Below are 55939 nucleotides of genomic sequence, written 5' to 3'. Positions count from 1 at the left end.
GTACCCGCCACCTGAATGCGGATCGTGCCGTCGGGCGCGGTCCCGCCGGTGGGGCGGATCTCGCCGCCGGCAAAGCGTGCACGCAGGTTGTCGAAGCCGATGCCCTTATGGGTGAAGGTCAGCGCGCCGGTCACATCGGTCAGTGGCGGGGCCTGCGGAATCAGCGTGACATCGTTGCGCAGGAACGAGACGCTGCCTTGGGCGCGCGTCGAATGCATCTCGTGCAGCGGCAGCTCGAGCTTGAGCGCCAGCGTGGCGTTGCCCTGCGCGCGCGCCTCCTTGGTGAAGTGGCCGATCCACTGGCTGACCGGGCTGGCCTCGACGTACTGCAGGAAGTTCTGTGTCGCCCCGTCGCCCTTGCCTTCGATGGTGAGGACCGGGTTGTGGTCTTCCATGTCGGGCAGGTTGCCGCCTACGTCCTGCAGGTTCACGCCCATCACCTTGGCGCGCGCCACCTTGAAGGCAAGCGACGACCGATCGAAGATCACCGTGCCGTCGATGTTGGTGAATGCGGGCCATTCGCCGGGGTGCGTCGGCGTGCGCCCCGGCGGGCTGTGGGCCGCCTGCGCCGGGGCCGGCTGATACGTCACGTTCTGCACCGGGACCTCCACCCGGAACGCGCCCTGGTGCGGCGGCCGGAACGGAAAGTCGTGCAGGTCACCCGCCAGCGCGAAGCTGACGTTGCTCGCGCTGCCGGCCAGCAGTGCGCCGCCCAGGTAATCGCGCAGATGCTGGCTGATGGACAGCGGCAGGTAGCGCGGCACGCGCGCCACTTCGGCGCGCTCGAGCGTGCCCTTGAGGTCGAGGCTGCCGAGGCGGCTGGTGTCCGGCGCATGGCGGTAGGTGCCTCCGACGCGCGCCGCGAGGTCGCCATTGGAGAAGGTCACGTTGTCGCTGGCGACGACGAGTTCCTGCTTGCGGTACGTCCAGTTGAAGGTGCCTTGCAGGCGATCGAGCGGCACGCGCGGCTCGGCGAAGGTGCCGGGCAGCAGCAGGGCGGCGTCGGCGGAATCGATGCGCAGCGTGCCCTTGTCATCCGAAAACGTTGCGTTGCCGGAGAGGTTCTCGACGCCCGGCACGGCCGGCTCCGGGTGGTGCCCTGGCGGCACGGCGGGCAGCTCGCCCGGGCCGAACGAGACCTGGCGCATGGTGGCGCGGCCGGTAAAGTGCACCGGCGCCGATGCCGAGGCCTGCGGGCGCCAGCGCGACACATCGCGCTGCCAGTGGATGTCGAGATCGTCGACGCGGCCGGTGGGCTGCCTGGTGCGCAGCGGTTGCAGCACGCTCGCCGGCAGCGGCAGCGCGGTGGCGATGCTGCGCAGGTCGGCCAGGTCCAGCGTGGCGGCCTTGATCTTCAGTACGCGCAGCGCATCGCGCTTGTCGAGTGCCCAGCCGACGGTGACATTGCGCAGGCCGCGCGGCGTGCCGGCGGGGTTGGCCGGCGCCTCGATGCCGGGGCCGGCCAGTTCGGGCATCGACGGCGGTTGCGCCGGCGGATTCAGTGGCTGCCAGAGCAGCGTATCGAAGCGCACGGTGTGCTCGCCGCGCGTATCCCGCTGGTGCGTCGCCAGCGCCTGAAGGCTGCGCAGCTGGAGCGGGTCGAGATCCTTGCGCACTTGCAGATCGAGCTGCTGTCCGGTCAGCCGCGCCTGGCTGCGCGTGAAGGCGCCATCGGCGAACTCCACCGAGCCGTCGGACGACACGGTGCCGCTGTTGGCGGCGGCCAGAACCGGTACGTAGCGTTGCACGGCCGCCAGCTGCAGCGTGTCGACCTGCCATGAGGCCTGGCCGTGCCAATGGCGCCAGTCGCCGGGCCGGGCCAGCAGGTCGTGGCGGAAGTCGGCGTGGAACTTGATGGGACCGTTGAACAGTGTGGGCGATGTGCCGCTGGCGTCGACCCGGTGCCGCGTGGGGCCGCTGCGCAGCCGGATGCGCACGTTGCCCAGCGCGACCTCGGGCAGGTTCCGCCGCTCGTCGAGCCAGCGCACGGCGCCTTCGCGGAAGTCGATGTCGCCCTGGGAGAGCAGCTGGTCGAAGAAGTCGCTGTCGCCGCCGGTGTCGGGCGAGAGCGGCATGCCGGCGACGATGAGCCTGCCCTTGGCGTCTCGGCGGACCAGCACGTCGGCGCGATCGGCATGCAGCACGGCAAACGTGATCTGCATCCGCAGCAGCGAGCGCCAGGACAACCGCGCCTGTACATCCTGCACGGCAAACGTGCGGCGCCCGGCGGGGTCGCGCGCCTCGATGCGCTGGGCCCGGAAGGCGGGATGCCAGCCCTCCCAGAAGGTCTCGAGCGAGCCGATGCCCACCGTGGCGTGCAGTGCGCTCGACGCCTCGCGCTCCATCCATTCGCGCGCGACACTTGCGCGCGGCCACAGGACAAAGCGCACCACGAGCATGCCGATGACGGCCAGGACCACCAGCGCCACCGCCGTTTTCCACACGAGGCGCCACAGTGTGCGCCAGACGCGCGCGCCGGCCACGGAGCGCATGCCGGCGCCCGCCTTGCCTGCCAGCCCCATCAGACGCGCCCAGGCCGTAGGCCGTCCTGCCCCGCCCGGGGAGAGGGTGCTGGTGTGTCCACCATCGGACTTCGGCGATTCAGGGAACTGGGGCGGGCGGGGCATGATGCGGATTATCCGATATTCGGCAGGCGGCGCCACATTTGCTGCCCTGCCGACCGGCAAGCACGCCGGATGCCCGCGAAAGTCAGTGGTCACCGACCGGCCCCGCGCGCATTTCAGCGAGAATGGACGTTTCCGCCAACGCTTGATTGGGTTCGCATGACTGATTCCGCCTTGTCCACGCAGCCGTTCCTGCAGGCGCCGGCCCGCGCGCCAGAGGCCCCTTTCGCCGCGCTGCCGTTCGCGCTGGCTTATTCGCGCTACATCCAGCGCCTGGCGCAGGCGCGTGAGGGCTGGGCCGACCGCGTGCACGCCGCCGCTGGCCGCCCGATCGACGTGGCGTGGCTGTCGGCACGCTTTGCTGAACTGTTCGATACGACGGCCACCGAGCCGGAGACCGCGCTCAAGCGCGCACTGCGCCTGCTGCGCAACGAAGTGTTCGGCGCGCTGGTCGAGCGCGACCTGTCCGGCGCCGCCACGCTCGACGAAGTGACCGGCACGATGACCGACCTGGCCGAGTTCGCCGTGCGCGCTGCCATCTCCGTGATCGGGCGGGAGCTCGAGGCTCTGCATGGGCAGCCGATGGGGCAATCCTCCGGCGAGGTGCAGGAGCTGGTGGTGGTCGGCATGGGAAAGCTCGGCGGGCGCGAGCTCAACGTGTCCTCCGACATCGACCTGATCTTCCTTTACGACGAAGACGGCGACACGCACGGCGGCCCGCGGCCGTTGTCGAACCACGAATACTTCACCAAGCTCGGCCGGCGCCTCATCAACGCGCTGGCCGACGTGACCGAGGACGGCTACGTCTTTCGCGTCGACATGCGCCTGCGCCCGAACGGCGATGCCGGGCCGCTCGCGTGCAGCCTCGGCATGCTGGAGGAGTACTTCGTCGTGCAGGGCCGCGAATGGGAGCGCTACGCGTGGATCAAGGGCCGCGTCATCACCGACCCGACGAGCCCGCATGCGGCCCGCGTGATCCAGCAGCTCGACCGCGTGACCGGGCCGTTCGTGTTCCGGCGCTATCTGGACTACGGCGTGATCGCGGCCATCCGGTCGCTGCATGCGCAGATCCGCAACGAGGCGGCCAAGCGCAGCAATGGCGCCAATCAACAGCGCGATGGCCAGGGCCACGTGCAGGCCCGCTCGCCCAATATCAAGCTCGGGCGCGGCGGCATCCGCGAGATCGAATTCGTTGCGCAGGTGTTCCAGCTCATCCGCGGCGGGCAGGACTTTGCACTGCGCGTGCGGCCGACGCTGCAGGTGCTGCGTGCGGCGTCCGAGCGCGGCCTGATCGACGCCGAGGCCGTGGCGCGCCTGACCGAGGCATACCGCTTCCTGCGCCAGCTCGAACACCGCCTGCAGTACATCGAAGACGCGCAGACGCACAACCTGCCAGGCTCGCCCGAAGACCAGCTGCGTGTGGCGCGCATGATGGGCTTTGACGACTACGCCGCGCTGGTGGCCAGGCTGGAGGCTTACCAGGACGAAGTCGCGCAGCAGTTCGAGCAGACCTTCTCCGACAAGCAGGACAGCCAGCCGCCATGCGCCGCCGTGTGGCATGCCGATCTTCTCGACGACGAGCACACCGAAACGGCGCGCACGCAGCTCGCGGAGCTCGGCTATGCGGACCCGGACAGCGTGCTCGAGCGCCTGCGCGCGACGCGCAATTCGCCGCGCTACCGGGCGCTGTCCGAAGTAAGCCGGCAGCGCTTCGACCTGCTCATCAACCGGGCGATCGACCAGGCGTCGCGGCAGACCGATGCCGATGTCACCATCGCGCGCTTTCTCGATTTCTTCGATGCGATCAGCCGGCGCGCGTCGTACCTGTCGCTGCTGAGCGAATACCCGCAGGCGATGGAGCGCGTGGCCCACACGCTGCACGCGTCGCGCTGGGCAGCGGACTACCTCACGCGCCATCCGCAATTGCTCGACGAACTGCTCGACGTGGAGGCGCTGTCGGCCGAGCCCGACTGGCCGGCCTTCAAGGAGCGTGTGCGCGACCGCCTGCGCGCCGCCGCCGACCACGTCGAGATGCAGATGGACATCCTGCGCCAGGAGCACCATGCCGAAACGTTCCGCGTGCTGCTGCAGGACCTGCAGGGCATGCTCAGCGTCGAACACATCAGCGACCGGCTTTCCGACCTGGCCGATGCGATGCTGGACCTGACGCTGGAGACGGTCTGGCAGCAGGTCGGCACACGTCACCGCGAGGTGCCGCGCTTCGCCGTGGTGGCCTACGGGCGGCTGGGCGGAAAGGAACTCGGCTATGCGTCGGACCTCGACATCATCTTCCTCTACGACGATGACGACGAACGCGCGCCCGATGTATACGCGTCGTTTGCGCGCAAGCTCATCACCTGGCTGACCAGCCACACCGCCGCAGGCATGCTGTTCGACGTGGACACGCGCCTGCGCCCGAACGGCGCGGCCGGCCTGATGGTCACGCACTTCGAAGCGTTCCGCCGCTACCAGATGCGCGAGGGCGACAACGCCGCGTGGGTGTGGGAGCACCAGGCCCTCACGCGCGCGCGCTTCTGCGCGGGCGACGCCGAGATCGGCCAACGCTTTGAGGCGCTGCGCACCGAGGTACTGCGCCAGCCACGCGAGCCGGCCCCGCTGCGCGACGAGATCGTGGCGATGCGCGAGCGCGTCGCGGAAGGGCATGCGAACCCGACCGACCTGTTCGACCTGAAGCACGATCGCGGCGGCATGGTCGATATCGAATTTACCGTGCAGTTCCTGGTGTTGCTGCACAGCGCGGTGCATCCCGAACTCACGCGCAACAAGGGCAACATTGCGCTCCTGCACATGGCGGGCGAGCTCGGCCTGATCGATGCCGCGCGGGCCGCACAGGTGGCCGATGCCTACCGCGACTTCCGTGCGCGCCAGCACAAGCTGCGGCTGGACGGGCAATCCGCCGCCCGCGTGCCGGCCGGTACGTGCGCGCACGAGGCCGCGCAGGTGCGGGCGTTGTGGCAGCAGGTGTTCGGGCCGGCGCAATGAGGGGGCATCGGTACGCAGTCTCCGTCGGGGGCGCCTGTGTGGGTGTGGCCGTGTTGTCGGCGGCGTTTTCGTTTGTGCCGTGGCTGCATGCCGCGGGGCTGTATCAGCGTGACGCCGTGCGGGCGGGGCAGTGGTGGCGCATCGTCACCGCCATGTGGGCCCATCTGGACGTGTGGCACTGGCTGGCCGATGCGATGGCGGGCGCAGGGCTCATCCTGTTGCTGGCCCGTGTGCTGCAGCCCCAGCGCATCGTCGGGGCGCTGCTAACGTGCGGCGTGCTGGTGCAGCTTGCGCTGCTCACGCAGCCGGCGGTGCAGTGGTATGGCGGGCTTTCCGGCGCGCTGCACGGCTTGGCCGCATGGGGCGGGCTGCGGCTGCTGAAACCCGCCGCCGAGGCGGAGGACGACCGCATCTCGCGCTGGCTCGGCGTGGCGCTTTGTGTGGGTGTGCTGGTGAAGGTGTGGCTCGAGCAATCGTGGCTGTCGCCCATCGCCTTTGACCCGCATTGGGGGTTTGGCGTGGTGCGCATCGCGCATGCGTTCGGGGCGGGGAGTGGTTTGTTGATTTGGGTGTTGGGGGAGTGGCGGGTGAAAGGGCGATCGACGTGAGGCCGAGCGGGTCCGATGGCCCGTAAAAACAGACACGCCGGCATGAAAGCCGGCGCGTCTGTTCAGCGGTGTTGCCGAGGTGTCGGTGGTCCGTTATCGGCTCCGACGACGGCCGCCTGCAAGCGCGCCGGCTGCAAGCATCAGGCCTGCGAGCCACAGGGGGAGGGCACCGCCGCCGCCGCTGCTGCTGCCATTGCTGCTGGTCGTGTCTGCGGTACCGGTTGCAGCCGGGGTGACTGTCACAGTGGCCGCATCGGTGGCCGTCGCGCCGGTGTTGCTCGTCAGCGTGACCGTAAAGGCATACGTGCCCGCAGCCGACGGCGTGAACGTAGCAGTGTAATTGCCGTTGCTATCGGGACCGGAGGTCGTGAGGCTGACGGACGGTCCGGAAGTCTGCGCCCATTGCACGCTACTGATGGTGTTGAAGACGCCCGCATTGCCGCTCGCCGTCAGGGTGACGGCGTTGTTGGCGACAACCGTGCTTGCCGGAGCCGAGGCATGCACGCTCGGATTGCCTTTCGCCACTGCAACGGCGGCGCCCGCATCGAGCATGCCGGCGCCACAGAGGCCGGACTGGGATGCGCAGTACGTTCCTGCCGGGAAGGGGCGTGCCGTCTGCTGGAGAATCGTGCTGATCTGATCCGGCGTCAGGCGATTGTTGACGGACAGCATCAGCGCGGCGACGCCTGCCACGTGCGGCGTGGCCATCGATGTGCCAGCCTCGCCGGCATAGCTGTCGGCGTCCGGTGCGGTGGTACCGCTGTTCGAAAGCGACAGAACCAGCGCCCCCTGCCCGCTCACGGTCGACCCATTGCCGCCGCCGGGCGCGCTGATTGTGGTGCCGGCGCCCACATTGGCATAGTTCGCCTTGTCGCCATCGAGCGTGTGCGCGGTGACGGCGATCGTGCCCGTGCAGTTTGCGGGGGCGTCAATGTTCGTGCGCCCTTCGTTGCCGGTAGCCACAACGACCACCGCGCCGCGGTTACGCGCGTTGGTGATGGCGGTCTGTATGGCCGAATCGCAGGGCCCGGAGCCGCCCAGGCTCAAGTTGACGACCTTGGCCGGCGTCGGATTGCTGCTGGGTGTCACGCGGGCCACGGTGCCGCCAGTGGCCCATGTGAGCGCATCGATCACGTCCGACTCCGTGCCTCCACAGCGCCCGAGGGCGCGCGCCATCTGCACGCCGACACGCGGTGCAATGCCTGCCACACCCGTCCCACTGTGTTGCGCGGCGATGAGACCCGTGACGAAGGTGCCATGCCAGGAGGACGTATCGGAAGCCGTTGCCCCGCCGCACACCGCTGGATTCGCGGTGATGTCGGCTTGCGTGGTCGCGTCGCCCGGATCCGTTCCGACGCTGTCGCCGCCGTTGTTTCGGAAGGCGTTGGTGATGAAGTTGGCGCCAGTGTGGATTGTGGCGCCCGCAAGGTCGGCGTGGCTAAGAATGCCCGTGTCCACCACGGCAACGTTGATCGCGCTGGAACCCGTGGTCGTGTTCCACGCAGTCGTCAGGTTGGCACCGCCCACGGCGGTTGGGTTGCTCGACTGCGTTACCCCGCCGGAGGTAATGATGTTCGTGATGGCGGCATCCTTGGCCATCAGGTTCCATTGAAAGCCAAAGCCCGTGGCGGACGGCGTGAACGCGGGGCGCAGGATGCGATCCGGCGCGACGTATTCGAATTGACCGGTCGCGGCCATGCGCTGCGCCACTGTCTGGGCGTCTTGCAGCGTCATGGTGGTGGGCAGCGCGACCACATGGGCATCGCCCGACATGGCGCGCTTGTACGTCACGGGCAACTGAGCAGCGGCAGACCAGCGTTGTACGGTCGCAACGTCGACGCGCATCGTGCGCCCGTCTGTGTCTGCGGACTGCAATTGGAGCGGGCCATTCGTGCCGCTTTTTTCCTTGACGATCAACTGCGACACCCATTGCGTCTGAGTGCTTGAGTTGGCTGTGCGGTCACCGGCCAGCGCTGGCGCAGCTTGATACGATACCCCCCTGGGCGATCGACTTCATTGAATGAACCCTGTTGTTGTAGAAAAATGAGCCGGAATTATCCCAAGATTCCCGCGTTTTTCTGCTTAAACAGGCTAAGTGCGCTGTTTAGTAATTTTTATATCTCTATTCACCCCCAACTTTCGGGGGGCGTCAACGGTGAGCGCCTCGCCGGGTGCAGCGGTGTGCGCCTAAGTGGCCGTCCGGCGACGCCTGCCGCAGGCCATGCCACCCGCCAGCAGCAATGCCGCACCGACTAGCGGGACGGTGCCCCCACCTCCGCCCGACCCACCAGAACCGCTCACCACCGCACCACTGCCGATCCCTGCCCCCGCCGTGCGCTGGGCATAGGCCACCGCACCGGCCGCATCGAGCAGCCCCGCCCCGCAGACGCCGGGGTTGTTGGCGCAGAACGTGCCGCTCGGATGCGGCCGCGCTGTCTGCTGCAGCCCGGCCAGCACCTGCGCATTCGACAACTGCGGCTGCACGCTCAGCATGAGTGCGATGGTCCCGGCAACTTCCGGCGTCGAGAAGCTGGTGCCGGCGACCTGTTTGACCACGTAGTTGCCAAGGCTCTGCGTGCCGTCATTGGAATCGGCCTGAATGACCGATTGCGCCTCGGCGCAGGTTGGAGGATCGGTGGCGGTGATGACCTTGGAGTTGCCGCAGCCCCCACCCGGGGCGGACAGTGCAACCTGCGATCCGACATTCGCGTAGCTGGCGTTTTCACCGCTGTCGACGTGCGCGGTCACGGCGATGACGCCCGTGCAGTTGGCTGGCGCGTCCACGCTTTGGGCCGCCTCATTGCCTGCGGCTGCCACAACGATCGTGCCGCGCGCGGCGAGCTGGTTCACCGCATCCTGCTCCGCCGCCGAACATTGGCCCGTGCTCCCAAGGCTGACGTTGACGATACGCGCCGGGTGGTTGTTCGTAGGAGCGCCGGCAACGGCAAGGCCGCCGGCCCACAGCATGCCGTCCACGGTGTCGGAGAGCAGCGCGCCGCATTTGCCCGACACGCGTACCGGTACGAACTGCGTGTTCCAGCCCACGCCGGCGATGTCGCGTCCATTGTTGGTCGCGGCGGCAAGCACACTGGCGACCTCGGTGCCGTGCCAACTGTTGGGCTGCGGATACGTGTCCGACGTCGAGCAGCCAAGGCTCGGATACTGCGTTGCGCTGGTCACCCCGTCGCCAAGGTCATGCGCATCCGACCCGCGCCCGGACGAGTTGCCCGCGCGCACGGGGTCGGAGATGAAGTTGTAGCCGGGCAGGATTTTTCCCGTCAGATCGGGGTGGTCGGTGTAGCCGGTGTCCACCACCGCGACCACGATGCTGGACGAACCCTGCGTGATGTCCCAGGCCGAGGCCACGTTGATGCCGCCCGGCACGACGGTGGGCGACGCGAGGTTGTTCTGCACGGCGAACCGCGTGTCGTTCGGGATGACATTGGGCCGAAGGATCCGATCCGGCACGGCGTACGCCACGCGCGCGTCCTGGGCGAGCTTTGCCGCCGTGGCTTCGATGCTGGCCGCATCGGTGAGGCCGGTGCGCAGCAGTTGCGCGTTGGTGCCAAGCGTGCGCTTGACCTGCAGCGTGCTGCCCGCCGCTTGTGCGACCGACAGCAGCCGGTTGCCGGCCTCGCTGGCGGACAGCGTCTTGCGCGTGCCACCGGTGTCGTCGCGCCATTTGATGATCACGTCGCCGGTGTACGCCGGCTGCGGCGTGGCCGCCGTGGCCGGCTGGGCCCCCAGCACCGCGGCGATGCACATGGCGCTGGCGCCTGCACGGAGCCAGGACTTCAGCCGGAAGAGGGAAGGGGTCATCGGTGCGCGCTCCGTGGCATCTGGGTCTGTTGTGAAACGCTGGCTCGATGCAATCGTTGACAGAACGTTACACAAAACCAAAGGTAGCACGCAGCCTGTCCTGATGCCGTCACGTCGTCGTATGCAGTGCATGGCGGGGATGGCCAGCGCGCCGCCGTGGAATCAGCAGAAAACGGACCCGCCTGCAGGCCGTGGGCACAAAAAAGGGCGCCCCGAGCGCCCTTGTTGATTCACAGTGGGAACGCACCTATTGGCGCTGGAGCTTCATGACGCGATCCGCATCGGCCGAGGCAATGCCTGGTGCTGAACGCAGCGCTGCGACGGCGCCGTCCAGGGTGGCCGAGGCATCGCCTGAGCTGGCCCGCACGACCCAGAAGCCGCCCGACATCGGCCGCACGACGGCAAACGCCAGGCGCGGCGTGGCGCGCGCGCCGGCTGCGTCCACCAAGCTCTGCACGGTGGTGGAGGCCGTCGTCGGCGTGCTCAGGCCGACGATGATGTCGCCAAGGGGATGCGCGGCCGAGACCGAAGCGGGCGGCTGGGTGTTGGCCGAGGTGGGGTCCATGGCGGGCGGTTTGCCCGGATCAATGGCCGGCACCGACTTGCACGCGGCCAGCAGGCAAAGGCCGACGGCCACCGCCAGCGCGGGCTTGGCACGTGACAGCAGGGATCGGGGTCGAGCAGCCGGTTGGGCCATGCGGTTCTCCTAGGAAGTGTTGGATCGAATTGGCACGCGGCAGCGCACGCGCGTGGGCGCCCATGTCGACGCCCTTGTCTCCGGTATAGGCGATCACTGTGCCACGCGGCGGGGTTTGCGCGCCGCAGCGGCCGGCGCCGGTTGTGCGCGGCCCGCGGCGAGCATCTCGTCGGCGTGGCGGCGCGTGGTGTCGGTGAGTGACGCCCCGCCCAGCATGCGCGCGATCTCGTCGACACGGCTGCTGGCGTCCAGGACGACGAGGTCCGAACGCGTGCTGCCGGCCACGGTGCGCTTGGCCACCTGGATGTGGTGGTTGGCCAGCGCAGCCACTTGCGGCAGGTGCGTCACGCACAGCACCTGGCGGCGCGTACCAAGCTCGCGCAGACGCCGGCCCACGACTTCGGCAACCGCCCCACCGATGCCGGAGTCGACCTCATCGAAGATGAGCGTCGGCGTCGGGCTGGCCTCGCTGGCAATCACCGAGATGGCCAGGCTGATACGCGCCAGTTCGCCCCCCGACGCGACCTTCGCCAGCGGCCGCGGCGACACGCCTGCATGCCCGGCGACGAGGAATTCCACCTGCTCCAGCCCTGCCGCACCGCCATGTTCGAGGGCATGCAGCGCGATGTCGAAACGCCCGCCGGCCATCGACAGGCCCTGCATGGCGCCGGTCACCGCCTCGGCCAGTTCACGCGCGGCCTTGGTGCGGGCGCGTGACAGCGCCTGTGCGACTTCCATGTAGGCGGCGCGGGCCTGGGCTTCCTGCGCCTGCAGCGCGTCGAGGTCTGCGGCGGCCTGCAGCGCAGCGAGCTGTGCCTCGCGGTCTGCGAGCTCCGCAGGCAGGGTCTCGGGCGCCACGCGGTACTTGCGCGCCATGGTGTGCAGCGCCTGCATGCGCGCATCGACTTCCGCGAGCCGCTCCGGGTCGAGTTCGGCGCGATCGGCGTAGCGGGCAAGCGTATGCACGGCTTCCTGGATCTGCACCTCGGCCGGCTCCAGCGCCGCCAGCACGTCGGCGAGGGACGGGTCGATCTCGGCGAGCTCGCGCAGCGTATGCAGCGTCGCGCCGAGCTGCGTGAGCACCGCGTCTTCCGATTCCGACAGGCCATCGAGCGCCGCCCGCGTGCCCTCGATCAGGCTTGCCGCGTGCGACAGGCGATGGTGCTCGGCCTGCACGTCTTCCCACTCGCCGGGTTGCGGGGCGAGCTTCTGCAGCTCATTGACCTGCCATTCGATGCGCTCGCGTTCGAGTTGCGCTTCGCGCGATTGCTGCTCGGCCGCTTCGCGCTGGCGCACCACGGTCTGCCAGGCGCGATAGCGTTCGCTCACCGCGCGCACGTCGTCTTCGAGGCCGGCGTGGGCGTCAAGCAGGCTGCGCTGCGCGTCGGTCTTGAGCAGCAGCTGATGCGCGTGCTGACCATGGATATCGACGAGCTGCTCCCCCACCTCGCGCAACTGCGCTAGCGTGACGGCCGCGCCGTTGATGAACGCCTTGCTGCGGCCGGCGGCATCGACGGTGCGGCGCAGCAGGATCATGCCGTCGTCATCATGAAGCTCGTGCGCCTCGAGCCACGCGGCCACGTGGGGCTGCACGTCAAACGCGGCGGTGATGTCGGCGCGTGGCGCGCCCTCGCGCACCACGGCGGCATCGGCGCGCTCACCCAGGGTCAGGGCCAGGGCGTCGATCAGGATGGACTTGCCCGCGCCCGTCTCGCCGGTAAAGACGGTAAAGCCGTCGGCCAGGTCGAGATCCAGCGCATGGACGATGACGAAATCGCGGATGGTGAGACTGCGCAGCATGGCGGGAAGGGTTGTGGCTGGAACCGGCTCAGGACCCGTAGCGAGCGGCCGACGGTGAAGTGAACGACGCTGCCGTACAAGGGTACGGCGAGCATGGCATGTTCAGGATCGGTCCGCGCAGCAGGATCATGGGCAGGTCTTAAAGACGGTTGTCTTCGGTCGGATACTCGTGCCAGTGCAGCTTCTTGCGCAGCGTGGCGTAGTAGTTGTAGCCGACCGGGTGCAGCAATTGCACGGTGCGCTCGGAGCGGCGCACCACGATGCGGTCGCCGGGCAGCAGCGACGTCAGCGACTGCATGTCGAAGTTGACGCTGGCGTCGCGCCCGCTCGTCACCTGGATGACGACCTCGGCATCGTGCGGAATGACGATCGGCCGGTTCGACAGCGAGTGCGGCGCGATCGGCACCAGCACCAGCCCCGAGAGTGCCGGATGCAGGATCGGCCCGCCGGCGGACAGCGCATAGGCGGTCGAGCCGGTGGGCGTGGAGACGATCAGGCCGTCCGAACGCTGGTTGTACATGAAGAAGCCATCGACCGACACGGCGAGCTCCACCATGCCGGAGAAGCCCGAACGGTTGACCACCACGTCATTGAACGCCAGCGCCGAGAAGATGATGTCGTCGTCGCGCACGACCTGGGCCTGCAGCAGCGTGCGGATTTCCGCCTCGTAGCGACCGGACAGCATGTCGGGCAGCACGGTGTGGACGTCTTCGAACGGGATGTCGGTCATAAAGCCGAGCCGCCCGTGGTTGACGCCGATCACGGGCACGTTCGCCCCGGCCAGGTGGCGGCCGATGCCCAGCAGCGTGCCGTCGCCGCCCAGTACCACCGCCACGTCGGCCTGGCGCGCCATCTGTTCGGGCGGCAGGGCAGGGTAGTCCTGGACGCCGATGTTGAGTGCCGTATCGCGCTCGAACACGATGTCATGCCCGCGCGCCGCAATGCATGACGCCAGCTCCATGAGCGGCCCGGCGATGTTGGCGGCCGAATACCGGCCGACCAGCGCGACGGTCTTGAACGGGGAGGCGGGCGAGGCGGCGGGAGCTTGCGGGGCCACGGCGGACGGGGGAATCGACATGCGCGCATTACACCATATCGATATGACCCCCGCCACGTCTGAGGAAGTTTGGCGGGAAACGCCAACGTCACCGGTTGTCTGGGGGCGATTTTGCGTAAAATTGGAGAATCATGGACAAGCGCGCCACCATCCTTCTCAAGACCCTGATCGAACGGTATATCGCCGAGGGCCAGCCTGTCGGCTCGCGCACCTTGTCGAAGTATTCGGGGCTTGATCTGTCGCCGGCCACCATCCGCAATGTGATGGCCGACCTGGAGGAAATGGGCTTCATCGCCAGCCCGCACACCTCGGCCGGGCGGGTGCCCACGCCGCGGGGCTACCGGCTCTTCGTCGACACCATGCTGACGGCCAGTCCGCTGGATGTGCTCAGCTCGCAAGACCGCATGGCACAGCAGATGGCGGGCGCGATTGCCGAGCAGGTGCGTGCGCAGCTCGCCTCGCATGGCTCCGAATCGTCACAGCGGGTGATTGCGGCGGCCGCGCAGACGCTCTCCAACCTCTCGCAGTTTGCCGGCATCGTGATGACGCCGCGCCGCACGCATGCGTTCCGGCAGATCGAATTCCTGCGCCTGTCGGAGACGCGCATCCTCCTGATCGTCGTCACGCCCGAGGGCGACGTGCAGAACCGCATCATCCATACCGAGACGCCGTACACGCCGTCGCAGCTCGTGGAGGCGGCCAACTACATCAATGCGCATTACGGCGGCATGACCTTCGATGCCGTGCGCGAACGCCTGCGCGGCGAGCTGTCCGCGCTGCAGGCCGACATGACCACGCTGATGCAGGCGGCGGTGGAAGCCGGCAGCAGCGCCGTGTCGGAAGAGGACCCGGTGGTCATCTCGGGCGAGCGCAAGCTGCTCGATGTGGAAGACCTGTCGTCTTCGATGGACAAGCTGCGCCGCCTGTTCGCCGTGTTCGAGCAGAAGACCGGCCTGCTGCAGCTGCTGGATGTGTCCAGCCGCGCGGAAGGCGTGCAGATCTTCATCGGCGGCGAGAGCAGCCTCGTGCCGCACGAAGACATGGCCGTCATCACCGCGCCGTACGAGGTGGACGGCAAGATCGTCGGCACGCTGGGCGTGATCGGGCCGATGCGCATGGCGTACGAGCGCGTGATCCCGATCGTGGACATCACGGCCAAGCTGCTGTCCAGCACGCTCAGCCAGTATTGATTCGGAGGTGCTGCAGGGCTGGACCGTCCGCGGCTGCACGCCTGCCAAGAACGGCCCTGAAGCGGCTTCTTAGCCAGAGGCATAAGCTCAGCCGATTTTCTTCGACGACAGCGCGGTCTGCCGTCTCACACAATCGACTCCGGCGCATGTGCGCGGTTCTCTTCTGCCGGAGTCTTTCATGGCTGGTTCTTCCCGTTTCCGTTGGCTTGCCGCGGCGCTGTCCGCGGCCGTTTCGTTGACCTTGCTCGGCGCCGCCCCGGCGCGTGCGGCCGAGCGCGAGGTCGTCATCGCGTATCAGGACATGGTGCTGCCGTGGCGCTACGCCCAGGCCACCGGCGAAGTGGAGCGCGCCACCGGCTACAAGGTGACCTACCGCCAGCTCGCCAGCGGCGCGGATGTCGTGCGCGCCATTGCGGCGGGCTCGGTGCAGATTGGCGAGGCGGGATCGAGCCCGATTGCAGCCGGCGTGTCGCAGGGCGTTGGCCTGTCGCTGTTCTGGATTCTCGACAACATCAACGACGCCGAGGCGCTGGTCGCGCGCAACGGCAGCGGCGTCTCGCGCGTGGCCGACCTGAAGGGCAAGACGCTGGGCGTGCCGTATGTGTCGACGTCGCATTTCCACGCCCTGGTGGCGCTGCAGCAGGCCGGCCTGGACCCGCGCGATGTGAAGGTCGTCAACCTGCGGCCGCAGGAGTTGTCGGCCGCGTGGGATCGGGGCGACGTCGATGCCGCGTTCATCTGGGATCCGGTGCTCGCCAAGGTAAAGAAGACCGGCACGGTGCTGACCACCTCCGGCAGGATCGCCGCCGCCACCGGCAAGTCCACCTTCGACGGCTTCGTGGCCGACCGCAAGTTCGCGCGCGACCATGCCGACTTCCTCGCCAAGTTCGTCGAGGTGCTGGCCAAGGCCGATGCGGCCTATCGTGACAACAAGGCAGCGTGGACGGCCACTTCGCCACAAGTGGCGGCAGTGGCCAAGACTTCTGGCGCGACGGCCGCTGACGTGCCGGCAAGCCTGGCGCTGTATGCGTTCCCGGATGCGGCGGAACAGGCGTCTAACCGGTGGCTGGGCGGCGGCGCGCAATCGGGCGCGGCGCAATCGCTGTTGGCCACCGCGCAGTTCCTGAAGACGCAGGGCACGATCCAGGCCGTGCTGCCGGATTACGGCCCGGTTGTCGATGCGCGTTTCGTGCAGCGCGTCGCCGGTGGGGCGAAGGCCGTGGCGACGGCAGCGCGATGAGCCGCATTGAAGTACGCGGCCTGCGTGTCGACTACTCCGATGCGCAAGGCCGCACGACGCAGGCGCTCGGCGGCGTGGACCTGTCGATCCAGGCTGGCGAATTCGTCGTCGCGCTCGGCGCGTCGGGATGCGGGAAGACGACGCTGCTGAACTGCCTGGCCGGCTTCGTTGCGCCCACGGCCGGGCAGATTCTGCTCGACGGGCGCGAGGTCGATGGACCGGGGGCCGAGCGCGGCGTGGTCTTCCAACGCTACGGCCTGATGCCGTGGCTGAACGTGCGCGACAACGTGGCCCTCGGCCTGAAGCTGCGCGGTGTCGATCGCAGGACGCGGCATGCGCGGGCGCTGAAGCTGCTGCGGCTGGTCGGGTTGGAAGCGCATGCCGCGTCGCCGGTGTATGCCTTGTCCGGCGGCATGCAGCAGCGTGTCGGCATCGCCCGCGCGCTGGCGACGGAGCCCCGCGTTCTGCTGATGGACGAACCGATGGGCGCGCTCGACGCGTTGACGCGCGAGACCATGCAGACGCTGGTGCTCGATGTCTGGCAGCGCACCGGCACGACCGTTTTCTTCATCACGCACGACGTGGAGGAGGCGCTGTTCCTGGCGACGCGCCTGATCGTGATGTCGCCATCGCCGGGCCGCATCGTGCAGACATTCGATCTGCCGTTCTCTCGACAGGCGCTGGGAGGCGGCGACGCCCGCGCGGTGAAATCGTCGCCGGAATTCATTGCCTGGCGCGAGCGTGTATTGGCGCTGATCCACCATGCCCCCGAGGAGCTGCTCGCATGAGCGCGCTCGAAACTCCCGTGCTGGAGCGTGCCTCCGTCGTTGCAGCGCCGCCTTCGAGCAGGCCGGCGCACAGGCTGCGCGGCTATCGTCTGCCGGGCGAGGGCAGCGCATTGCGGCTCAGTGTGTTGTCGGTGACGGCGTTGGTCGTGCTCTGGTGGGCGGCAACCACCTTCCATTGGGTGCCGCCGTTGTTCCTGCCTTCACCGCAGGCCGTCGGGCGCGCGTTCATCGATGCCTGGCATGGCGATATTCAAGGCGGCCAGCCGCTGGCGTCGCATCTGGGCTGGAGCGCGCTGCGCGTCTTCGGCGCGTTTGCGCTGGCTGCCGTGACGGCCATACCGATCGGCCTCGCGATGGGCGTTTCCCGCACCGCGCGCGGCTTACTGGATCCGCCCATCGAGTTTTATCGCCCGCTGCCGCCGCTGGCATACCTGCCGCTCGTGGTCATCTGGCTGGGCATTGATGAGCGGGCGAAGATTGTCGTCATCTATCTTGCCTGCTTCGCACCGATTGCCATGGCCGCGCGTGCCGGCGTACGCAGCGCCACGCTTGAGCAGATCAACGCCGCATATGCGCTCGGCGCAAGCTTCACGCAAGTGGTGCGCCACGTGATCCTGCCGGCGGCGCTGCCCGAGATCCTGACCGGCTTGCGCATCGCCATCGGGTTCGGCTGGACCACGCTGGTGGCCGCCGAGATGGTAGCCGCCACGGTGGGCCTCGGGCAGATGGTGCTCAACGCGTCGAGCTTTCTGCGCACCGACCTCGTGGTGATGGGCATCGTCCTCATCGGTGCGATTGCGTGGGCGTTCGACCTTGCCATGCGCGCCATCGAAGCACGCGTGGTGCCCTGGAAGGGCCGCACCTAGGCCGCCCAGGCCTCAGAAACTCCCCGTGAACTGATACCGCCCGCCCGGGTGCCACATGGTCGCCACCGAGGCGACCTGGCCCTGGGAAAGCGTCTTGCGCCGCAGCATCAGGCACGGCTCGCGCGCGTCCATGTGGAGCATCTCGGCGATCTCGCGCGGGGGCAGGCGCGCCTCGATGCCGTATTCCACGCCCTGCAGCGGTGCGGCCCGCATCAGGTAGGCGTTGGGCGTGGTCTGCGTGAAATCCTGCTCCATGTACTCGGGCGCCAGCGCGGCATTCACCCAGCGGTCTTCCGCCTGGATCGGCACGTCGTTTTCAAAGTGCACGATCAGGGAATGGAACAGCAGCGTCCCGGTGGACACGCCGAACGCCGCGGCCATCGCTTCATTGGCGCGCGCACGTTCGAGCTGATGCAGCTCGGCGCGGTGCCGGTGGCCGCGCGCGGCAATTTCCTCGGCGATGTTGCGGATCGCCACCAGCGTCGCCTGGTACTTCTGCTGCGCGACGAACGTCCCGAGCCCCTGCACGCGCGTGAGGATCTGCTCGGCGGTCAGCTCGCGCAGCGCGCGGTTGACCGTCATGCGCGAGACGCCAAACGTCTGCGCGAGCGCGACTTCAGCGGGAATCATCTCGCCCTCTTTCCATTCCCCGCTGCGAATGCGGAACAGGATGTCTTCCTTGATGCGCTGGAAGGCAGGGGTGCTGGCGGGTGCGTCTTGTGACATGGGGGCGACCTTGGGGCGCGGCATGGCGGACCGATGTGATGGAGGCATGGCAGCCATGATCGGGGTTTGCCACCAGGTTGTAAAGTTCTCTTGCTTTATTTGTATATACAACATAGGATGTGCGGCATGCCTTTGGAGTTTGCAGGAGACCTCACATGAACGCCCCCATCGACGCTGTCCACCTGACCAACGACCCGCGCTACGACGCTTCGCGGGAGATCCGCGCCCCGCGCGGCACCGAGCTGCACTGCAAGAGCTGGCTGACCGAAGCGGCTTACCGGATGCTGCAGAACAACCTCGACCCGGATGTGGCCGAGAACCCCAAGCACCTCGTCGTGTATGGCGGCATCGGCCGCGCCGCGCGCGACTGGGCCTGCTTCGACAAGATCCTGGAAACGCTGCGCGAGCTGAACGACGACGAATCGCTGCTCGTGCAATCGGGCAAGCCGGTGGGCGTGTTCAAGACCCACCCCGATGCGCCGCGTGTCTTGATCGCCAACTCCAACCTCGTGCCCAAGTGGGCGAACTGGGCACACTTCAACGAGCTGGATCGCAAGGGCCTGTTCATGTACGGCCAGATGACTGCCGGCAGCTGGATCTACATCGGCAGCCAGGGCATCGTGCAAGGCACGTACGAGACGTTTGCCGAAGCCGGCCGCCAACATTACGACGGCAAGCTGGCCGGCAAGTGGATCCTGACCGCCGGCCTGGGCGGCATGGGCGGCGCCCAGCCCCTGGCCGCCACGCTGGCCGGCGCCGTGTCGCTGAACATCGAGTGCCAGCAATCGAGCATCGATTTCCGCCTGCGTACGCGCTACCTCGACAAGCAGGCCAAGGACATCGACGACGCATTCAACCTGATTCGCCACCATTGCGAGCGCGGCGAGGCCGTGTCCATCGGCCTGCTCGGCAATGCGGCAGAAATCCTGCCGGAGCTGGTCAAGCGTGCCCGCGCCGGTGGCCTGAAGCCGGATCTGGTGACCGACCAGACCTCGGCGCATGATCTGGTCAACGGCTATCTGCCGATTGGCTGGACGGTCGAGCAATGGCGTGCTGCGCAACGTGACCCGTCGCAGCACGCCCGCCTGACCGACGAGGCCGCCAAGTCCTGCGCCGTGCACGTGCAGGCCATGCTGGATTTCCAGGCCATGGGCATCCCGACGGTCGACTACGGCAACAACATCCGCCAGGTCGCGTTCGACCAGGGCGTGAAGAACGCCTTCGACTTCCCGGGTTTCGTGCCGGCCTACATCCGTCCGCTGTTCTGCGAGGGCAAGGGCCCGTTCCGCTGGGTGGCGCTGTCGGGCGATCCGGAAGACATCTACAAGACCGACGCCAAGATCAAGGAACTCTTCCCACACAACACGCACGTGCATCGCTGGCTCGACATGGCGCGTGATCGCATCGCCTTCCAGGGCCTGCCCGCGCGCATCTGCTGGCTGGGCCTGGGCGAGCGTCACCTGGCCGGTCTGGCTTTCAACGAGATGGTCAAGAATGGCGAGCTGAAGGCGCCGATCGTGATCGGCCGCGACCACCTCGACACGGGCTCGGTCGCCAGCCCCAACCGCGAAACCGAAGCGATGCGCGACGGCACCGACGCCGTGTCGGACTGGCCGCTGCTCAACGCGCTGCTCAACACGGCGGGCGGCGCGACGTGGGTGTCGCTGCACCATGGCGGCGGTGTCGGCATGGGCTATTCGCAGCACTCGGGCGTGGTGATCGTCGCCGACGGCACCGACGCGGCGGCCAAGCGCCTGGGCCGTGTGCTCGTCAACGATTCGGGCTCGGGCGTCATGCGCCATGCCGATGCCGGTTACGAAACCGCCATCGCCTGCGCCAAGCGCAACGGTTTGAACCTCCCGATGATCGGCTAAGTTAAAGACACAGACGTACGCAGATTTCCATGAACACCATGACCACGCCCCCCATCCTCACGCTGCAACCCGGCGCGATGACGTTCGATGACCTGCGCCGCGTGTGGCTCGCGCCCACGCCCGTCGTGCTGTCGGGCGATTGCGCAGCGGCCATTGAGGCATCGGCCGCCACGGTGCAGGCCATCGTCGCCAAGGGCGACCCGGCCTACGGCATCAACACCGGGTTCGGCCTGCTGGCCAGGACACAGATCCCCACGCACGAGCTGGAGCGCCTGCAACGCAACCTGATCCTCTCGCACGCCGTCGGCACGGGCGAAGACCTGAGCGACAACGTTGCGCGCCTCGTGCTGCTGATGAAGGCGGCGAGCCTCGCGCGGGGCTACTCCGGCGTGCGCCGTGTCGTGATCGACACGCTGCTGGCACTGCTGAACGCCGGCATCGTGCCGTGCATCCCGTCCAAGGGTTCGGTCGGCGCTTCGGGCGATCTGGCGCCGCTGGCGCACATGACGCTGGCCCTGCTGGGCGAGGGCCATGTGCGCGTAAACGGTGTGCGCACGCCGGCGCGGGAAGCCCTGGCCGCCGCTGGCATCGAGCCCATCGCGCTGGCCGCCAAGGAAGGCCTGGCACTCATCAACGGCACGCAGGTGTCGACCGCGCTCGCCTTGAACGGCCTGTTCCTGGCCGAGCGCCTGCTGAAGGCTGCCACCGTGGCCGGTGCCCTGTCGGTGGACGCCGCCAAGGGCAGCGACGCGCCGTTCGACCCACGCGTGCACACCGTGCGCGGACAGCAGGGGCAGATTGCCACCGCCGCCGTGTACCGCAACCTGCTGGCCGGCAGCGCCATCCGCCAGTCGCACCTCGTGGGCGACAAGCGCGTGCAGGACCCGTACAGCCTGCGCTGCCAGCCGCAAGTCATGGGCGCGTGCTTCGACCTGATCCGCCAGGCCGGCGCCACGCTGCTCACCGAAGCCAACGCAGTCACCGACAACCCGCTGGTCTACGCCGACGCCGGTGAGGTGATCTCGGGCGGCAACTTCCATGCCGAACCGGTGGCGTTTGCGGCCGACATGCTCGCCATGGCGATCGCCGAGATCGGTGCGCTGTCGGAGCGCCGCATCGCGCTGCTGATCGACTCCACGCTGTCTGGCCTGCCGCCGTTTCTGGTCGAGCAGCCGGGCCTGAACTCGGGCTTCATGATCGCGCACGTCACGGCTGCGGCGCTGGCTTCGGAAAACAAGACGTTCGCCCACCCGGCCAGCGTCGACAGCCTGCCGACTTCGGCCAACCAGGAAGACCACGTCAGCATGGCGACCTTCGCGGGCCGCCGTCTGCAGGACATGGCCGAGAACACCGCCACCATCGTCGGCATCGAAGCACTGGCGGCGGCACAGGGCATCGATTTCCACAAGCCACTGGCGACGTCCGCCACGCTGCAGCGTGCGCATGGCTGCATCCGCGCGCGTGTGGCGTACTACGGTGAAGATCGCCTGTTCGCCCCCGACATCGAAGCCGCCCGCCGCCTCGTGCTCGATGGCGACCTGGGCGATTCGTGCCGCGACCACCTCGCCGATCTTTCGCTCGCCTGACCATGCTCGTCCAAGCCGAACCTACCGTCTGGCAAGGCCGTGTCGATGCGGAGGAAGGCCCGCTTGGCTTGCGTTGGCACCAGACGGTGCGCCGCATCGATGCATCGACGCCGCTGGCCAATACCGTTGCGCTGGCGGGTTTCGCCTGCGACGCGGGTGTCGCGCGCAACCATGGGCGCACCGGTGCGCAGGCAGGCCCGAACGCCATCCGCAAGATGCTGGCCAACCTGCCTGCGCGGGCGGGCAGGGTAGTCGTCGATGCGGGCGACGTGACGTGCCAGGGCGATGCGCTGGAAGCCGCGCAGGAGGAACTGTCGGGCGTGCTGCACGACCTGCTCGACCGCGGTGCGTTCCCGATCGCGCTGGGCGGCGGACATGAGATTGCATGGGCGTCGTTCAACGGCCTGGCGCGGCATCTGGCTGGCCAATCGGAACCGCCGCCGCGCATCGGCATCCTGAATCTTGACGCGCATTTCGATTTGCGCGCGGGCGAGCGCGGCAGCTCCGGCACACCGTTCCGCCAGATCGCAGAAGACTGCGCAAGACGCGGCTGGCCATTCCATTACGCGTGCCTCGGTGTGAGCACGTACGCGAACACCGAAGCACTGTTTGCCCGCGCCCGCCAGCTCGGTGTGCGCTGGATGCATGACGACGAGATGGACATCCTCCAGCTCGGCCACGTGCTGCAGGTCGTCGAGCTGTTCCTGAGCCAGGTCGATCATGTCTACCTGACGATGTGCCTGGATGTCTTGCCGGCCAGCATCGCGCCGGGCGTGAGCGCACCGTCGGCACGCGGCGTGTCGATGGACGTGATTGAGCCCATCGTTGACCGCGCCATCAGTTCCGGCAAGCTGCGCCTGGCCGATGTGGCGGAACTGAACCCATCGCTCGACATCGACAACCACACCGCACGCGTGGCGGCGCGCCTCGTCGCGCGGGTGGCCGACGGCATTGGCCTGCAAGGAGCGGCGCGTGACTGACATGCACTGGGATGCGCTTTGGACCAACGTCCACCTCGCCACGCTGGCAGCCCATGCCGACGGTTACGGCGAAATCCGCGATGGCGCCATCGCCGTGAAGGATGGCCGCATCGCGTGGCTCGGTGCTCGCGCCGATCTGCCGCCGAATGCCCGCGCCACACGCGAGCACGACGGCGGCGGCGCGTGGCTGACGCCGGGGCTGATCGATTGCCACACGCACCTCGTCTACGCCGGCAACCGCAGCAATGAATTCGAAGCGCGCCTGAACGGCGTGCCGTATGAGGAGATCGCGCGCGGGGGCGGCGGCATCGTTTCCACGGTGCGGGCCACGCGTGCGGCCAGCGAAGAGGCATTGGCCGAGGCCAGCCTGCCGCGCCTGAATGCCCTGCGCGCCGAAGGCGTTACCACCGTCGAGATCAAATCCGGCTACGGCCTCGATCTGGAAACCGAGCGCCGCATGCTGCGTGTCGCGCGCCGCTTCGGCCAGACCTTGCCGGTGCGCGTACGCACGACGTTCCTCGGCGCACACGCCGTGCCGCCCGAATTTGCCGGTCGCGCCAACGACTACATCGACCACCTCTGCGCCGACGTGCTGCCCGCACTCGCCGCCGACGGCCTCGTCGATGCGGTCGACGCGTTCTGCGAAACCATCGGCTTTTCACCGGCGCAGACGGCCCGCATGTTCGACGCGGCCCAGCGCCTCGGTCTGCCGGTCAAGCTGCATGCGGAGCAGCTTTCCGACCAGGGCGGTGCCGCGCTCGTGGCGCGCTACGGCGGCCTCTCTGCGGACCACCTCGAATGCCTGACCGCCGAGGGCATCGCCGCCATGGCGCGGGCCGGTACCGTGGCGGTGCTGCTGCCCGGTGCGTTCTACTGCCTGCGCGAAACGCGTCTGCCGCCCGTGACCGCCCTGCGCGAGGCAGGCGTGCCCATGGCCGTGTCCACCGACTGCAATCCCGGCACGTCGCCGCTCACGTCGCTGTTGCTCGCAATGAACATGGCCTGCACGCTGTTCCGCCTGACGCCGCTTGAGGCATTGACGGGCGCCACGCGCCATGCCGCCGCCGCCCTCGGGCTGTCCGGCACATGCGGCGTGCTGGCCCCCGGTTACGCCGCCGATTTCGCACTCTGGCGCATTGACCGCCCCGCCGACCTCGCCTATGCGATGGGCTTCAACCCCAGCGTGGGCGTGGTCAAGGATGGCGTGGCAGTGGCGTAAGCCAGACGCGGCGGACCGGCTCGTATAATCGACCGGTCTACCGCGAACCGCGCCCAATGCCCTTCTTGCCCGAACCCCTGTTCCAGCACGGCCAGCCCGATCGCACAGCGATCCTGCTCGTCAATCTCGGCACGCCTGACGGCACTTCGCCGCGCGAGGTCGGCCGCTATCTGCGTCAGTTCCTGTCCGACCCCCGCGTTGTGGAAATTCCGCGCGCGGTGTGGTGGTTCATCCTCAACGGACTGATCGTGCCGCTGCGTTCGCGCACGTCGGCGCACAAATACGAAAGCATCTGGCTGCGCGAGGCCAACATGACGGGCTCGCCGCTGCTCGTCTACAGCGAGCGCCAGGCGCATGCGCTGCAGCAGCTGCTGAACGCGCAGGGCCACGATGTGGTGGTCGCCTGTGCGATGCGCTATGGCAATCCGTCGATTCCATCCGTCATGCAGGCGCTGCGCAAGCAGGGCGTGGAGCGCATCCTGGTGCTGCCGATGTACCCGCAGTATTCCGGCACCACCACGGCCACGGCGTTCGACGAGGTGTTTCGCGTGCTGGGCCAGATGCGCAATCAGCCTGAACTGCGGCTCGTGAAGCATTTCCATGATGACCCGGCCTACATCAACGCGCTGCACCAGCAGGTGGGCGCGTACTGGGCCCAGCACGGCGCACCGGATTTTGCCCGCGGCGACAAGCTGCTGCTGTCGTTCCATGGTGTGCCGCGACGGACCCTGGAACTGGGCGATCCGTATCACTGCGAGTGCCTGAAGACCGGCCGTTTGCTGGGCGAAGCGCTGGGCCTGCAGCCGGGGCAGTACCTCGTGACGTTCCAGTCGCGCTTTGGCCGCGCCGAGTGGCTGCAGCCGTATACCGCGCCCACGCTCGAAGAGCTTGGCCGCGTCGGCACCCATCGCGTCGATGTGTTCTGCCCAGGCTTTCCTGCAGACTGCCTCGAAACGCTGGAGGAGATCGCCATGGAAGGGCAGTCGACCTTCCGTGTCGCGGGTGGCAAGGAATTCCATTACATCCCGTGCCTCAACGACAACGAGGCGTGGATTGCCGGCATGGCCGATATTGCGCTGGCGCATCTGCAGGGCTGGCCGCTCAAGCTGACACATCCGCATGTGTTGGAAGCGAGCCGCACGCGCGCCCAGAGCAAGGGAGCCGCGGCATGAAGGTGAGCACCGACGCCGCAGACCGCGTGCGCATCGACAAGTGGCTCTGGGCGGCGCGTTTCTTCAAGACGCGCTCGCAGGCCACCGACGCCGTGGAGCGCGGCCGCGTGCACATCAATGACCAGCCGGTCCGCCCGTCCAGGGACGTCAAGATTGGCGACCACGTGCGGGTGCACGCGCATGAACAGCAGTGGGAAGTGCAGGTGCTGGCGCTGGCCGAAGTGCGCGGCCCCGCGTCCGTTGCGCAAACGCTCTACGCCGAGACCGACGCGAGCCGCCTCAAACGTGAAGCCGATGCCGACAGGCGCCGGCTGTATCGTGAGCCGGCCACGCAGATCGCCGGCCGCCCGACCAAGCGGGACCGGCGCCGCATCGACAAGCTCGGCGGGCAATAACGCATGCGGCGCGAGTGTGTGCTAACTTGACAGGCTCAGGGCGCGCGGCAACTGCTGCATCTGCGGCGGCTTGACGATGTAGTGCTTGAAGAACGCCTTGCCGCTGCCGTATTCCGTATAGCGCGGCGTTACGGCGCCAGACAGGCAGATGAACGTCGTGGCTGCGGTCAGGGTCAACAGCAGGAGCACGGTCAGGACAGGCAGTTTGTTATGCATGGTACGAACCCTCGTAGAAGCTCGCGCCCCCCAGTTTTTTCTTGCATCATAGGCAGCCGATTGTGGTGCCGCAATTGCCGTGCCGTTGCAGGCGGATGAAAGTTGTAACGCGGTATTTCGTGATGCACGGCGCACAGATGCCGGGCATCCTGCGCCCTTGAAAGGCGCCTCAAATGCCCCATATCGGGGAGAAATTGTTCGTAAAAATCCAGTGGATCCTGTCGCGGCACGTGCCGTGCGTCGGTCCCTCTATCCAGCGCTATGAAACACACTTCGGAAACCCCATCGCAACCGGACACGCAAGCCCAGCCGACCGACCCGGCCAGCCAGGCCGCCAACGCCTATTCGAGCCAGGCAGAGCGCGCGAGCGCCGAGGCCCAAGCCGTCGCCGGTGATCAAGCCGCGGTGGCCGAAGCCGTGGCGGACGTGGATGTCGCCGAACTGCGCCGTCAGCTGGAAGCCGCTGAAGAGAAAGCGCGCCAGAACTACGAAAACTGGGCTCGCGCCACCGCGGAGGGCGAGAACATCCGCCGCCGCGCGCAGGAAGACGTGGCCAAGGCGCACAAGTTCGCCATCGAAGGTTTTGCCGAGTACCTGCTGCCTGTGATGGACAGCCTGCAGGCTGCACTGGCCGACACGTCGGGCGACGCGGCCAAGCTGCGCGAAGGCGTCGAGCTCACGCTCAAGCAACTCTATGCGGCGTTCGAGAAAGGGCGCGTGACGGAACTGAACCCCGTGGGCGAAAAGTTCGACCCGCATCGTCACCAGGCCATCTCGATGGTGCCGGCCGAGCAGGAGCCCAACACCGTCGTGACAGTGCTGCAGCGCGGCTACACGCTGGCTGACCGCGTGCTGCGTCCGGCCCTCGTGACGGTGGCTGCGCCCAAGTAAGGCCAGGCGCCGCATGATCCAGAACACGTCCACTTCGCATGGCACCCGCGCCGCTACGCCGGTCGATACGACCGCGTTCGCGGCGTTCGGCATGCGCGAAGTGAATGGCGAGACCATCGATGCGGCCATCGCGGCGGCGGGCGACGACCTCGTGTGCGTGTTCTTCTGGGGCGTGGACTGCTTCAACTGCGAGATGGCCAAGAAGGCCATGCTCGCCCAGCCTGCAGCCATGCGCGAACTCGGATTGCGCTGGCTGCACGCCGACGTCTATGCGCATCCGGAACTGGGCCGGCGCTTCGGCCTGCATGGCATTCCGGTATTCATGTTCTTCCACCGTGGCAAGAAGCTTGGCCGGGCGACCGGCTGGCACGGCCACGCGCAGTTTGCCGCTGCCGTTGCCAATGCGCGCAACAACCTGGCAGGCAAGCCGATCGCCTGAGGCAGCGTGTCGACCATGATCACGCCGATGCCTATGCCGATGGCTGCGGCCTTCCTCGTTGCTTCGTCTTCCCGTGCCGCACGCCCCAAGCGCGTGCAGCTCACCCTGCCGCGCGCCGCCCAGGCGATGACCGCGGCCCTTGCCGCCGCCCGGCGGTCGTCATAGTGCCCTTGCGGCACGTTGCCGCCGGGCCACCCCACCGTTGTTCTGAATCGAATCCCCGCCGGCGGGCGCGATGCCCGCCGGCCTCTATGCCGCTGCACGGTCCCGGAAAGCCCGTCGGCAGCGGCTCTGCCTAACGTTGACCCTTGACCCGCAGGAGATCGCCATGTCACGAACTGCCGCCATCTACTTGACCGAACTCGACCTCACCCGCCTCGAAAAGGCCGCCGGACGCGCCGGCAGCCATTCGTCGCTGGCCGATCTGGTGGATGACCTCATCACCCGCGCCAATGTCGTGCCGAGCGACAAGATCCCCGCCGACGTGGTGACGATGAATTCGGCCGTGCGCGTCGTCGATGACGCCGGCGTCGAGCAGGAGTGGACGCTCGTCTACCCGGAAGAGGCGAACGTGGCGTCGGCCAAACTGTCGGTGCTTTCGCCGATGGGCGCGGCGCTGCTGGGGGCGCGGGCGGGCAAGTCGGTCAAGTACACGGCGCCCAACGGCGCCCAGCGCACGCTGACCGTCAAGGCGGTCGTCTTCCAGCCCGAGGCAAGCGGTCAGCACACGCTGTGAGCCGCCTGCCGCGCGGTCAGCGCGAGAGGCTGTAGCCGATGCGCAGCTGAGATCCGAGCTTGTGGTTGTAATCGAGCAGGCTCTCGCCGTAGCCGGTGAAGTACTGGATGAACAGGTAGCCGGCCGTCCCGCTGAAGATGCGGCTCATGGGGTAGCTGAACTGCGCATCGACGCTGCCATAGCCCTTGCGCGTGCCCTTGCGCAGCGTGGCGGCCAGTTCCCAGCCGTTTGGCGCGCCGTACGACACGCGGAAATCGCCAAAACCGCGGTAATGCGCGATGTCCGTGTTGCCGGTGCGCGTGAGGTACGCATACAGCTTCGGTTCGAACTTCCAGTGGTAGTCGGTCAGGTCGCCGAAGTGGAAGGTCGGACGCACGAATACGGTGTTGATGGCGCGTGAGGCGTCGCCGTCGCGGCCGTTCGATTCGTGCTCGATGCCGCCCGCGAAGGACAGCCGCGTGAGGGCGCCGCCGCGAATGCCGGTATCCGGCCGGTAGTAAAAGAGGCTGGGCCGGTAGTTGGTATCGCGGAACGGGGCCGACTCCTTGCCGAGGTCCCACAGCGAGAACTGCGTATAGCCGAAGTAAAGATTGTCGAGCAGCCCCGTCGAGGCCGGGTTCTCCGGCTCGAGGAGGCGGAACTTGAAGCTCAGCTGGAATTTGACGTTCAGCCCTTCGTGCGCACCGACCGCCGCGAACATCGGCTCGTGAAAGGTCAGGCGTGACGTTTCTTCCTGCGGCCGAGGCGTCTCTCCGATGCCGGCCACTGCCACCGGAGCGGCCGGTGTGGCGTTCGGATCGGTGGCCGGGGCGCTCGGATTGGTGCCCAGCGCGCCGCCCGGGCGCGTCGCCGCCGCGGCGGCATTGCGGACAGCACCCGCCGGTGCGCCCTCCGCGGCGATCTGCGGTGCGTCCGCCCCGCGCACGAGCGTGACGAGCACGGGCGCCGCGTCGAGGTCGGCCGCATCGAGGCGGACCGTGCCGCGCAACACCTCCGGCAGCGTCCCCGAGTAGGCAACGGTGCGGACCTGGCCCGGCCGCAGGTGCAGCGTCTCGGCGCCGCCACTGTGCCGGTTGAGCGTCACTTCAACGGGGCCTTGCAGGTCCGCCGAAGCGGTGACGCGCAATGTGGCTGGAACGGCATAACTGCGCTGGCTGGCATCGCCGGAAATGACGAGCGTGAGCGTGAACGGCTGGTTGGCATCGACGCGCCGCGAGGGCTGAAGCAGGGCGACGGCGGCGTTGGCGGGGGGCACGGCGCATGCGGCGAGCAGACTGGCGCCAAGGAACGATCGAAAGCGGGGCACAGGCATGGGCGCGGGGGCCAGCGGAGGATTCCGATGGCGGATGGCAATGGGCGCAAGGGTACCATCCCCGCCTGGCGCGCCGGCGCTGGCGCTGCGGAGGGTCCAAACGCGCGTTTTTGCCAGGCAGCGCACGTTTTCGGGTGCTTTCTCGAAAAAAACCGGCCAGAATGCTCAACTTTTCAAAAATCGGCCTTGAAAAGCCGGGCGGCACTCCCACATCCGACCCAAGTTTGTATTCAGTGCAGTCCTGACACCAGATTCGAGGAGTAACAACATGGGCAAAATCATCGGTATCGACCTGGGTACCACCAACAGCTGCGTGGCCATCATGGAGGGCAACACGCCCAAGGTGATCGAGAACGCGGAAGGCGCACGCACTACCCCGTCGATCATCGCGTACATGGAAGACGGCGAGATTCTGGTCGGCGCTCCGGCCAAGCGCCAGGCCGTCACCAACCCGAAGAACACCCTGTACGCCGTCAAGCGCCTGATCGGCCGCAAGTTCGAAGAGAAGGAAGTCCAGAAAGACATCGGGCTCATGCCGTACGCCATCACCAAGGCCGACAACGGCGACGCCTGGGTGGAAGTGCGCGGCCAGAAGCTGGCTCCGCCGCAAATCTCGGCCGAAGTGCTGCGCAAGATGAAGAAGACCGCCGAGGACTACCTGGGCGAGGAAGTGACCGAAGCCGTGATCACGGTGCCGGCGTACTTCAACGATTCGCAGCGCCAGGCGACCAAGGACGCCGGCCGCATCGCTGGCCTGGACGTCAAGCGCATCATCAACGAGCCGACCGCGGCTGCGCTGGCATTCGGCCTGGACAAGAACGAGAAGGGCGACCGCAAGATCGCCGTGTATGACCTCGGCGGCGGTACGTTCGACATCTCGATCATCGAGATTGCCGACGTGGACGGCGAGAAGCAGTTCGAAGTGCTGTCGACCAACGGCGATACGTTCCTGGGCGGTGAAGACTTCGACCAGCGCATCATCGATTACATCATCGGCGAGTTCAAGAAGGAGCAGGGCGTCGACCTGTCGAAGGACGTGCTCGCGCTGCAGCGCCTGAAGGAAGCTGCCGAAAAGGCCAAGATCGAGCTGTCGAGCTCGCAGCAGACCGAGATCAACCTGCCGTACATCACGGCCGATGCCTCCGGTCCGAAGCACTTGAACCTGAAGATCACGCGCGCCAAGCTCGAAGCGCTGGTCGAAGACCTGATCGCCCGCACCATCGAGCCGTGCCGTACCGCCATCAAGGATGCCGGCGTGAAGGTGTCGGACATCCACGACGTGATCCTGGTCGGCGGCATGACGCGCATGCCGAAGGTGCAGGAGAAGGTCAAGGAGTTCTTCGGCAAGGACCCGCGCAAGGACGTGAACCCGGATGAAGCGGTTGCCGTGGGCGCGGCCATCCAGGGCCAGGTGCTGGGCGGCGACCGCAAGGACGTGCTGCTGCTGGACGTGACGCCGCTGTCGCTGGGCATCGAAACGCTGGGTGGCGTGATGACCAAGATGATCGGCAAGAACACGACCATCCCGACGAAGTTCTCGCAGACCTTCTCGACCGCCGACGACAACCAGCCGGCCGTCACGATCAAGGTCTACCAGGGCGAGCGCGAGATGGCGTCCGGCAACAAGCTGCTGGGCGAGTTCAACCTCGAAGGCATCCCGCCGGCACCGCGCGGCACGCCGCAGATCGAGGTGACGTTCGATATCGACGCCAACGGCATCCTGCACGTGTCGGCCAAGGACAAGGCGACCGGCAAGGAAAACAAGATCACCATCAAGGCGAACTCGGGTCTGTCGGAAGAAGAGATCCAGCGCATGGTGAAGGACGCCGAAGCCAACGCCGAAGAAGACAAGAAGGCGCGCGAACTGGTCGACTCGCGCAACCAGGGTGAAGCGCTGGTGCATTCGACCCGCAAGGCACTGGGCGAGTACGGCGACAAGCTGGAAGCTGGCGAGAAAGACAAGATCGAAGCCGCGATCAAGGAACTTGAAGAAGCCGTCAAGGGCAACGACAAGGCCGCGATCGATGCCAAGGTCGAAGCGCTGGCGACCGCGTCGCAAAAGCTCGGTGAGAAGGTCTACGCCGACATGCAGGCCAAGGGCGAAGCCGGCGGTGCGCAGCAGGCGGCCGGCGCCCAGCAGGCGCAAGGCGCGCCGCACGACGATAACGTCGTCGACGCCGAGTTCAAGGAAGTGAACGACAAGAAGTAACAGTGAACCGAATCGTCCGCCTGGCGGACGTGAGGGTACGCCGGGCAGTGGCCATCGGGTTGTGCGGGACGCACCTGGGGCCGCGCTCGGCTTTTTTGCTATTCGATCAAGCAGCAATCAGGCGATTTTTTTAAGCCACCATGGCAAAACGTGATTACTACGAAGTGCTCGGGGTGGGCAAGAACGCGAGCGACGACGAAATCAAGAAGGCCTATCGCAAGCTCGCGATGAAGTACCACCCGGACCGCAATCCGGACAGCAAGGAAGCGGAAGAGAAGTTCAAGGAGGCCAAAGAGGCCTACGAGATGCTCTCCGACCCCGAAAAGAAGGCCGCTTACGACCAGTATGGCCACGCGGGCGTCGACCCGAACATGGCCGGCGGCTTCGGCGCAGGCGCGCAGGGCTTCGGCGGCTTTGCCGAGGCCTTCGGCGATATCTTTGGCGACATCTTCGGTCAGGCCCAGGGCGGCCGGCGCGGCGGCGGCCCGCAGATGTACCGCGGTGCCGATCTGCGCTACAGCATGGAGATCACGCTCGAGCAGGCCGCGCACGGCTATGACACGCAGATCCGCGTGCCGCATTGGGACGAGTGCGACCACTGCCACGGCAACGGCGCCGAGCCCGGCTCGAGCGTGGAGACCTGCCCGACCTGCCATGGCGTCGGCCAGGTGCGTGTGTCGCAGGGCTTCTTCACGATGCAGCAGACCTGCCCGAAGTGTCACGGCAGCGGCAAGTACATCCCGAAGCCGTGCAGCAAGTGCCACGGCCAGGGCAAGCTGAAGACGCAAAAGACGCTGGAAGTGAAGATTCCGGCCGGTATCGACGAAGGCATGCGCATCCGCTCGTCGGGCAACGGCGAGCCGGGCATCAATGGCGGCCCGCCCGGCGACCTCTATGTGGAAATCCACATCAAGCCGCACCCGGTGTTCGAGCGCGACGGCGACGACCTGCACTGCCAGATGCCGATCTCGTTTGCGACGGCGGCCATCGGTGGTGACATCGAAGTGCCGACGTTGGGCGGCCGTGCATCGTTCACGGTGCCGGAGGGCACGCAGGCCGGCAAGACGTTCCGCCTGCGCGGCAAGGGCATCAAGGGCGTGCGTTCGGGCTACGCCGGTGATCTCTATGTGCATATCAACATCGAGACGCCGGTCAAGCTGACGGAGCACCAGAAAGACCTGCTGCGCCAGTTCGACAAGTCCGTGCACGAAGGCGGCTCGCGGCACAGCCCGCAGGAGCAGTCGTGGATGGACAAGGTGAAGAACTTCTTCTCCTCGTAAACTCTGCAAAGCTACTGCGCGCCCCGATCTTGGTCCTGCGATGCTCGCCGTACCCATGTACGGCTGCGCTTCTTGAACCAACCTCGGGGCGCTCGCTACGCTTTTCAGAGCTTCCGAAAGCGTCAGATTATTGATAACCGAGGACGTCGTCATGCAGTTGCCAGAAGCCGGCGCGCCGTTCGCGCTGCTGGACGATGCCACCTCGGGCGGCGCGCCGTGCTCGCGCTGGTACACCGGTTATGCCGGCGAGTTCTTCCGGCCGGCGGGCATCCTGGATGGGCTGGACGATGACCTTCGTGCCGCCTGGCGCCAAGGCTTGCATGCCCTGATCGTTGCGCCGTACGAGTTTGGCGAGCCGCTGGTCGGTCTGCCGGCTTCCACTGAAATCTCTTCGTCCTTGCCCGGCCACGATGGCCGCCTGCGCGTGCTGCTGTTCCGTACGATGCAGGTGCTGTCGCCCGCAGAGGTCGACACGCTGTTCGGAGCTTGGCCTGAAGCGGCCGGGGCCGCCGGTCTGTTCGACTGTGCTGCCAGCGTTGATCACGCCACCTATACCAACGCCATCGCACGCATCCACGACTGGATTGCGGCGGGCGACACCTACGAAGTCAACTACACCTATCGCCTGCGCATGACGGCGTTCGGCGCGCCGGCCGCCCTGTACCGCCGTCTGCGGGCGCGCCAGCCGGTGCCATACGGCGCGTTCATCGGACTGCCGGAGGGCGGTGCGATCCTGTCGTGCTCGCCGGAGCTGTTCTTTTCGCACCACGCCGGCAAGCTCTTGGCACGGCCGATGAAGGGCACTGCGCCGGCCTCTGGCGACGTGGAGGTCGACGAAGCCCGCGCCATCGCGCTGGCCGCCGATGAAAAGAACCGCGCCGAGAACCTCATGATCGTCGACCTGCTGCGCAACGACCTCGGCCGGCTCGCACGTCCGGGTTCGGTGCGCGTGCCGGCACTGTTCGAAGTGACGCCTTTCGGCAGCGTGCTGCAGATGACGTCGACTGTGGAAGCAGAGATTCCGCCGGCCACGGGCCTGGCCGATTGCCTGCGCGCGCTGTTTCCGTGCGGCTCCATCACCGGCGCGCCCAAGCGGCGAACGATGGAGATCATCGACGCGCTGGAGCCGGACCCGCGTGGTCTGTACACCGGTGCCATCGGCTGGATCGATGCGCCTGCCAACGATCAGGCGATGGGCGACGCGTGCTTTTCCGTGGCGATCCGCACGCTGGTTCTCAGTGCCCCTGGCGCCGACGGCTTGCGCATGGGCGAGTTGGGCATCGGCTCGGGCATCGTGCACGACAGCGTGGCCGACGACGAGTACACGGAATGCCAATGGAAAGCGCGCTTCGTGACGGCGCTGGACGTGGGGCTCACGCTGTTCGAGACCATGCGTGCCACCCGCGATGGCGTGCCGCTGCTGACTCGGCACCTGGACCGGCTTGAGCGGTCTGCCGCCGCCTTCGGCTTTCCGTTCGTCCGGACGGCGGTGGCCGATGAGGTGGTGCGCGCGTGTGCAGCGCTGGAAGGCGAGGGCGCGTATCGCATGCGCCTGTCGCTGGGGCCGGATGGAGTTGCGGGCGTATCGGCTGCGCCTCTGCCGCCGCTGCATGCCACGTGGGATGCGCCGGTGCGCCTGGTCGTCGCCGCGCAAACGCGCGAAGCCACGCACGGCCTGCCCGGGCACAAGACCACGCTGCGCGCCGGCTACGATGCCGCCTGGCAGGCCGCCGAGCGCGAGGGGGCATTCGACGCCGTGTTCTTCAACGCGGACGGCACGCTGGCCGAAGGCGGGCGTTCCACGGTGCTGGTGAAGCTCGACGGCGCGTGGTGGACGCCGCCACTGTCCGCGGGTGTCCTGCCGGGCGTGATGCGCGCCGTGTTGCTCGAAGACGCAACGCCGTGGCTCGACGGGCCGCTGCGCGAACGCCTGCTCACGCGCGCCGACGTGGCCCGCGCCGAAGCCGTCGCCGTCTGCAATGCCCTACGCGGCGTGATGCCCGCGCATTTCGAGCCGCCCGTGGCCGTCGACGTGCTCTAGCTTCCAGCGCGCGACGCCGGGCAGGTTGATGAGCTCGCGGTCGTGGCAGACCATCAGCAGCGTGCGGCCCTCGGCGGCCAGTTCTTCGACCAGGGCGATGACCTGCTCGCGCGCAGCGCCATCGAGATTCGAGGTCGGCTCATCGAGCAGCAGCACATCGGTGTGCAGCGCGCGGGCGCGGGCGAGCGCGAGCCGCTGCGTCTCCCCGCCGGACAGGCGCTCGGGGGGCACGTCCACCACGTGCTGGAGCCCAGCCCACTCGATGGCCTCGTCCACGCGTGCGGCGAGTTCCGTGCGCGCCACGCGGTGCGGGCCCGTGGTCAACCCATACGCGAGATTGGCCCGCACCGATGTGCGGAACAGATACGGATGCTGGTGCACGTAAGTCAGCCGCGCGCGCAATGCCGCCGGATACGGCGACAGCCGCTGCGGACCGCTGCCGAGATCGACGGTCGCGCCGTGGGCGGGAATGAGCCCGGCCAGCATGCGCAGCAGCGTGGTCTTGCCGACGCCGTTGGCACCGGTAATGACGATCGCATGCCCGGCCGACAACGCCAGCCGCGGAATCTCGAACAGCACGCGTGCGCCATGCCGGCAGCGCAGCTCTTCAAACACCATCGTCCGGTTCATGCCGCGCCCCCGCGATAGCTGCCGGCCCCTTGCAGCCATGCCAGCACGAGGTTGACGAGCAATGCCAGCGCGATGAGCACGATGCCCAGTGCAATGCCCTGGGCGAATTCGCCTTTGCTGGTCTCCAGCGCAATCGCCGTGGTCATGGTGCGCGTGACGCCCTCGATATTGCCGCCCACCATCAGTGCCGAGCCGACTTCAGCGATGACGCGGCCAAAGCCCGCCACCACCGCCGCCATCAGGCCGAATCGCAGCTCGCGAAAGACCGTCAGCAGCAGCCGCGCACGGCCGGCGCCGAGCACGCGCGCCGTTTCTGCCAGGCGGGGGTCGGCGCGTTCGAACGTGGTCAGGGCAAACGCGACGATGACGGGCAAGCCCAGCACGGCCTGCCCGAGAATCATCCCGCCCTGCGTGAACAGCAGCCCAAAGCCCCCCAGAGGCCCTTGCCGCGAGAGCAGCAGATACAGCAGCAGCCCGATCAGCACGGTCGGAAACGACAGCGACGCCTGCGCCAGCACCACCAACGCGCGGCGCCCGACAAAGCGGTGCATGGCGATGGCGTAGGCCATGAGCAGGCCCGCCGGCGCAGCCAGCAGCAGCCCCGCGAGCGCGACCTTCAATGACGTCCATACGATCAGCCACAATGCCGCATCGCCGTTGGCGAGCAAGACAAAGGCGTCAGCGGTGGCCGACCAGATTTCCATGCGCAAGGGCGCTCAGGCGAACGTATGTTCGGGTCCGGGGAACGTGCCGTCCTTGACGGCCGCCACATACGCCGCGACTGCGCCGTCGATGGTCGTCTGCCCGTCCATGAAGTTGCGCACGAACCTGGGCCGGTGACCGGGAAACACGCCCAGCATGTCATGCATGACGAGCACCTGCCCGGAGCATTCGAGCCCGGCACCGATTCCGATGGTCGGAATGGCCAGCAGGCGCGTGACCTCGCCGGCCAGCGCGGCCGGAATGGCTTCCATCACGACGAGCTGCGCGCCCGCCTCCTGCACGGCCAGCGCGTCGGCCTTCAGCTGCGCGGCCGCTTCATCGCCACGGCCCTGCACCTTGAAGCCCCCGAACGCGTGCACCGATTGCGGCGTGAGGCCGATATGCGCACACACCGGAATGCTGCGCTCGACGAGGAACTTGATGGTCGGCGCCAGCCACACGCCGCCCTCCAGCTTGACCATCTGCGCGCCCGCCTGCATCAGGCGCACGGCGCTGTGGAAGGCCTGCTCCGGTGTGCCGTACGTGCCGAACGGCAGATCGGACACGAGCAGCGCCTTGGTTGTCCCGCGTGCAACGCATTCGGTGTGATACGCGATGTGTTCCAGCGTGACGGGCAGGGTGGTCTTCTGGCCCTGCACGACATTGCCAAGGGAATCGCCGACGAGCAGCACGTCGACGCCGTTGCGGTCCATCAGGGCGGCGAAGCTGGCGTCGTAGGCGGTGAGCATGGCGATGCGCTCGCCGGCGGCGCGCATGGCCTGCAGCGACGTCACCGTGACGGCCTTGCGGTTCGATTCCTGGAGGTAGCTCATGGACTGAGACTCGTTGGGGCATCGCGAGCGCCCACGCAGACCATGCGGTGCGTCGACTGACTAGCGCGTTGCCAGCTTGATGAATTCCTTGGGTCCGCGCATCGCGTCGATGCGGGCGAGCAAGGTGCGGAAATCGTCGTCGTTGCCCGCGGGGTCGAAGGCGGCGATGTCGACGATCAGCGTCGGTGCGGCATCGTAATACAGAAACAGCTCGCCGTATGCGGCGCAGATGCGCTGCAGGTACTCGGCATCGATACCCGTTTCGTAAGGAACGGCGCGCTTGGCGATGCGCGGCAGCAGGTCTTCGGCGCGCGTCTGCAGGCAGATGACGAGGTCGATGCGCTGCTGCGGCAGCGCCAGTGCATTGGCCATCGCGTCGTACAGCGCGAGTTCATCGGCGGGCAGCGTGAGCTGGGCGAAGAGGCGGTCGCGCGGCAGAAAGCTGTCGCCGACGATGCGCTCGCCGGCAAGCGTCGCCTTGTGCCAGGCCTTGAGCCGCTCGGCACGCTGCAGCAGGAAGCGCAGCTGCACCGGCAACGCATAGCGGGCCGGGTCTTCGTAGAAGCGGGGCAGGAAGGGGTTCTCGTTCGGCGTCTCGAACGATGTGCTTGCGCGCAGGTGATCGGCCAGGCGCTGGGCCAGCGCCGTCTTGCCGACGCCGATGGGCCCTTCAACAACGATGCGACGCAGGTGATCCAGGGCCATCGGCAGGGGTGTGAGGCGTGATGCGAATGATCAGGCAGCGGGCTGCTTGGCGCGCATGCATTGGCACATCGTGGTTTTTTCGATGCGCTGGTCGGCCACGCCGGGCAGCAGGTCCGCCACCGCGCCGATGCCCGGAATCACGAGGTCCGGCGCCAGCTCATGCAGCGGCAGCAGCGTGAAGGCGCGCTGGCCAACGCGCGGGTGGGGCACGGTCAGCTCGGGCGACGTGAGGACGTGGTCGCCGTAGAGCAGCAGGTCCAGGTCGAGCGTGCGCGGCGCGTTGCGGAACGGGCGTTCGCGGCCGAACTGGTCTTCGATGTGGTGACAGATGCGCAGCAACTGGTCTGCCGTGAAAGGCGTCTCGATGCGCACGACGGCGTTGATGTAGTCGTCGCCGCTGGATTCGACCGGCGCGCTGCGATACAAGCTCGATTTGCCGGTCACGGTGATGCCGACCTGCTGCGCGAGGCAGACCACGGCGTCTTTCACTGCCTGGCGTGCGTCGCCCAGGTTGGCGCCGATGCCGATGTACGCCACTGTCTTCACGTTTCCTCCGAACTTCCCGGATTGACGTCAACGACTGTATCCGATTTCGCCGGACCACGCCGGCGGCGACGGCGCTTGCCGGAACCCGCCGTGCTGGTGCTTGCGGCGGTGCTCGGCGCCTGCTTGGCTTGCGCCATGAGCGCTTCGCGGGTTTCGCCGTCACCGCTCTGGAAGGCGGTCCACCAGTCGGCCAGTTCCTGCGGCAATTCGCCCGAGGCGCAGCGCAGGACGAGGAAGTCGTACCCGGCGCGAAAGCGCGGCGATTCCAGCAGGCGATACGGCATGCGGCCCGAGCGTTTCTCGAAGCGCGGCTGCATGCTCCAGATTTCCTTCATGTCGGCGGTGAAGCGGCGCTGGATGGCGAGCTGCTCGGTCTGGCGGTCAAGCACTTCGTCCATGGCGGTGTGCAGCGCGGGGATGAGCGGCTCGCCGGCCGCGCGGCGGCGGTTCCAGTGCTCCACCACGTGGTGCCACAGCAGCGAGGCGAACAGGAAGCCCGGCGAGACCGGCTTGCCGGCCTTGACGCGGTCGTCCGTGTTGTCGAGCGCCAGCTGCACGAAGCGCTGGCCCATCGGCTGCTCGAGCGCGACATCCAGCAGCGGCAGCAGGCCGCGGTGCAGACCGGCCTTGCGCAGCTCCTGCAGCGATGCCCACGCGTGACCGGACATCAGCAGCTTCAGCATCTCGTCGAACAGGCGGGCGGCCGGCACGTTGTGGATCAGCGGGCCGAGCTCCGCGATCGGCGCGCGCGTGGCGGGGTCGATGTCAAAGCCCGTCTTGGCCGCAAAGCGCACCACGCGCAGCATGCGCACCGGGTCTTCGCGGTAGCGCGTGTGCGGGTCGCCGATCATGCGCAGCGTGCGGGCGCGCATGTCTTCCATGCCGTGGTGGTAGTCGTGCACCGTCTCGTTGGACGGGTCGTAGTACATCGCGTTGACGGTGAAGTCGCGGCGCGTGGCGTCTTCGGCCTGGGTGCCCCAGACGTTGTCGCGCAGCACGCGGCCGCTGGCGTCGACGGCATGCGTGTGGTGGTCGAGCTCGGTGCGCTTGACGCGCTTGCCGGCGGGCACCTGCTCCGCGTCGACCGCGTCGACTAGTGCACGGAACGTCGACACCTCGATGATTTCCTGGTCGCGTCCGCCGTAGAACGTCACGTGCACGATCTGGAAGCGCCGGCCGATGATGCGCGAGCGGCGGAACAGCGCCTGCACCTGCTCCGGCGTGGCGTTGGTGGCAACGTCAAAGTCCTTCGGCTTGATGCCGAGCAGCAGATCGCGCACCGCGCCGCCGACGATGAAGGCGGCGTAGCCGGCTTCCTGCAGCGTGGACGTGACCTTGACGGCGTTGCGCGAGAGCAGCTTCGGGTCGATGCCGTGCTCTTCGACGCTCCACACGCGCGCCTGGCGCGGCACGCCGCCGGCGGCCTTGCTGCGCGTCTTGGGCGTCTTGGGCGTGCGGGTCTTTCTGCCAGCCGGGATGCCGGGATCGGCCGCCGGGGCGGGTTCTGCGGCGGTCTTGCCGAGCAGACGATTGATGAGTTTCTTGATCACGCCGCGCCTGCTCAGAAGAGATCCATGATGCGCCAGTTGCGCGCGGCTGCGAGGTGGCGCAGCGTGTCGTCCGGGTTGGTGGCGACGGGGTCGGTCACCTCTTCGAGCAACGGCACGTCGTTGGCCGAGTCGCTGTAGAAGGTGCTGCGCTCGAAGTCGCTCCAGCCGCGGCCCATGTTGGCGAGCCATTCGTGCACGCGGGCGACCTTGCCTTCACGGAAGCTCGGCGTGCCGGACACATCGCCGGTGAAGGGGCCGTCGGGCGTGCCGTCGGCGGTGGCCGGCTCGGTGGCGATCAGGTGCTCGATGCCGAAGGCCTTGGCGATCGGCCGCGTGACGAAGCTGTTGGTGGCGGTGACCACGCAGCACAGATCGCCGGCTTCGAGATGCTTGTAGACGAGCGCCTGGGCCTGCGGCGTGATCTTCGGAACGATGACCTCGCGCATGAATTCGGCGTGCCATTCGGCCAGCGTGTCCCGCGGATGCGCGGCCAGCGGCGCCAGGGCAAAGCGCAGGAAAGCGTGGATATCCAGCGTGCCGGCCTTGTAGTCGGCATAGAACTGATCGTTCTTGCGCTGGTATTCGGCTTCATCCACCACGCCGCGGCGGATGAGGAAACGCCCCCACTCGTGGTCGCTGTCGGTGGGGATCAGGGTGTGATCGAGGTCAAAGAGGGCCAGATTCATGGGGCGCGATTTTACCCGAAGGTGTGGCATCCAATCGCAGTCGCCCCTGGGCGGCGGCCTGCGCCCACTTCTCACTTCATCAGCGCGAGCATCTCCCGCACGAGCGGCAGGGTGACTGCGCGCTTGCGTGCGAGCGAATAGGTGTCCAGCGCGTCGAGCAGCGCCATCAGGCTCGGCATGTCGCGGTAGGAGTGCGTGACGAGCCACTGCGGCACGTCGGCCGAGAGCTGCATGCCGCGTTCGCGGGCGGCCTGGCGCAGGGCTTCGATCTTGTCGGCGTCGGACAGCGGGCGCAGCCAATAGACGAGTCCCCAGCCGAGCCGGGTGCGCAGGTCTTCACGCAGCGGCATCGACATCGGCGCGGCCGCCCCGGCGATGAGCAGCGCCGCATGCGGATGCGCGCGCACTTCGTTGACGAGGTTGAAGACGGCGATCTGCGCCCATTCGTCGAGGCGTTCGGCGTCGTCGATGGTCCAGAGCGTGATCGCGGGGTCGAATTCGAACGCTTCGGCCGGGGCGTCCGGCTCCAGGGTGCGGATCTCGAAGCCGCCGGCCTCGGCCTGCGCGCACACGGCGTGCAGCAGGTGGCTGCGGCCGCTGCCCGGTTCGCCCCACAGGTAGACCAGCCGGTCGGTGGCCGTGCCGTCCACCACCTGCGGGATCAGCGCGCGCAGGCGCAGCACCGCCTCTTCGTTGCCGGTGGCGACGAAGTTGTCGAAGGTCGGGGCGGGTGTCGCACCGAGTTCGAGCGGGAGCTGTTCAGGTGTGGCCATGAAACGTCGGGAGGATCGCCGTGGTTCTCGGTTGCGCGCGCGTTCAGTCCTGATAGAGCCGGCTGTCGAGATACAGCTGCCGGATCTGCCGCAAACCGACCAGCAGCACCGCGCTGATCGGCAGGGCGAGGAGGATACCGAAAAATCCGAACAATTGGCCAAAAGCCAGCAAGGCCAGGATGACCGCCAGCGGGTGCAGGCCAATGCGCTCCCCCACGAGGCGGGGCGTCAGGTAGAAGCTTTCGAGGAACTGGCCGATGCCGTACACCACGGCCACCGCCAGCAGGCCGTACAGGTTGCCGAACTGCAGCAACGCCGCCAGGATGGCCAGCGACAGCCCCACGCCGAAGCCGATGTACGGAATGAACACCGCCAGCCCCGTAAAGATGCCGACCGGCAGCGCCACGTCAAAGCCGGCCAGCGCGAGACCGGCGGAGTAATACACCGCCAGCACCAGCATCACGATGATCTGCCCGCGCAGGTATTGCGACAGCAGCCCGTCCGTTTCCGCGGCCAACTCGCGCGTTTTTGGCAGCCACCGCCGCGGCACCGCGGTTTCGATGCGCCGCATGAGCATGTTCCAGTCCATCAGCAGGTAGAACATCACGATCGGTACCAGAAAGGCGATGCCAAGCAGCTGGATCGCCGCTGAGCCCGACACGCGCAGGTAGTTCAGCGCCCGGGCCATGACATCGTCGGGGCTGGCGGCGAGCTGCTCGGTCAGCAGCTTGCGCAGGCCCGGAAAATCAAAGCTCACATGCAGGCCCATCTCCGCCAGGCGCGGTGACAGCGCCGCGTTGAGCCTGGCCAGCATGCCGGGCAATTGCTCGCGGATGGCCGGAACCTCCCGCTGCAGCACGGCCAGGATCAGCAGCATCAGCGCCACGCCGACCACGGCCAGCACGAGGATCATCAGGAACACGCCGAGCACGCGCGGCACGCGATGGCGCTGCAGCCATTCGACGCCCGGGTGCAGGATGTACGACAGGATGAAGGCGAACACGAACGGCGTGAGCGTGGGCGCCAGCAGCTTGAGCAGGGCCAGGAAGACGATCGCCACGGCGATCCAGGCGAGCGTGCGCTTGGTTTCCTGCGACAGCACGGGGGCGTTCATGAGCGGGCGACGGTTCCGAAGGCGGGTCAGGGAGTCGGAAAAGCGGCCATCGGGGTGCCCGCATCCGGTAAAATCGCGATTTTACTGGACCGGCGGGTCCGATTTTTGTGACTTCCCGCCGCCGTCTCGCTTTCTTTCCCGGTTTTTTCAATTCAGACGACTGTATGAGCGCTTCCGAAACCCCATCCGCATCGACCGGCCTGTCTTACCGCGACGCGGGCGTCGACATCGAGGCGGGTGACGCCCTGGTCGACCGCATCAAGCCGTTTGCCAAGCGCACCATGCGCGAAGGCGTGCTGGGCGGCATCGGCGGCTTCGGCGCGCTGTTCGAGCTGTCCAAGAAGTACCAGGAGCCGGTGCTGGTGTCGGGGACCGACGGCGTGGGCACCAAGCTCAAGCTGGCCTTTGCACTGAACCGCCACGACACCGTCGGCCAGGATCTGGTCGCCATGAGCGTGAACGACATCCTCGTGCAGGGCGCCGAGCCGCTGTTCTTCCTCGACTACTTCGCCTGCGGCAAGCTCGACGTCGACACCGCCGCCACCGTGGTCAAGGGCATTGCCCAGGGCTGCGAACTGGCCGGCTGCGCCCTGATCGGCGGCGAAACGGCTGAAATGCCGAGCATGTACCCGGACGGCGAATACGACCTGGCCGGCTTTGCCGTCGGCGCGGTCGAAAAGCGCAAGATCATCGACGGCACCACCATTGCCGAGGGCGACGTGGTGCTGGGTCTCGCCTCGTCGGGTGCGCATTCGAACGGCTACTCGCTGGTGCGCAAGATCATCGAGGTGGCGCGCCCGGACCTGAACGCCGATTTCCACGGCCAGCGCCTGCAGGACGCCATCATGGCGCCCACGCGCATCTACGTGAAGCCGCTGCTGTCGCTGATCGAGAAGCTGCCGGTCAAGGGCATGGCCCACATCACAGGTGGCGGCCTGACCGAAAACGTGCCGCGCGTGCTGCCGGAAAACACGACCGCCGTGCTGCACCGCGACGCCTGGACGCTGCCGCCGCTGTTCCAGTGGCTGCAGAAGGCCGGCAATGTGGCCGACGACGAAATGCACCGCGTCTTCAATTGCGGCATCGGCATGGTGGTGATCGTGTCGGCCGCGGATGCGCTGGCGGCCATTGCGCACCTGAAGGACGCCGGTGAGACGGTCTACCGGATCGGCGAAATCCGCGCGCGCCAGGCCGGCGAAGCACAGACGATCGTGGTCTGACGCACCGCCCGCCCTCCACAAAAGCCGCCGACGTGTTCGGCGGTTTTTTTATGCGTGTCGCCGGCCTCGGGGGCCTTGAGCTTTACGACTGCGCCTCGCGCTCCAGCAGCGCCAGCTTGCGTTCCACGCCCCAGCGGTAGCCCGACGCATTGCCATCGCGGCGGATGACGCGGTGGCACGGAATGGCCACGGCGATGTGGTTGGCTGCGCAGGCCTGCGCCACCGCCCGCACCGCCTTGGGGGCGCCGATGCGCGCGGCGATCTCGGTGTAGCTGGTGGTGCTGCCGGGCGGCACTTCGCGCAGCGCTTGCCACACGCGCTGCTGGAAGGCGGTGCCGCGCACGTCCAGCGGCAGGTCCAACCCGATGGATGGCACTTCGATCAGTCCCACGACCCTCGCGACGAGGTCTTCGAAGCCCGCGTCTCCGCCGATGAGTTCGGCCCTGGGGAACGTGTCCTGCAAGTCCCGTACGAGGGCGTCCGGGTCGTCGCCCATCAGGATCGCGCAGATGCCGCGGTCGCTCTGCGCCACCAGGATCGAGCCGAGCGAGCATTCGCCCACGGCAAAGCGGATCGTGGTCTGCGCGCCGCCGGCGCGATAGCGGCTGGGCGTCATGCCGAGCACGCTGTCCGACGCCTCGTAGAAACGGCTGCTGGCGTTGAAGCCCGCATCGTAGATGGCCTCGGTGACGGTGCTGCCGCGCTCCAGTTGCGCACGCAGCTTCCGGGCGCGATGCGCGTCGGCGTACGCCTTGGGTGTCAGGCCCGTCACGCTTTTGAACAGGCGGTGGAAGTGATACGGGCTCAGGTCAGCCTCTTCGGCCAGCATGTCGAGCGTCGGCGGTGTGTCGGCGGCTTCCATGCGGCGGCATGCACGGGCGACCAGCGCGGCCTGCTGGGCGCGTACCGTGGTCTGGTCGGGACCGGCGCGACGGCTTGGGCGGTAGCCGGCGGCCTCCGCTTCGGCGGGCGTGTCGAAGAACTCGACGTTCTCGGGCCGCGGCAGGCGCGACGGGCTGCTCGGCTGGCAGTACACGCCGGTGGTCTTCACGGCATAGACGAATTGCCCGTCGGCGGAAGGATCGCGCGCGAGCACGCGCGCCCAGCGCGGGTCGTGCTCGACAGAGGTGGCCGGTCTGGCTTGGACGGTGATTGGCATGGCGTCATCCGGTAGGACTGTGATGACTGTACTGTAGGTACGGGCGGCGGGCCGGGCACTCCGGGTCTTGCGGTCAAATTCGGAGCGATGCGTGGGTCACCCTAGGCCGCGGCCGGCACGCGCCATAAGTACCAGGTGGCGACGGTGCGATATGGGCTCCACGCATGGCCGATTTCGGTCATCTGCCCGCGCGTGGGCGTGGCATCGAGCCGCTTCAGGCGCCGGTAGCCGTCGCGCACGCCAAAATCGTCGGCGGGCAGGATGTCGGAGCGCTCCAGGGTGTAGATCAGCAGCATTTCGACCGTCCAGCGGCCCACGCCGCGCAGCGTGACGAGCCGTTCGATCAGCGCTTCGTCGTCCATGGCAAGCGCCTGCGCGCGCGTCGGAACGATGCCATCCAGCGCCGCTTGCGCGATGCCGCGGAGGGTCGCCAGCTTGGTCGCCGAAAAACCGCAGCCGCGCAGGGCGGCTTCGTCGGTGGCGAGCACCCGTTCCGGCGCCGGGAAGGCCGCGCCCGGGTACAGCGCGAGGAAGCGCCCGAGGATGGCGTCGCCCGCCTTGGCGTGCAATTGCTGGTAGGCGATGGCGCGCACCAGTGCCTCGTACGGCTCGCGAGCGGGTTTGGCCGCGTGCCGGCATGGCCCGATGGCGGCAATGTGGCGCGCCCAGTCGTCGTCGAGCGAGGACAGGAATTCGGCGGCCCGCCGATACGCAGCTTCCGAGAGGTCGTTTGCGATGCGCGTCATGTCAGCCCGCTTTGCGGAAGGTCAGGTTGATGCGCTGGCTGCCCAGCACCGCGTGCGGATGTTCCTTCAGTGGCGCGATGCCGTGATACCGCAGGCGGTCTGGTCCGCCCCAGACGGCCACGTCGCCGTGGAACAGCGGAATGCGCTGGGTTTTGTCTGCACGCCTGAGCCCGCCAAACAGGAACACGGCTGGCATGCCGAGCGACACCGACACGATGGGCGCGGCGTAGTCGTGTTCGTCCTTGTCCTGATGCAGCGACAGGCGTGCGCCCGGCACATAGCGGTTGATGAGGCAGGCGTCCGGTATGAAATCGGGGAAGCCCGCTTCGGCTGCCGCATGGCCGGCAAGCCGCAGGAAGACGTCGGGCAGCGGTGGCCATGGCTCGCCGGTCAGAGGATCCTGCGTGGCGTAGCGATACCCGCGCCGGTCCGACGTCCAGCCCAGCGTGCCGCAGTTGGTGAGTGCGACCGACATCTCGAAGCCGCCCGGCGTGACCATATGGCGAAACGGCGCCCGCTGCGCAATGGCGTCGACGGCGGCCAGCAGCGCGGCAGCGTCGGCCAGCGCGAAGCCGCGCAGCACGAACGCCGCCTCGCCGAGCGCGATGCGTGCATCGTCTGCGGGTGCGTGATCGGCAAAGAGGTCGCCCGTGACCATGGCGGGGTCCATCACGTTGCGTCGTGGAAGATGATGCCCACAGTATGCCGCCGGCCCGAACGCAGGCGGCTCACCCCGTGGCGCATGTTGACGCGATAGGTGCCGCGCGTTCCCTGCACGGGCCGGTGGTGCACGGCAAAGACCACCGCGTCGCCCCTGTGCAGCGGCACCACCTCGGGCCGCGGCTGCATGCGCGGACGCTGCTCCGTCATGACGAATTCGCCGCCGGTGAAATCGACGCCCGGCTCGGACAGCAGGATGGCCACCTGCAATGGGAAGACGTGCTCGCCGTAGAGATCCTGGTGCAGGCAGTTGTAGTCGCCGGGGCCGTATTGCAGGATCAGCGGCGTGGGGCGCAGCTGGCCGGCTTCGTGGCAGCGGCGCAGGAAATCGGCGTGCCTGGGTGGATAGCGCACGTCGATGCCCATGGCCGCGTTCCAGCGGTTGGCGATGGTGGCCAGCGGCGGATACAGGCCGGTGCGCAAGTCCGCAATCAGGTCCGGCAGCGGATAGGCGAAATACTGGTATTCGCCTCGCCCGAAGCCGTGGCGCTCCATCACCACGCGCGAGCGGTACAGGCGCTCTTGCGGGTACAGCGCGGCCAGCGCGTCGCACGCGCCGTGCGTGAGCAGCGCTGGCAGCACGGCGCTGCCGACGTCGTTGAGGGCGTCTTCAACGGCGTGCCAGTCGATGCGTGCGAGGTTGGGATGGTGCTCCGCGCCGGTCTGCGCGTTGGCGGTGGAAGGCGGCATATCCGTTCTGTCTGCGAATCCGATATGCCAAGCGTACGCTTGTCGGAATGCGCCGCACTCCGGAGCTTGCGGTCAAATTCAGCGCGCCGCAGCCAGCGCCGGCGGCATGGGAATGGCGGCCAGCTTCGTCAGGGCATCGCCCGTGGTGCGGCAGATGCGCCACTCGGGCAGCACGTCGGCGCCCATGGCTTCGTAGAAGGCGATGGACGGGGCATTCCAGTCGAGCACGCTCCACTCGAAGCGGCCGCAATCGCGTTCCTGCGCCAGGCGGGCGAGGTGGATCAGCAGCGCCTTGCCGATGCCCAGGCCGCGATATTCCGGCTCGACGAACAGGTCCTCCAGATACAGCCCCGGCTTGCACAGGAACGTCGAGAAGTTGTGGAAGAACAGCGCAAAGCCCACGGCGCGGCCGTCGACTTCCGCCAGCACCGCCTCACAATACGGGCGCGGCCCGAAGAGCATCGTGGCCAGCGCCTCGGGCGTGGTCTGCACGAGGTGCGTGAGCTTCTCGTACTCGGCCAGCGCAGAGATCAGGCGGACGAGCGCGGCGCAGTCCTCCGGTGTGGCGGGGCGCAGCGTGAACGTGGTGGCGGTGTCAGTGGTCGTCATTGCGATTCCAGTGAGGTTTGGACCAGGCGCGCGACCTGGTCGACGTAATCGGGGGCAAGGCAATCCACCACGTGCCGCTCCGGTGTGCTGCGCAGCCACGTGATCTGGCGCTTGCAGAGCTGGCGCGTGGCGGCAATGCCCTGTTCGCGCAGGCCGGTCATGTCGATCTCGCCGTCGAGATACGCCCATGCCTGGCGATAACCCACGCAGCGGATGGACGGCAGTGCGGGCGACAGGTCGCCGCGTTTGCGCAGAGCCTCGACCTCGTCGAGCAGACCGGCCGCCAGCATCGCGTCGAAGCGTTGCGCGATGCGCGCATGCAGCACGAGGCGGTCTGACGGCTCCAGCGCAATCGTCAGGTACGGCGCCGCGGCATCGTGCTGCCGGAATGCGTTCGCGCCCACTTCACGCGCGAGCAACGCAGACATCGGTCGGCCGGTCAGCCGGTACAGCTCAAGCGCGCGCTGGATGCGCTGCGCGTCGGTCGCGTGCAGCCGCGCGGCGGTGATCGGGTCGACCAACGCCAGCTTGGCATGCAATGCCGGCCAGCCTTGGCGTGCGGCTTCGGCGTCGATCTCCGCGCGGATCGCCGGATTGGCGCCGGGCAAATCCGAGAGGCCCTGCGTGAGCGCCTTGTAGTACAGCATCGTGCCGCCAACGATCAGCGGCAGCCGGCCGCGCGCCCGGATGGCGTCGATCAGGACGTTCGCATCGTTGGCAAACTGCGCGGCCGAATAGGCATCGCGCGGATCGATGATGTCGATCAGGTGATGTGGCGCGACGGCCTGTTCTTCGGCGCTGGGCTTGGCGGTGCCGATGTCCATGCCGCGATACACCAGCGCCGAATCCATGCTGATGATCTCGACCGGCCAGCGTTCGGCCAGCTTCAGCGCGGCGGCGGTCTTGCCCGACGCCGTCGGGCCCAGCAGGCAGACGGCGCGTGGCGCGGTTGCAGATGAGGCGGTCATCGCGAGCTTACTGGCCGCGCAGGAACAGGCGGTCGAGGTCAGCCACGGTGAGCTGGATCCAGGTCGGCCGGCCGTGGTTGCACTGGTCGGCGCGCTCGGTGGCTTCCATCTGGCGCAGCAGCGCGTTCATCTCGTCGAGGTTCAGGCGGCGGTTGGCGCGCACGGCGGAGTGGCACGCCAGCGTGGCGAGCAGCTCGTTCTGGCGTTCGGCCAGCACGCGCGAGCCGCCGTAGGCGTGGAGGTCGCGCAGCACGTCGCGGGCGAGGGCCTGTGCATCGGCCTTTTGCAGCAGCGTCGGCACCGAGCGCACGGCGAGCGTCGTCGGCGAGACGGCAGAGATGTCGAAACCGAGCAGCGCGAGCGTGTCGCGGTATTCCTCTGCGGTGCCGATCTCCACCGCGCTCGCGGCAAACGTAACCGGGATCAGCAGCGGCTGCACCTCGACGCGCTTGGCTTCCAGCGCCGTCTTCAGCTGCTCGTACAGGATGCGCTCGTGCGCCGCGTGCATGTCGACCAGCACCATGCCGCGCGCGTTCTGCGCCAGCACGTAGATGCCGTGCAACTGGGCGATGGCGAAGCCGAGCGGGTGGTCGTCGTCTTCGTCGGCCTGCGCTGCAGCGGCGGGCTCTGCCACGGCGGTGGCCGTGTCGGCAGTCGCGGTGCCGCCGTCGAACAGCGTGGCGGCGCTCGGCACGTCGGCCATCCATGCGGGACGCGACGCCGGCATCGGCGTGCTGTCACCGCGCATCATCGACAGGTATTCCGCGCGCGGCTGCGCAATGCCGAGCGACGTCTGCCGCGCCGCCATCTGGTTGATCCACCGCGTGGTGTTGTCCGCCGGCGAGGGCACGGCCGGCACTTGCGCCGCATCGCCGATATCGGTGCGCAGGCTGTCGCCTTGCTCGCCCGCGTGGCGCGCCAGCGCGCGCTGCACGGCGTGGTAGACGAACTGGTGCACCGCGCGGCTGTCGCGGAAGCGCACCTCGATCTTCGAGGGATGCACGTTCACGTCCACAGCCTCGGGCGGCAGTTCGAGGCACAGCACGTAGGCGGGAAAGCGGTCGCCGTGCAGCACGTCTTCGTAGGCGCTGCGCACGGCGTGCGTGAGCAGGCGGTCTCGCACGAAGCGGCCGTTGACGTAGAAGAACTGGTGGTCTGCGCGGCCGCGCGAGGCCGTGGGCAGGCCGGCAAAACCGAAGATGCGGAGTTCGCCCGCCTGCTCTTCGAACGGCAGTCGCGCGCGCGCGAATTCGGTGCCGAGCACGGCCGCCGTGCGGACATCCGCTTGCGTGGCGTTCCAGTGCTCCAGCGGCTTGCCGTTGTGATGCACGGAGATCGCCACGTCGGGCCGCGCCAGCGCGGTGCGGCGGATCACCTCCAGGCAGTGGCCCAGCTCGGTTTGTTCGGTCTTGAGGAATTTGCGGCGCGCCGGCGTATTGAAGTACAGATGCTGCACGTCGACCGTCGTGCCGACGCCGCCCGAAGCCGGCTGCACGCGTCCGGTCTGGGCGATGATCTGCGTCGCGTGCGCGTCGTTGGCGGTGCGCGAGGTGAGCGTCAGCTCAGCCACCGAGGCAATCGAGGCCAGCGCCTCGCCGCGAAAGCCTAGCGTCGCCACCGATTCCAGCTCTTCCAGCGAGCCGATCTTGCTGGTCGCATGCCGCATCAGCGCAACGGGCAGTTCATCGGCCGGAATGCCGCCGCCGTTGTCGGTAATGGCAATGCGCCGCACGCCGCCTTCTTCGAGCTTGATCTGCAGCTGCGTGGCGCCCGCATCGAGCGCGTTCTCCAGCAGCTCCTTGACCACGGATGCGGGCCGCTCGACCACCTCGCCGGCCGCGATCTGGCTGATCAGCTGGTCGGGGAGCGGGCGGATGGGGCGGCGGGACGTGGCGGCGGAATTCATCGCGGCATTATAAATGTCACGCCCTGTGCGTCGCAGCGCCGCAAGCCCTGCCAGGGATAAGGGGAAATCGAAGTCACATCCGGTATCATTTCCCGCTCGCTTAGGGGGATGGTTTGGATATCGTGATGCAACTGGTCGACATCGTGCTGCATGTCGACAAATCGCTGGGCCTGCTGATTCAGCAATATGGCGCGTGGGTCTACGTGCTGCTGTTCGCCATTGTGTTTGCCGAAACCGGCCTGGTGGTGTTGCCCTTCCTGCCAGGCGACACGCTGCTCTTCATTGCCGGCGCCATGTGCGCGACCGGCCAGATGGACGCGTGGCTGCTCATCGTGTTGCTGGTGATTGCCGCCACGACAGGCAATACCGTCAACTATTTCATCGGCTCCTGGATCGGCCCCAAGGTGTTCGACGGTCACATCCGCTTTCTCGATCACCAGGCGCTGATGAAGACGCACGGCTTCTACGAGCGCCACGGCGGCAAGACGCTCGTGATGGCGCGCTTCATCCCCGTGGTGCGGACGTTTGCTCCGTTCGTCGCCGGCGTGTCGAAGATGACGTTTGCGAAGTTCCAGCTCTTCAACATGATCGGCGCCGTGCTGTGGGTGGCGATCCTGGTGCTGTCGGGCGAAGCGTTCGGCAACGTTCCGGTGATCCGCGATCACCTGAACACGATCGTGCTGATCGGCCTGGGCGCGGCGATCGTGCCGCTGGCGCTGGGCGGGGTGTGGAAGCTCCTCAAGCGCCGCCGTGCCGCGGCGCCGAAGTGAGCGTCAGTTCAGGTTCTTGCTCATGGCGCGCAGCGTCGGCATGCGCTCCTTGAGCTTGGCGGCGTCGGCCGCATCGGGCCGCGCATCGACATAGGCTTCCAGGTCGGCCAAGGCCGGCCGGAAGCATTCCAGGTTGGCGTAGGCGAGCCCCCGGTCACGCACTTCCTCAATGGAATCCGGCAGCAGGATCACCAGCCGTTGCTGCACCGCCAGCAGTCGCTGCCAGCGCGACTCCTGCAGGTAGATCGCCTTCAGGTTGCGCAGCATGCGCGCGATGATCTCGCGGTGCGTCGCCACCTGCAGGAATACCCCGAGCGGCACCGTGTTCGGGTCTTCGATGCCTTCCTTTTCCAGGTACGGGTCGAGCATGTCCTGCAGCTCTTCCTTCGACAGCGTCTGCCCAGTGAGCGGATCGATCACGACTTCACCGGCCGGAATGCTCATGCGCACCAGGAAGTGGTTCGGGAACGACACCCCCTTGAGCGGCAGCCCGATCTGCTGGCCGATCTCCATCAGCAGCACCGCTAGCGAGATCGGAATGCCGCGCCGGGTTTGCAGCACCGCGTTCAGATACGAGTTCTCGGGGTCGTAGTAATCGTTTGCATTGGGCCCGAAGCCCAGCTCGCGATAGAAGAACTGATTGAGCAGGCGCAGGCGCTGGATGGCCGGCGTGCCGTCGGCGATGCGGTTCTTGATGCGCGCGACGAGCACGTCGATGGCGGCGAGCTCGGCCTGCAGGTCCAGGTCGGGATACGCGTCCTGTGCGATGGACAGCGCCGTTTCGGTGAGGGGGATGCTGTCGTCGTCCGCGACCAGGGCCGAAAAATAATCGAGGACTTTCGTGGTCATCAGATGGCCTTTTTGCGGAACGTGGAGAACTTCAACCCGGTCAGCCACAGTGTACCGAAATACACCACCGCGCACAGGACCAGGCAAGCGCTCAACAGCGCAATGCGCACCAGGGGCTTGGCACCGAGCGCCACCCAGTCGAAATTGTGCGCGAGCCACAGCAGCAGCGCCCAGAGCAGCAGCACGGCCGACGTCACCTGTGCGAGAAACAGCCTCCAGCCCGGCAGCGGGTGGTAATAGCCGCGGCGGCGCAATCCGAAGAACAGCAGCGCCGCATTGATGGTCGCGCCAAAGCTGATCGACAGCGCCAGCCCCGCGTGCCCGAACACCGGCACGAAGAAGTAGTTGGAGAGCTGCGTGGCTGCCAGCACCACCAGCGCGATCTTCACCGGCGTGCGGATGTCCTGCCGCGCATAAAAGCCCGGCGCCAGGATCTTGATGACGATCAGCCCGATCAGCCCCACGCCGTACGACACCAGCGCCTGGCGTGTCATCTCGACGTCGATGCCCGTGAACTTGCCGTAGTGGAACAGCGTGGCCGTGAGCGGCGCACCGAAAACGAACAGCCCTACGGCCGACGGCACCGCCAGCAGCACCGTCAGGCGCAGGCCCCAGTCGAGCAGCGACGAGTATTCCTCACGGTTGTCGTCCGCGCTGGCCTTCGAGAGGCTCGGCAGCAGGATCGTCCCGAGCGCCACGCCCAGCAGCGCGGTCGGGAATTCCATCAAGCGGTCCGCATAATTCAGCCACGACACGCTGCCGGTCGGCAGGCGCGACGCAATGTTCGTATTGATGATCAGGCTGATCTGTGCCACCGATACCGACAGCGTGGCCGGCAGCATCTGCTTGAGCACGCGCCGCACGCCCGGGTGGTGCCACGCCGCACGCACGTTGAACGACACGCGCGGCAGCATCCCGACCTTGCGCAGCGACGGAACCTGGATGGCCAGTTGCAGGATGCCGCCCACCATCACCGCGTAGGCCTGCGCGTAGATGGGCGTCTCGAGATGCGGCGCGACGAACACCGCCGCCACGATGAACGATAGATTGAGCAGCACCGGCGTGAACGCAGGCACCGCAAACTGCCGCCACGTATTCAGGATGCCTGAGGCCAGGGCCACCAGCGACACCAGCCCAATGTACGGGAACATCACCCGGGTCATGAAGACGGCCGAGATGTACGCCTGGCTCTCGTGCTCCTTGAAGCCGGTCGCCACGGCCGTGACGATCAAGGGCGCGCCGATCACACCCAGCGCCGAGACGATCACCAGGAACCACGTCATCACCGTAGCGACGGAATCGACCAGTGCGCGGGTCTCGGCTTCGCCCTGGCGGTTCTTGAACTCGCCCAGGATCGGCACGAACGCCTGCGAGAACGCCCCCTCGGCCGAGAGCCGGCGCAGCAGGTTCGGGATGCGGAAGGCCACGTTGAAAGCGTCGGTGTAGACCGAGGCGCCGAAGGCGCGGGCGATCAGCGTTTCGCGGATGAGCCCCGTGATGCGCGAGAGCATCGTCAGGCCGCTGATCGTGGCGAGGGTTTTGAGCAGATTCAAGATGAATGCGTGGTTGGGCGCAGGGCGATCACGATGGCGGTCTGACTGCATGCGGGTGCCACGGTTCGCGGCGGGCGCTGCGCAATGCGGCCGTATTATAGGGATGGCCCCGCCACATGCCTAAAAGTGAAGCAAGCGTCGCAGAGCAGTCGTGTCGGGGCGATTTCGCAACACGGTTTGCATCCGCCTGAGGAATCTGCGTATAATTGCCGTTTCTCACGCATTCGCGCGCTTCGGCCTTCCGTGTCTCCCGGGGCGCTTGCAACAGTTTTCTTCAGGAAATTTTCCATGGCAAACACCGCACAAGCACGCAAGCGCGCACGCCAGGCCGTCGTTCTGAACGCCCACAACTCGGCTCTGCGTTCGCGTCTGCGCACCGCGATCAAGGGCGTTCGCAAGGCCATCGCCGGTGGCGATAAGGCTGCGGCAGCCGCTGCATTCAAGACGGCGCAAAGCACCATCGACAGCATCGCCGACAAGAAGATCGTCCACAAGAACAAGGCTGCACGCGCGAAGTCGCGTCTGTCGGCTGCCATCAAGGCAATGGCTGCCTGATTTCGGTGGTGCCGGCTCTGCCGGCACGGCGTGGCGGTCGACGTCACGCACCGACGATAAAAAAAGCCTGTCCGAGGACAGGCTTTTTTGCTTTTGTGCGCCGGTGTTCTTCGGCGCTGGAAGCGCGGGCCCGAGGCCCTGCGCGCTAGCCTTTCGGGGCAGCGGCCCCTGCGTCGGGCAGGATGCAGGCTTCCACGAGCTGGAGATTGTTGTCGTGCGCGAAGTTCAGCACGAAATCCAGCGCTTTGGGTTCAATCTCGCGCAGCCGCTCGTCGACGAAGACGCTCTTGACGCCTCCGGACATGACGGGGCGCACGTAAGGGGAATAGGTAAAACGTGGGTCTCCGGTATCGCCGGGGGGGCGAAACTGCGCCATCACACCGCACAGCCGGTCGGCCCAGTCGCTCGGGCGGAAGGTCTTTCCGTCACGGGTGACGCCCTGGATGAAGAATTGGCGGGGGTTGGCTGCCATGGACTGCGTGGGGCTGTGGAGATTTGCAAACGACTTCGACCGCGCGTGTGCCGCAACGTTCGAACGGGTGCACTTGTGGTGCGGATGATGCGCTTGCCCGGTTGCCGCTTGATGAACATGCAGGCCCGTTCTATTGCGCGGGATTGCAGCGGAGCAGGACTTCCGGGGTAGCCAGTATTATATCTTATATAAGACTTTCATCGGCCTTTCACCGGCGCACGCGCGAGGCGCGCGGCTGTCCGGCGTGAAGCTCGCCAAACGGGCAGTGATCCCGTATGATGGACCGAATCTTCACCAAGACAAGGCGGCTAGGGCGGTGTGCCAGGAAGGTTTCCGGTGCGCCATCTGCGGGCCGCCTTCGTTGTTTTATGAACCCACCAAGCTCGATCAAGCACTACCTGCAGTTCAAGGACTTTTCGCTGGAAGAGTACGAGTACCTGCTGGACCGTTCCGCGATCCTCAAGGCCAAGTTCAAGAACTACGAGACGTGGCACCCGCTGCACGACCGCACGCTGGCCATGATCTTCGAGAAGAATTCCACGCGTACGCGCCTGTCGTTCGAAGCGGGCATTCACCAGCTCGGCGGCCACGCGGTCTTCCTCAACACGCGCGACTCTCAACTGGGGCGCGGGGAGCCGATCGAAGACGCGGCGCAGGTCATCTCGCGCATGACCGACATCATCATGATCCGCACCTTCGGGCAGGAGATCATCGAACGCTTTGCCGCGCATTCGCGCGTGCCGGTCATCAACGGGCTGACCAACGAATACCACCCGTGCCAGGTGCTGGCCGACATCTTCACCTTCATCGAGCACCGCGGCCCCATCAAGGGCAAGACGGTCACCTGGGTGGGTGATGCCAACAACATGGCGTACACGTGGATCCAGGCGGCTGAGATCCTCGGCTTCCGGTTCCACTTTTCCGCGCCGAAGGGCTATCAGCTTGACCCGGCCATGGTGGCGGATTCCAGCCTGCCGTTCGTGCATGTGTTCGAAAACCCGCTCGAGGCCTGCGAGGGCGCCCATCTCGTGACCACCGACGTGTGGACCAGCATGGGCTACGAAGCCGAGAACGAAGCGCGCAAGAAGGCCTTTGGCGACTGGATGGTGACCGAGGCGATGATGCAGCGTGCGCAGCCGGATGCGCTGTTCATGCACTGCCTGCCTGCGCACCGCGGCGAGGAAGTCGAAGCGGCGGTCATCGACGGCAAGCAGAGCGTCGTGTGGGACGAGGCGGAAAACCGTCTGCACGTGCAGAAGGCGCTGATGGAATACCTGCTCTGCGGCCGGTACTGAAAGCTGCCTGCAGCCGAGGCCATGAAAAAAAGGCCGCTCCGATGCACTTCGGAGCGGCCTTTTGCTTTGAGGCGACGGTCGGTTACTTCTTGTCGCCGCCAAGCTGCGGCAGTGCGTTGC

52 protein-coding genes (2 of these 52 cut by a window edge) are annotated in these 55939 nt (G+C 67.3%); 23 read left to right on the top strand and 29 right to left on the bottom strand.

Annotation, left to right across the window (positions count from 1 at the left end; genetic code table 11):
- Positions 1 to 2627: the 5' portion of a YhdP family protein gene (locus TK49_RS16250; protein ID WP_045787634.1), read on the bottom strand. The gene continues 1663 nt to the left of window position 1, outside the view; only the first 2627 of its 4290 coding nucleotides appear in the window; its start codon is at positions 2625 to 2627; its stop codon lies off the left edge, out of view.
- Positions 2628 to 2783: 156 nt separating this feature from the next.
- On the opposite strand from TK49_RS16250, the gene glnE reads away from it, so the two are divergent.
- Together glnE and rrtA are read left to right on the top strand one after the other, a co-directional pair.
- Positions 2784 to 5627: a bifunctional [glutamate--ammonia ligase]-adenylyl-L-tyrosine phosphorylase/[glutamate--ammonia-ligase] adenylyltransferase gene (gene glnE, locus TK49_RS16245; protein WP_045787633.1), complete on the top strand. Its 2844-nt coding sequence runs from the start codon at positions 2784 to 2786 to the stop codon at positions 5625 to 5627.
- Complete coding sequence (gene rrtA / locus TK49_RS16240) at positions 5624 to 6235, top strand: rhombosortase (protein WP_045787632.1); 612 nt, start codon at positions 5624 to 5626, stop codon at positions 6233 to 6235. Before glnE ends, rrtA begins: the two co-directional genes overlap by 4 nt.
- 93 nt (positions 6236 to 6328) lie before the next feature.
- On the opposite strand, the gene mprA is transcribed toward rrtA, so the two are convergent.
- The 5 genes from mprA to TK49_RS16215 all read right to left on the bottom strand — a co-directional run bounded on the left by mprA (position 6329) and on the right by TK49_RS16215 (position 13629).
- The gene (gene mprA / locus TK49_RS16235) at positions 6329 to 8080 is read right to left on the bottom strand and encodes an MprA protease, GlyGly-CTERM protein-sorting domain-containing form (protein ID WP_052698621.1); all 1752 of its coding nucleotides are present in this window, start codon (positions 8078 to 8080) and stop codon (positions 6329 to 6331) included.
- A gap of 342 nt (positions 8081 to 8422) precedes the next feature.
- The gene (locus TK49_RS16230) at positions 8423 to 10054 is read right to left on the bottom strand and encodes a S8 family peptidase (RefSeq protein ID WP_045787631.1); all 1632 of its coding nucleotides are present in this window, start codon (positions 10052 to 10054) and stop codon (positions 8423 to 8425) included.
- Positions 10055 to 10301: 247 nt separating this feature from the next.
- Positions 10302 to 10751: a hypothetical protein gene (locus tag TK49_RS16225; RefSeq protein ID WP_045787630.1), complete on the bottom strand. Its 450-nt coding sequence runs from the start codon at positions 10749 to 10751 to the stop codon at positions 10302 to 10304.
- A 93-nt stretch (positions 10752 to 10844) separates the two neighbouring features.
- Positions 10845 to 12551, bottom strand: coding sequence for a DNA repair protein RecN (gene recN / locus TK49_RS16220; protein WP_045787629.1), 1707 nt, complete (start codon positions 12549 to 12551; stop codon positions 10845 to 10847).
- A gap of 139 nt (positions 12552 to 12690) precedes the next feature.
- Positions 12691 to 13629, bottom strand: a complete 939-nt coding sequence (locus TK49_RS16215; protein ID WP_045787628.1) for an NAD kinase — start codon at positions 13627 to 13629, stop codon at positions 12691 to 12693.
- Between the two features lie 110 nt (positions 13630 to 13739).
- On the opposite strand from TK49_RS16215, the gene hrcA reads away from it, so the two are divergent.
- From hrcA to TK49_RS16195, 4 genes are all read left to right on the top strand, one after another.
- Positions 13740 to 14798 carry a heat-inducible transcriptional repressor HrcA gene (hrcA, locus tag TK49_RS16210; protein WP_045787627.1) on the top strand — a complete coding sequence of 353 codons (1059 nt, stop codon included), beginning with the start codon at positions 13740 to 13742 and terminating at the stop codon, positions 14796 to 14798.
- 178 nt (positions 14799 to 14976) lie between these two features.
- Positions 14977 to 16038, top strand: a complete 1062-nt coding sequence (gene tauA, locus TK49_RS16205) for a taurine ABC transporter substrate-binding protein (RefSeq protein ID WP_045787626.1) — start codon at positions 14977 to 14979, stop codon at positions 16036 to 16038.
- Positions 16035 to 16826: a taurine ABC transporter ATP-binding protein gene (locus TK49_RS16200; RefSeq protein WP_045787625.1), complete on the top strand. Its 792-nt coding sequence runs from the start codon at positions 16035 to 16037 to the stop codon at positions 16824 to 16826. The genes tauA and TK49_RS16200 overlap by 4 nt, the downstream gene beginning before the upstream one ends.
- On the top strand, positions 16823 to 17692 hold the full coding sequence (locus TK49_RS16195) for an ABC transporter permease subunit (protein ID WP_045787624.1): 870 nt from the start codon (positions 16823 to 16825) through the stop codon (positions 17690 to 17692). Before TK49_RS16200 ends, TK49_RS16195 begins: the two co-directional genes overlap by 4 nt.
- A 12-nt stretch (positions 17693 to 17704) precedes the next feature.
- Here the strand turns inward: TK49_RS16195 and hutC are convergent, their stop codons facing one another.
- A complete protein-coding gene (gene hutC / locus TK49_RS16190) occupies positions 17705 to 18418 on the bottom strand; it encodes a histidine utilization repressor (protein WP_045787935.1) in 714 nt (237 codons plus the stop codon).
- A gap of 155 nt (positions 18419 to 18573) precedes the next feature.
- On the opposite strand from hutC, the gene hutU reads away from it, so the two are divergent.
- From hutU to TK49_RS16160, 6 genes are read left to right on the top strand one after another with little or no spacing between them, the layout of a single operon-like run.
- On the top strand, positions 18574 to 20292 hold the full coding sequence (gene hutU, locus TK49_RS16185) for a urocanate hydratase (protein WP_045787623.1): 1719 nt from the start codon (positions 18574 to 18576) through the stop codon (positions 20290 to 20292).
- 29 nt (positions 20293 to 20321) lie between these two features.
- The gene (hutH, locus tag TK49_RS16180) at positions 20322 to 21878 is read left to right on the top strand and encodes a histidine ammonia-lyase (protein ID WP_045787622.1); all 1557 of its coding nucleotides are present in this window, start codon (positions 20322 to 20324) and stop codon (positions 21876 to 21878) included.
- A gap of 2 nt (positions 21879 to 21880) precedes the next feature.
- A complete protein-coding gene (hutG, locus tag TK49_RS16175; RefSeq protein WP_045787621.1) occupies positions 21881 to 22858 on the top strand; it encodes a formimidoylglutamase in 978 nt (325 codons plus the stop codon).
- A gap of 1 nt (position 22859) precedes the next feature.
- Positions 22860 to 24077 (top strand): imidazolonepropionase, encoded by a 1218-nt coding sequence (hutI, locus tag TK49_RS16170; RefSeq protein ID WP_394372218.1) that lies wholly within the window; start codon positions 22860 to 22862, stop codon positions 24075 to 24077.
- 56 nt (positions 24078 to 24133) lie between these two features.
- Positions 24134 to 25249, top strand: coding sequence for a ferrochelatase (hemH, locus tag TK49_RS16165; RefSeq protein ID WP_045787619.1), 1116 nt, complete (start codon positions 24134 to 24136; stop codon positions 25247 to 25249).
- Positions 25246 to 25644, top strand: a complete 399-nt coding sequence (locus TK49_RS16160) for an RNA-binding S4 domain-containing protein (protein ID WP_045787618.1) — start codon at positions 25246 to 25248, stop codon at positions 25642 to 25644. Before hemH ends, TK49_RS16160 begins: the two co-directional genes overlap by 4 nt.
- Before the next feature lie 21 nt (positions 25645 to 25665).
- Here TK49_RS16160 and TK49_RS16155 read toward each other — a convergent pair whose 3' ends face one another.
- Positions 25666 to 25860 carry a hypothetical protein gene (locus TK49_RS16155; RefSeq protein WP_045787617.1) on the bottom strand — a complete coding sequence of 65 codons (195 nt, stop codon included), beginning with the start codon at positions 25858 to 25860 and terminating at the stop codon, positions 25666 to 25668.
- A 261-nt stretch (positions 25861 to 26121) separates the two neighbouring features.
- On the opposite strand from TK49_RS16155, the gene grpE reads away from it, so the two are divergent.
- The 4 genes from grpE to rnk all read left to right on the top strand — a co-directional run bounded on the left by grpE (position 26122) and on the right by rnk (position 27926).
- Positions 26122 to 26751 carry a nucleotide exchange factor GrpE gene (gene grpE, locus TK49_RS16150; protein ID WP_045787616.1) on the top strand — a complete coding sequence of 210 codons (630 nt, stop codon included), beginning with the start codon at positions 26122 to 26124 and terminating at the stop codon, positions 26749 to 26751.
- Positions 26752 to 26764: 13 nt separating this feature from the next.
- A complete protein-coding gene (locus TK49_RS16145; RefSeq protein ID WP_045787615.1) occupies positions 26765 to 27190 on the top strand; it encodes a thioredoxin family protein in 426 nt (141 codons plus the stop codon).
- A 6-nt stretch (positions 27191 to 27196) separates the two neighbouring features.
- Positions 27197 to 27355 (top strand): hypothetical protein, encoded by a 159-nt coding sequence (locus tag TK49_RS24580; protein WP_157774006.1) that lies wholly within the window; start codon positions 27197 to 27199, stop codon positions 27353 to 27355.
- A 163-nt stretch (positions 27356 to 27518) separates the two neighbouring features.
- Complete coding sequence (rnk, locus tag TK49_RS16140) at positions 27519 to 27926, top strand: nucleoside diphosphate kinase regulator (protein ID WP_045787614.1); 408 nt, start codon at positions 27519 to 27521, stop codon at positions 27924 to 27926.
- Between the two features lie 16 nt (positions 27927 to 27942).
- Here the strand turns inward: rnk and TK49_RS16135 are convergent, their stop codons facing one another.
- Entirely contained in the window at positions 27943 to 29238 is a 1296-nt protein-coding gene (locus TK49_RS16135; RefSeq protein WP_045787613.1) for a phospholipase A, read from the bottom strand.
- Positions 29239 to 29506: 268 nt separating this feature from the next.
- Between TK49_RS16135 and dnaK the strand changes: the two genes are divergently transcribed.
- The 3 genes from dnaK (at position 29507) to TK49_RS16120 (ending at position 34768) form a co-directional block, all read left to right on the top strand.
- Positions 29507 to 31447 carry a molecular chaperone DnaK gene (gene dnaK, locus TK49_RS16130; RefSeq protein WP_045787612.1) on the top strand — a complete coding sequence of 647 codons (1941 nt, stop codon included), beginning with the start codon at positions 29507 to 29509 and terminating at the stop codon, positions 31445 to 31447.
- Positions 31448 to 31587: 140 nt separating this feature from the next.
- On the top strand, positions 31588 to 32727 hold the full coding sequence (gene dnaJ / locus TK49_RS16125; protein ID WP_045787611.1) for a molecular chaperone DnaJ: 1140 nt from the start codon (positions 31588 to 31590) through the stop codon (positions 32725 to 32727).
- A 151-nt stretch (positions 32728 to 32878) separates the two neighbouring features.
- A complete protein-coding gene (locus tag TK49_RS16120; RefSeq protein ID WP_045787610.1) occupies positions 32879 to 34768 on the top strand; it encodes a bifunctional chorismate-binding protein/class IV aminotransferase in 1890 nt (629 codons plus the stop codon).
- On the opposite strand, the gene TK49_RS16115 is transcribed toward TK49_RS16120, so the two are convergent.
- The 9 genes from TK49_RS16115 to TK49_RS16075 all read right to left on the bottom strand — a co-directional run bounded on the left by TK49_RS16115 (position 34712) and on the right by TK49_RS16075 (position 42307).
- A complete protein-coding gene (locus TK49_RS16115; protein WP_045787609.1) occupies positions 34712 to 35398 on the bottom strand; it encodes an ABC transporter ATP-binding protein in 687 nt (228 codons plus the stop codon). The two genes, TK49_RS16120 and TK49_RS16115, sit on opposite strands and share 57 nt — an antisense overlap.
- Positions 35395 to 36102 carry an ABC transporter permease gene (locus TK49_RS16110; RefSeq protein WP_045787608.1) on the bottom strand — a complete coding sequence of 236 codons (708 nt, stop codon included), beginning with the start codon at positions 36100 to 36102 and terminating at the stop codon, positions 35395 to 35397. Before TK49_RS16110 ends, TK49_RS16115 begins: the two co-directional genes overlap by 4 nt.
- A 12-nt stretch (positions 36103 to 36114) precedes the next feature.
- On the bottom strand, positions 36115 to 36933 hold the full coding sequence (gene panB, locus TK49_RS16105) for a 3-methyl-2-oxobutanoate hydroxymethyltransferase (protein WP_045787607.1): 819 nt from the start codon (positions 36931 to 36933) through the stop codon (positions 36115 to 36117).
- A gap of 60 nt (positions 36934 to 36993) precedes the next feature.
- The gene (locus tag TK49_RS16100) at positions 36994 to 37638 is read right to left on the bottom strand and encodes a deoxynucleoside kinase (RefSeq protein ID WP_045787606.1); all 645 of its coding nucleotides are present in this window, start codon (positions 37636 to 37638) and stop codon (positions 36994 to 36996) included.
- Positions 37639 to 37668: 30 nt separating this feature from the next.
- Positions 37669 to 38184: a 2-amino-4-hydroxy-6-hydroxymethyldihydropteridine diphosphokinase gene (gene folK / locus TK49_RS16095; RefSeq protein WP_045787605.1), complete on the bottom strand. Its 516-nt coding sequence runs from the start codon at positions 38182 to 38184 to the stop codon at positions 37669 to 37671.
- Positions 38181 to 39734, bottom strand: coding sequence for a polynucleotide adenylyltransferase PcnB (pcnB, locus tag TK49_RS16090; RefSeq protein ID WP_045787604.1), 1554 nt, complete (start codon positions 39732 to 39734; stop codon positions 38181 to 38183). Before pcnB ends, folK begins: the two co-directional genes overlap by 4 nt.
- An 11-nt stretch (positions 39735 to 39745) precedes the next feature.
- Positions 39746 to 40420 carry a histidinol-phosphatase gene (locus TK49_RS16085; RefSeq protein WP_045787603.1) on the bottom strand — a complete coding sequence of 225 codons (675 nt, stop codon included), beginning with the start codon at positions 40418 to 40420 and terminating at the stop codon, positions 39746 to 39748.
- A 71-nt stretch (positions 40421 to 40491) separates the two neighbouring features.
- The gene (hda, locus tag TK49_RS16080; RefSeq protein WP_045787602.1) at positions 40492 to 41193 is read right to left on the bottom strand and encodes a DnaA regulatory inactivator Hda; all 702 of its coding nucleotides are present in this window, start codon (positions 41191 to 41193) and stop codon (positions 40492 to 40494) included.
- A 43-nt stretch (positions 41194 to 41236) separates the two neighbouring features.
- Positions 41237 to 42307, bottom strand: coding sequence for an AI-2E family transporter (locus TK49_RS16075; protein WP_045787601.1), 1071 nt, complete (start codon positions 42305 to 42307; stop codon positions 41237 to 41239).
- A 164-nt stretch (positions 42308 to 42471) separates the two neighbouring features.
- Between TK49_RS16075 and purM the strand changes: the two genes are divergently transcribed.
- Positions 42472 to 43527 carry a phosphoribosylformylglycinamidine cyclo-ligase gene (purM, locus tag TK49_RS16070; RefSeq protein WP_045787600.1) on the top strand — a complete coding sequence of 352 codons (1056 nt, stop codon included), beginning with the start codon at positions 42472 to 42474 and terminating at the stop codon, positions 43525 to 43527.
- Between the two features lie 82 nt (positions 43528 to 43609).
- Here the strand turns inward: purM and ada are convergent, their stop codons facing one another.
- The 7 genes from ada to mutL form a co-directional block, all read right to left on the bottom strand.
- The gene (gene ada, locus TK49_RS16065) at positions 43610 to 44686 is read right to left on the bottom strand and encodes a bifunctional DNA-binding transcriptional regulator/O6-methylguanine-DNA methyltransferase Ada (RefSeq protein WP_045787599.1); all 1077 of its coding nucleotides are present in this window, start codon (positions 44684 to 44686) and stop codon (positions 43610 to 43612) included.
- A 101-nt stretch (positions 44687 to 44787) separates the two neighbouring features.
- Positions 44788 to 45432, bottom strand: coding sequence for a DNA-3-methyladenine glycosylase family protein (locus TK49_RS16060; RefSeq protein WP_045787598.1), 645 nt, complete (start codon positions 45430 to 45432; stop codon positions 44788 to 44790).
- A 1-nt stretch (position 45433) separates the two neighbouring features.
- Positions 45434 to 46090 carry a DNA oxidative demethylase AlkB gene (gene alkB / locus TK49_RS16055; RefSeq protein WP_045787934.1) on the bottom strand — a complete coding sequence of 219 codons (657 nt, stop codon included), beginning with the start codon at positions 46088 to 46090 and terminating at the stop codon, positions 45434 to 45436.
- An 11-nt stretch (positions 46091 to 46101) separates the two neighbouring features.
- Positions 46102 to 46842 (bottom strand): 2OG-Fe(II) oxygenase, encoded by a 741-nt coding sequence (locus tag TK49_RS16050; RefSeq protein WP_045787597.1) that lies wholly within the window; start codon positions 46840 to 46842, stop codon positions 46102 to 46104.
- A gap of 78 nt (positions 46843 to 46920) precedes the next feature.
- Positions 46921 to 47451, bottom strand: a complete 531-nt coding sequence (locus TK49_RS16045; protein ID WP_045787596.1) for a GNAT family N-acetyltransferase — start codon at positions 47449 to 47451, stop codon at positions 46921 to 46923.
- Complete coding sequence (gene miaA, locus TK49_RS16040) at positions 47448 to 48419, bottom strand: tRNA (adenosine(37)-N6)-dimethylallyltransferase MiaA (RefSeq protein ID WP_045787595.1); 972 nt, start codon at positions 48417 to 48419, stop codon at positions 47448 to 47450. Before miaA ends, TK49_RS16045 begins: the two co-directional genes overlap by 4 nt.
- Before the next feature lie 7 nt (positions 48420 to 48426).
- Complete coding sequence (gene mutL / locus TK49_RS16035; protein ID WP_045787594.1) at positions 48427 to 50325, bottom strand: DNA mismatch repair endonuclease MutL; 1899 nt, start codon at positions 50323 to 50325, stop codon at positions 48427 to 48429.
- A gap of 125 nt (positions 50326 to 50450) precedes the next feature.
- Here mutL and TK49_RS16030 point away from each other — a divergent pair, with 125 nt between their 5' ends.
- Entirely contained in the window at positions 50451 to 51095 is a 645-nt protein-coding gene (locus TK49_RS16030) for a VTT domain-containing protein (protein WP_045787593.1), read from the top strand.
- 3 nt (positions 51096 to 51098) lie between these two features.
- On the opposite strand, the gene TK49_RS16025 is transcribed toward TK49_RS16030, so the two are convergent.
- Positions 51099 to 51944 (bottom strand): SirB1 family protein, encoded by an 846-nt coding sequence (locus tag TK49_RS16025; RefSeq protein ID WP_045787592.1) that lies wholly within the window; start codon positions 51942 to 51944, stop codon positions 51099 to 51101.
- Positions 51944 to 53497, bottom strand: a complete 1554-nt coding sequence (murJ, locus tag TK49_RS16020; protein ID WP_045787933.1) for a murein biosynthesis integral membrane protein MurJ — start codon at positions 53495 to 53497, stop codon at positions 51944 to 51946. Before murJ ends, TK49_RS16025 begins: the two co-directional genes overlap by 1 nt.
- Positions 53498 to 53785: 288 nt before the next feature.
- On the opposite strand from murJ, the gene rpsT reads away from it, so the two are divergent.
- The gene (rpsT, locus tag TK49_RS16015) at positions 53786 to 54052 is read left to right on the top strand and encodes a 30S ribosomal protein S20 (protein WP_045787591.1); all 267 of its coding nucleotides are present in this window, start codon (positions 53786 to 53788) and stop codon (positions 54050 to 54052) included.
- Between the two features lie 145 nt (positions 54053 to 54197).
- On the opposite strand, the gene TK49_RS16010 is transcribed toward rpsT, so the two are convergent.
- On the bottom strand, positions 54198 to 54524 hold the full coding sequence (locus TK49_RS16010) for a DUF3579 domain-containing protein (RefSeq protein WP_045787590.1): 327 nt from the start codon (positions 54522 to 54524) through the stop codon (positions 54198 to 54200).
- Between the two features lie 368 nt (positions 54525 to 54892).
- Here TK49_RS16010 and argF point away from each other — a divergent pair, with 368 nt between their 5' ends.
- Positions 54893 to 55819 (top strand): ornithine carbamoyltransferase, encoded by a 927-nt coding sequence (gene argF, locus TK49_RS16005; protein WP_045787589.1) that lies wholly within the window; start codon positions 54893 to 54895, stop codon positions 55817 to 55819.
- Positions 55820 to 55901: 82 nt separating this feature from the next.
- Here the strand turns inward: argF and argG are convergent, their stop codons facing one another.
- Positions 55902 to 55939: the 3' portion of an argininosuccinate synthase gene (gene argG, locus TK49_RS16000; RefSeq protein WP_045787588.1), read on the bottom strand. It continues 1300 nt past the right edge of the window; 38 of the gene's 1338 nt are visible here — the last part of the coding sequence; the start codon falls outside the window, past its right edge; it ends in the stop codon at positions 55902 to 55904.

The sequence above is a fragment of the Ralstonia mannitolilytica genome (assembly GCF_000954135.1).
Lineage (GTDB): Bacteria > Pseudomonadota > Gammaproteobacteria > Burkholderiales > Burkholderiaceae > Ralstonia > Ralstonia mannitolilytica.
This window is presented reverse-complemented; position numbering and strand designations above follow the sequence as displayed.

Excerpts from the sequence above, each read along its gene's own strand:
- glnE (WP_045787633.1), top strand. The coding sequence starts at position 2,784 with ATGACTGATTCCGCCTTGTCCACGCAGCCGTTCCTGCAGGCGCCGGCC.
- rrtA (WP_045787632.1), top strand. The coding sequence starts at position 5,624 with ATGAGGGGGCATCGGTACGCAGTCTCCGTCGGGGGCGCCTGTGTGGGT.
- mprA (WP_052698621.1), bottom strand. The coding sequence starts at position 8,080 with ATGCGCGTCGACGTTGCGACCGTACAACGCTGGTCTGCCGCTGCTCAG.
- TK49_RS16230 (WP_045787631.1), bottom strand. The coding sequence starts at position 10,054 with ATGACCCCTTCCCTCTTCCGGCTGAAGTCCTGGCTCCGTGCAGGCGCC.
- TK49_RS16225 (WP_045787630.1), bottom strand. The coding sequence starts at position 10,751 with ATGGCCCAACCGGCTGCTCGACCCCGATCCCTGCTGTCACGTGCCAAG.
- recN (WP_045787629.1), bottom strand. The coding sequence starts at position 12,551 with ATGCTGCGCAGTCTCACCATCCGCGATTTCGTCATCGTCCATGCGCTG.
- TK49_RS16215 (WP_045787628.1), bottom strand. The coding sequence starts at position 13,629 with ATGTCGATTCCCCCGTCCGCCGTGGCCCCGCAAGCTCCCGCCGCCTCG.
- hrcA (WP_045787627.1), top strand. The coding sequence starts at position 13,740 with ATGGACAAGCGCGCCACCATCCTTCTCAAGACCCTGATCGAACGGTAT.
- tauA (WP_045787626.1), top strand. The coding sequence starts at position 14,977 with ATGGCTGGTTCTTCCCGTTTCCGTTGGCTTGCCGCGGCGCTGTCCGCG.
- TK49_RS16200 (WP_045787625.1), top strand. The coding sequence starts at position 16,035 with ATGAGCCGCATTGAAGTACGCGGCCTGCGTGTCGACTACTCCGATGCG.
- TK49_RS16195 (WP_045787624.1), top strand. The coding sequence starts at position 16,823 with ATGAGCGCGCTCGAAACTCCCGTGCTGGAGCGTGCCTCCGTCGTTGCA.
- hutC (WP_045787935.1), bottom strand. The coding sequence starts at position 18,418 with ATGTCACAAGACGCACCCGCCAGCACCCCTGCCTTCCAGCGCATCAAG.
- hutU (WP_045787623.1), top strand. The coding sequence starts at position 18,574 with ATGAACGCCCCCATCGACGCTGTCCACCTGACCAACGACCCGCGCTAC.
- hutH (WP_045787622.1), top strand. The coding sequence starts at position 20,322 with ATGAACACCATGACCACGCCCCCCATCCTCACGCTGCAACCCGGCGCG.
- hutG (WP_045787621.1), top strand. The coding sequence starts at position 21,881 with ATGCTCGTCCAAGCCGAACCTACCGTCTGGCAAGGCCGTGTCGATGCG.
- hutI (WP_394372218.1), top strand. The coding sequence starts at position 22,860 with ATGCACTGGGATGCGCTTTGGACCAACGTCCACCTCGCCACGCTGGCA.
- hemH (WP_045787619.1), top strand. The coding sequence starts at position 24,134 with ATGCCCTTCTTGCCCGAACCCCTGTTCCAGCACGGCCAGCCCGATCGC.
- TK49_RS16160 (WP_045787618.1), top strand. The coding sequence starts at position 25,246 with ATGAAGGTGAGCACCGACGCCGCAGACCGCGTGCGCATCGACAAGTGG.
- TK49_RS16155 (WP_045787617.1), bottom strand. The coding sequence starts at position 25,860 with ATGCATAACAAACTGCCTGTCCTGACCGTGCTCCTGCTGTTGACCCTG.
- grpE (WP_045787616.1), top strand. The coding sequence starts at position 26,122 with ATGAAACACACTTCGGAAACCCCATCGCAACCGGACACGCAAGCCCAG.
- TK49_RS16145 (WP_045787615.1), top strand. The coding sequence starts at position 26,765 with ATGATCCAGAACACGTCCACTTCGCATGGCACCCGCGCCGCTACGCCG.
- rnk (WP_045787614.1), top strand. The coding sequence starts at position 27,519 with ATGTCACGAACTGCCGCCATCTACTTGACCGAACTCGACCTCACCCGC.
- TK49_RS16135 (WP_045787613.1), bottom strand. The coding sequence starts at position 29,238 with ATGCCTGTGCCCCGCTTTCGATCGTTCCTTGGCGCCAGTCTGCTCGCC.
- dnaK (WP_045787612.1), top strand. The coding sequence starts at position 29,507 with ATGGGCAAAATCATCGGTATCGACCTGGGTACCACCAACAGCTGCGTG.
- dnaJ (WP_045787611.1), top strand. The coding sequence starts at position 31,588 with ATGGCAAAACGTGATTACTACGAAGTGCTCGGGGTGGGCAAGAACGCG.
- TK49_RS16120 (WP_045787610.1), top strand. The coding sequence starts at position 32,879 with ATGCAGTTGCCAGAAGCCGGCGCGCCGTTCGCGCTGCTGGACGATGCC.
- TK49_RS16115 (WP_045787609.1), bottom strand. The coding sequence starts at position 35,398 with ATGAACCGGACGATGGTGTTTGAAGAGCTGCGCTGCCGGCATGGCGCA.
- TK49_RS16110 (WP_045787608.1), bottom strand. The coding sequence starts at position 36,102 with ATGGAAATCTGGTCGGCCACCGCTGACGCCTTTGTCTTGCTCGCCAAC.
- panB (WP_045787607.1), bottom strand. The coding sequence starts at position 36,933 with ATGAGCTACCTCCAGGAATCGAACCGCAAGGCCGTCACGGTGACGTCG.
- TK49_RS16100 (WP_045787606.1), bottom strand. The coding sequence starts at position 37,638 with ATGGCCCTGGATCACCTGCGTCGCATCGTTGTTGAAGGGCCCATCGGC.
- TK49_RS16085 (WP_045787603.1), bottom strand. The coding sequence starts at position 40,420 with ATGAATCTGGCCCTCTTTGACCTCGATCACACCCTGATCCCCACCGAC.
- hda (WP_045787602.1), bottom strand. The coding sequence starts at position 41,193 with ATGGCCACACCTGAACAGCTCCCGCTCGAACTCGGTGCGACACCCGCC.
- TK49_RS16075 (WP_045787601.1), bottom strand. The coding sequence starts at position 42,307 with ATGAACGCCCCCGTGCTGTCGCAGGAAACCAAGCGCACGCTCGCCTGG.
- purM (WP_045787600.1), top strand. The coding sequence starts at position 42,472 with ATGAGCGCTTCCGAAACCCCATCCGCATCGACCGGCCTGTCTTACCGC.
- ada (WP_045787599.1), bottom strand. The coding sequence starts at position 44,686 with ATGCCAATCACCGTCCAAGCCAGACCGGCCACCTCTGTCGAGCACGAC.
- TK49_RS16060 (WP_045787598.1), bottom strand. The coding sequence starts at position 45,432 with ATGACGCGCATCGCAAACGACCTCTCGGAAGCTGCGTATCGGCGGGCC.
- alkB (WP_045787934.1), bottom strand. The coding sequence starts at position 46,090 with ATGGTCACGGGCGACCTCTTTGCCGATCACGCACCCGCAGACGATGCA.
- TK49_RS16050 (WP_045787597.1), bottom strand. The coding sequence starts at position 46,842 with ATGCCGCCTTCCACCGCCAACGCGCAGACCGGCGCGGAGCACCATCCC.
- TK49_RS16045 (WP_045787596.1), bottom strand. The coding sequence starts at position 47,451 with ATGACGACCACTGACACCGCCACCACGTTCACGCTGCGCCCCGCCACA.
- miaA (WP_045787595.1), bottom strand. The coding sequence starts at position 48,419 with ATGACCGCCTCATCTGCAACCGCGCCACGCGCCGTCTGCCTGCTGGGC.
- mutL (WP_045787594.1), bottom strand. The coding sequence starts at position 50,325 with ATGAATTCCGCCGCCACGTCCCGCCGCCCCATCCGCCCGCTCCCCGAC.
- TK49_RS16030 (WP_045787593.1), top strand. The coding sequence starts at position 50,451 with ATGCAACTGGTCGACATCGTGCTGCATGTCGACAAATCGCTGGGCCTG.
- TK49_RS16025 (WP_045787592.1), bottom strand. The coding sequence starts at position 51,944 with ATGACCACGAAAGTCCTCGATTATTTTTCGGCCCTGGTCGCGGACGAC.
- rpsT (WP_045787591.1), top strand. The coding sequence starts at position 53,786 with ATGGCAAACACCGCACAAGCACGCAAGCGCGCACGCCAGGCCGTCGTT.
- TK49_RS16010 (WP_045787590.1), bottom strand. The coding sequence starts at position 54,524 with ATGGCAGCCAACCCCCGCCAATTCTTCATCCAGGGCGTCACCCGTGAC.
- argF (WP_045787589.1), top strand. The coding sequence starts at position 54,893 with ATGAACCCACCAAGCTCGATCAAGCACTACCTGCAGTTCAAGGACTTT.